Origin of the sequence: Neolewinella agarilytica, from assembly GCF_900110645.1 — a bacterium.
Taxonomy (GTDB): domain Bacteria; phylum Bacteroidota; class Bacteroidia; order Chitinophagales; family Saprospiraceae; genus Neolewinella; species Neolewinella agarilytica.
Genome location: NZ_FOFB01000022.1, coordinates 1 through 57,671 on the forward strand (window position 1 = coordinate 1; position 57,671 = coordinate 57,671).

40 protein-coding genes are annotated in these 57,671 nt (G+C 51.6%); 19 read left to right on the forward strand and 21 right to left on the reverse strand.

Features of this window, described 5'->3' with window-relative positions; all coding sequences use genetic code 11:
• Positions 1-575 precede the first annotated feature (575 nt).
• Positions 576-1,301, reverse strand: coding sequence for a membrane or secreted protein (locus BM123_RS17460; RefSeq protein WP_139211930.1), 726 nt, complete (start codon positions 1,299-1,301; stop codon positions 576-578).
• A 247-nt stretch (positions 1,302-1,548) separates the two neighbouring features.
• Between BM123_RS17460 and BM123_RS17465 the strand changes: the two genes are divergently transcribed.
• The 3 genes from BM123_RS17465 to BM123_RS17475 all read left to right on the forward strand — a co-directional run bounded on the left by BM123_RS17465 (position 1,549) and on the right by BM123_RS17475 (position 5,639).
• Positions 1,549-1,935, forward strand: coding sequence for an NUDIX hydrolase (locus BM123_RS17465; protein WP_090171086.1), 387 nt, complete (start codon positions 1,549-1,551; stop codon positions 1,933-1,935).
• A gap of 120 nt (positions 1,936-2,055) precedes the next feature.
• Complete coding sequence (purL, locus tag BM123_RS17470) at positions 2,056-4,296, forward strand: phosphoribosylformylglycinamidine synthase subunit PurL (protein ID WP_090171087.1); 2,241 nt, start codon at positions 2,056-2,058, stop codon at positions 4,294-4,296.
• Between the two features lie 236 nt (positions 4,297-4,532).
• Entirely contained in the window at positions 4,533-5,639 is a 1,107-nt protein-coding gene (locus tag BM123_RS17475; protein WP_090171089.1) for a TlpA family protein disulfide reductase, read from the forward strand.
• Positions 5,640-5,984: 345 nt separating this feature from the next.
• Here the strand turns inward: BM123_RS17475 and BM123_RS17480 are convergent, their stop codons facing one another.
• The gene (locus BM123_RS17480; RefSeq protein WP_175489444.1) at positions 5,985-7,340 is read right to left on the reverse strand and encodes a zinc-dependent metalloprotease; all 1,356 of its coding nucleotides are present in this window, start codon (positions 7,338-7,340) and stop codon (positions 5,985-5,987) included.
• A gap of 319 nt (positions 7,341-7,659) precedes the next feature.
• On the opposite strand from BM123_RS17480, the gene mdh reads away from it, so the two are divergent.
• Positions 7,660-8,592, forward strand: a complete 933-nt coding sequence (gene mdh / locus BM123_RS17485; RefSeq protein ID WP_090171093.1) for a malate dehydrogenase — start codon at positions 7,660-7,662, stop codon at positions 8,590-8,592.
• Between the two features lie 83 nt (positions 8,593-8,675).
• Here the strand turns inward: mdh and BM123_RS17490 are convergent, their stop codons facing one another.
• The gene (locus tag BM123_RS17490) at positions 8,676-9,332 is read right to left on the reverse strand and encodes a phosphoribosylanthranilate isomerase (RefSeq protein WP_090171095.1); all 657 of its coding nucleotides are present in this window, start codon (positions 9,330-9,332) and stop codon (positions 8,676-8,678) included.
• 89 nt (positions 9,333-9,421) lie between these two features.
• Between BM123_RS17490 and dapB the strand changes: the two genes are divergently transcribed.
• The 7 genes from dapB (at position 9,422) to BM123_RS17530 (ending at position 16,595) form a co-directional block, all read left to right on the forward strand.
• Entirely contained in the window at positions 9,422-10,186 is a 765-nt protein-coding gene (gene dapB / locus BM123_RS17495) for a 4-hydroxy-tetrahydrodipicolinate reductase (protein ID WP_090171098.1), read from the forward strand.
• A gap of 108 nt (positions 10,187-10,294) precedes the next feature.
• Positions 10,295-11,182, forward strand: a complete 888-nt coding sequence (locus BM123_RS24040; RefSeq protein ID WP_139211931.1) for a hypothetical protein — start codon at positions 10,295-10,297, stop codon at positions 11,180-11,182.
• A 216-nt stretch (positions 11,183-11,398) separates the two neighbouring features.
• Positions 11,399-12,481 (forward strand): alanine dehydrogenase, encoded by a 1,083-nt coding sequence (gene ald, locus BM123_RS17510; RefSeq protein ID WP_090171106.1) that lies wholly within the window; start codon positions 11,399-11,401, stop codon positions 12,479-12,481.
• Positions 12,482-12,563: 82 nt separating this feature from the next.
• A complete protein-coding gene (locus BM123_RS17515) occupies positions 12,564-13,145 on the forward strand; it encodes a DUF6940 family protein (RefSeq protein WP_090171110.1) in 582 nt (193 codons plus the stop codon).
• Between the two features lie 157 nt (positions 13,146-13,302).
• Positions 13,303-15,279, forward strand: a complete 1,977-nt coding sequence (locus tag BM123_RS17520) for a right-handed parallel beta-helix repeat-containing protein (protein ID WP_090171113.1) — start codon at positions 13,303-13,305, stop codon at positions 15,277-15,279.
• Between the two features lie 104 nt (positions 15,280-15,383).
• A complete protein-coding gene (locus tag BM123_RS17525; protein ID WP_090171115.1) occupies positions 15,384-15,986 on the forward strand; it encodes a hypothetical protein in 603 nt (200 codons plus the stop codon).
• A 42-nt stretch (positions 15,987-16,028) separates the two neighbouring features.
• Positions 16,029-16,595, forward strand: a complete 567-nt coding sequence (locus tag BM123_RS17530; protein WP_090171118.1) for a hypothetical protein — start codon at positions 16,029-16,031, stop codon at positions 16,593-16,595.
• Positions 16,596-16,737: 142 nt separating this feature from the next.
• Here the strand turns inward: BM123_RS17530 and BM123_RS17535 are convergent, their stop codons facing one another.
• From BM123_RS17535 to lon, 6 genes are all read right to left on the reverse strand, one after another.
• Positions 16,738-19,080, reverse strand: coding sequence for an Ig-like domain-containing protein (locus BM123_RS17535; protein ID WP_090171120.1), 2,343 nt, complete (start codon positions 19,078-19,080; stop codon positions 16,738-16,740).
• A 178-nt stretch (positions 19,081-19,258) separates the two neighbouring features.
• Positions 19,259-20,728: a DUF1501 domain-containing protein gene (locus BM123_RS17540; protein ID WP_090171123.1), complete on the reverse strand. Its 1,470-nt coding sequence runs from the start codon at positions 20,726-20,728 to the stop codon at positions 19,259-19,261.
• A gap of 71 nt (positions 20,729-20,799) precedes the next feature.
• Positions 20,800-23,949 (reverse strand): DUF1553 domain-containing protein, encoded by a 3,150-nt coding sequence (locus BM123_RS17545; RefSeq protein WP_217642183.1) that lies wholly within the window; start codon positions 23,947-23,949, stop codon positions 20,800-20,802.
• A 208-nt stretch (positions 23,950-24,157) separates the two neighbouring features.
• A complete protein-coding gene (gene ppk1, locus BM123_RS17550) occupies positions 24,158-26,257 on the reverse strand; it encodes a polyphosphate kinase 1 (protein WP_090171129.1) in 2,100 nt (699 codons plus the stop codon).
• Between the two features lie 181 nt (positions 26,258-26,438).
• A complete protein-coding gene (locus BM123_RS17555) occupies positions 26,439-27,347 on the reverse strand; it encodes a DUF72 domain-containing protein (RefSeq protein ID WP_090171132.1) in 909 nt (302 codons plus the stop codon).
• Between the two features lie 418 nt (positions 27,348-27,765).
• A complete protein-coding gene (gene lon / locus BM123_RS17560) occupies positions 27,766-30,174 on the reverse strand; it encodes an endopeptidase La (protein WP_217642184.1) in 2,409 nt (802 codons plus the stop codon).
• A 223-nt stretch (positions 30,175-30,397) separates the two neighbouring features.
• Here lon and BM123_RS17565 point away from each other — a divergent pair, with 223 nt between their 5' ends.
• Positions 30,398-37,354, forward strand: a complete 6,957-nt coding sequence (locus BM123_RS17565; protein ID WP_090171134.1) for a gliding motility-associated C-terminal domain-containing protein — start codon at positions 30,398-30,400, stop codon at positions 37,352-37,354.
• A 677-nt stretch (positions 37,355-38,031) separates the two neighbouring features.
• Here the strand turns inward: BM123_RS17565 and BM123_RS17570 are convergent.
• Together BM123_RS17570 and BM123_RS17575 are read right to left on the reverse strand one after the other, a co-directional pair.
• Complete coding sequence (locus BM123_RS17570; protein WP_090171137.1) at positions 38,032-38,799, reverse strand: hypothetical protein; 768 nt, start codon at positions 38,797-38,799, stop codon at positions 38,032-38,034.
• 42 nt (positions 38,800-38,841) lie between these two features.
• Positions 38,842-39,705: a universal stress protein gene (locus BM123_RS17575; RefSeq protein ID WP_139211932.1), complete on the reverse strand. Its 864-nt coding sequence runs from the start codon at positions 39,703-39,705 to the stop codon at positions 38,842-38,844.
• Between the two features lie 371 nt (positions 39,706-40,076).
• On the opposite strand from BM123_RS17575, the gene BM123_RS17580 reads away from it, so the two are divergent.
• From BM123_RS17580 to BM123_RS17590, 3 genes are all read left to right on the forward strand, one after another.
• The gene (locus BM123_RS17580) at positions 40,077-40,988 is read left to right on the forward strand and encodes a universal stress protein (RefSeq protein WP_090171142.1); all 912 of its coding nucleotides are present in this window, start codon (positions 40,077-40,079) and stop codon (positions 40,986-40,988) included.
• Between the two features lie 3 nt (positions 40,989-40,991).
• Positions 40,992-41,315, forward strand: a complete 324-nt coding sequence (locus tag BM123_RS17585; protein WP_090171145.1) for a cupin domain-containing protein — start codon at positions 40,992-40,994, stop codon at positions 41,313-41,315.
• 74 nt (positions 41,316-41,389) lie between these two features.
• The gene (locus BM123_RS17590) at positions 41,390-42,238 is read left to right on the forward strand and encodes a universal stress protein (protein WP_090171148.1); all 849 of its coding nucleotides are present in this window, start codon (positions 41,390-41,392) and stop codon (positions 42,236-42,238) included.
• Here BM123_RS17590 and BM123_RS17595 read toward each other — a convergent pair.
• From BM123_RS17595 to BM123_RS17605, 3 genes are read right to left on the reverse strand one after another with little or no spacing between them, the layout of a single operon-like run.
• Positions 42,204-43,130 carry a mechanosensitive ion channel family protein gene (locus BM123_RS17595; protein WP_090171151.1) on the reverse strand — a complete coding sequence of 309 codons (927 nt, stop codon included), beginning with the start codon at positions 43,128-43,130 and terminating at the stop codon, positions 42,204-42,206. The two genes, BM123_RS17590 and BM123_RS17595, sit on opposite strands and share 35 nt — an antisense overlap.
• A gap of 24 nt (positions 43,131-43,154) precedes the next feature.
• Positions 43,155-43,931, reverse strand: a complete 777-nt coding sequence (locus BM123_RS17600; protein WP_090171154.1) for a universal stress protein — start codon at positions 43,929-43,931, stop codon at positions 43,155-43,157.
• Between the two features lie 15 nt (positions 43,932-43,946).
• On the reverse strand, positions 43,947-44,945 hold the full coding sequence (locus tag BM123_RS17605; protein WP_090171157.1) for a universal stress protein: 999 nt from the start codon (positions 44,943-44,945) through the stop codon (positions 43,947-43,949).
• 76 nt (positions 44,946-45,021) lie between these two features.
• Here BM123_RS17605 and BM123_RS17610 point away from each other — a divergent pair, with 76 nt between their 5' ends.
• Positions 45,022-45,912: a universal stress protein gene (locus BM123_RS17610; RefSeq protein WP_090171160.1), complete on the forward strand. Its 891-nt coding sequence runs from the start codon at positions 45,022-45,024 to the stop codon at positions 45,910-45,912.
• A 198-nt stretch (positions 45,913-46,110) separates the two neighbouring features.
• Positions 46,111-48,465, forward strand: coding sequence for a phosphoketolase family protein (locus tag BM123_RS17615; RefSeq protein ID WP_090171324.1), 2,355 nt, complete (start codon positions 46,111-46,113; stop codon positions 48,463-48,465).
• A 60-nt stretch (positions 48,466-48,525) separates the two neighbouring features.
• Here BM123_RS17615 and BM123_RS17620 read toward each other — a convergent pair whose 3' ends face one another.
• The 4 genes from BM123_RS17620 to BM123_RS17635 form a co-directional block, all read right to left on the reverse strand.
• On the reverse strand, positions 48,526-49,203 hold the full coding sequence (locus BM123_RS17620) for an ABC transporter ATP-binding protein (RefSeq protein WP_090171163.1): 678 nt from the start codon (positions 49,201-49,203) through the stop codon (positions 48,526-48,528).
• Between the two features lies 1 nt (position 49,204).
• The gene (locus BM123_RS17625; protein ID WP_090171166.1) at positions 49,205-50,464 is read right to left on the reverse strand and encodes an ABC transporter permease; all 1,260 of its coding nucleotides are present in this window, start codon (positions 50,462-50,464) and stop codon (positions 49,205-49,207) included.
• Position 50,465: 1 nt separating this feature from the next.
• The gene (locus BM123_RS17630; RefSeq protein WP_090171168.1) at positions 50,466-51,545 is read right to left on the reverse strand and encodes an efflux RND transporter periplasmic adaptor subunit; all 1,080 of its coding nucleotides are present in this window, start codon (positions 51,543-51,545) and stop codon (positions 50,466-50,468) included.
• Positions 51,546-51,699: 154 nt separating this feature from the next.
• Entirely contained in the window at positions 51,700-52,209 is a 510-nt protein-coding gene (locus BM123_RS17635) for an RNA polymerase sigma factor (protein WP_090171170.1), read from the reverse strand.
• Between the two features lie 223 nt (positions 52,210-52,432).
• Between BM123_RS17635 and BM123_RS17640 the strand changes: the two genes are divergently transcribed.
• Positions 52,433-52,876: an OsmC family protein gene (locus BM123_RS17640; RefSeq protein WP_090171173.1), complete on the forward strand. Its 444-nt coding sequence runs from the start codon at positions 52,433-52,435 to the stop codon at positions 52,874-52,876.
• Between the two features lie 45 nt (positions 52,877-52,921).
• Here BM123_RS17640 and BM123_RS17645 read toward each other — a convergent pair whose 3' ends face one another.
• The 3 genes from BM123_RS17645 to BM123_RS17655 are packed head-to-tail and all read right to left on the reverse strand — an operon-like array spanning position 52,922 to position 55,250.
• A complete protein-coding gene (locus BM123_RS17645; protein WP_090171176.1) occupies positions 52,922-53,458 on the reverse strand; it encodes a hypothetical protein in 537 nt (178 codons plus the stop codon).
• A 25-nt stretch (positions 53,459-53,483) separates the two neighbouring features.
• A complete protein-coding gene (locus tag BM123_RS17650) occupies positions 53,484-54,350 on the reverse strand; it encodes a universal stress protein (protein ID WP_090171179.1) in 867 nt (288 codons plus the stop codon).
• Positions 54,351-54,386: 36 nt separating this feature from the next.
• Positions 54,387-55,250 carry a universal stress protein gene (locus BM123_RS17655; protein WP_090171182.1) on the reverse strand — a complete coding sequence of 288 codons (864 nt, stop codon included), beginning with the start codon at positions 55,248-55,250 and terminating at the stop codon, positions 54,387-54,389.
• Between the two features lie 150 nt (positions 55,251-55,400).
• Between BM123_RS17655 and BM123_RS17660 the strand changes: the two genes are divergently transcribed.
• On the forward strand, positions 55,401-57,602 hold the full coding sequence (locus BM123_RS17660) for a heavy metal translocating P-type ATPase (protein WP_090171185.1): 2,202 nt from the start codon (positions 55,401-55,403) through the stop codon (positions 57,600-57,602).
• Positions 57,603-57,671 lie beyond the last annotated feature (69 nt).

The following is a 57,671-nucleotide window of genomic DNA, read 5'->3' on the forward strand; positions in this document are numbered from 1 at the left end:
AAGAAGTCACTACCAGAAGGAGTAAGTTACGGTATTTGGGACGTAGCTTTTCGTCCTCACTGTAACCTGAAACAAAGATATGAGTAGCAAAACCCCTGGCCTGTATCACTGGCTTATCGGTAGAACGAAACAAAAGAGCCTACGAAAGGGCCAACTCGCAGCACAACCTGTTTTTCAGGCAAAGCTGTGGGGCTAGCGATCTCTTGTGGGAACAGCTTGGGTTGGGTGTATGCTCAAACAGCCCTTCCGCTTAACGGCCCTTTTGCTCCGTTCTACCGGCCAGTGATAAGGGCCGTCCACTGAAAGGCAATGGGCTTTGGGTTTCATTCAAGGCTACTTTCATGCGAAGAAAATACATAGTTTTGAATGTTAGGAGCCCAAATCTTGTGGGCATTGCACCATTTTTAGCTTCTGGCAGTGCGTTAAAAATGAGCGCGTTGTCGACAGTTTGCCCCTGCTTCCCATTTCCCGATTAGACACCGGTTCAGCCAAAGAATTTTGCTTCTTTTCTTCTGAAAAGAAGGAGCTAGGGCTATGCAAGAATCTGGGATAAGGCTATTCAATCCCTACGGGGTCTACTTCCGCAACGACCAAACCTCATGCACCGGATCTCCCTTACTGCTGAGTCCTTTGTGAATCCAGTCTTTGCTGAAGAGCTTAAAGTCAAAGCTTAGCTGCTTGCCCACCCGATTGATATCCCGGCTGAAGAATTCGATCTTTTCGATGTACAGGCCGGCTTCATTGGTGGTGTAGCTTCCGCCACCGGTAGCGATGAATTTTTTCTTGGCGGTATCGAAGGCAATCCACTGAAAGCGGGAGCCGGAGAGAATTTTCATGGTTTTGCGGGGGCCGTTGATGCGGGAGGAAAGGTCCTGCATTTTGCCGTCCCGCTTACGGCCGGTGATTTGCCAGGCACCGGCGAGGGCACCGCCGGTGTTATCGTCTACCCGGGTCCAGAATTTGTCGTTGTTGAAGATGAGCATGCTCCCGGTGACTTTATAGGGCATGGTGTTAACGCCTCCTACTTTAGTGGAATCCGAGGAATCATATTCATACGTTATGCTGAAGTTGTCCCAGTCCGCCCGCCAGCTTCCGCCCAGAGTGGCGATGAATTCGCCACTTTCGGGGTGATAGGCCACCATGCTCATATAGCCTTCCGCAATGGTCATGCTCAGCCGGGAGGTGCGTCCCTGTCCGTCGATGAAAGTAGATTCCCAGGCACCAAGCAGCTCCTTAGCGGAGGATTGTGCCTGTACACTAAGACCAATGGAGAGGAAGAGTAGAAGAAAAAGGTTGCGCATAGAACGGTAGGGTTGAATTGGCTGAAAACTGTTGGCTGAGTGTTTTTGGAAAGCGAAAAAATCAGCTTCTGCAAAGATACCAACTGCTACAGAACGTAAAATCATTGCTTTTATTAAGCCTCCATTGCACCTGCGTGCATCGCCCTCACTATATTTGTGTGGTGAACGATTCTTCTGAAGTGACGTTACACCACCATGGGACAGATCATTTCGGTGAAGGGAGTTGTCCTGAAAAAGAAATTACCCTATGGGTTTACGTAAGAAAGCCAACCTCATTATTTATCGGTTTCGGGAACGGGGTCTTGAAGTATTTATGCTCAAGCAATCCAACGAATGGGGCTTACCCGGCGGGGATGTAAACCCTGACTGTGATAACGAACTCATTGAACTCGAACCCAGTAAGGACAAGGAAGAAGCCTTCGCCATCGAAGGCGACTGGCACGAGATTCCTTCTTTAAAGCAAATGCTTTTTGAGGAATCCAGCGAATTGGCCGAGCGATTCAAGGACATAGAGAAAGGAAGCTTTATGACCATTAAGGAGGCCCTTAAGAGTCACCTTAGCCCCGGTCAGGTGGAGTTCCTCAGAGAACTGAGAGACGTGATTACGGATCGTAACTCCGTTCGGGACATTTAGCGCTACTTTACCGCTGTTTTTATTGGTCAGTTTCTTCTTTCGAAGAAAACACTTGTGTGATACTATCACTCTATCACACTCGCATACTATCTTTGCCGCTTACCCAAAATTCCCTCCATCATGGCGGCAGCCAATGACGTAAAAGTCGACGTAGAAGTAGCAAAAAATCTCGGTTTAACCGCTGATGAATTTGATAAGATCATTGAAATCATGGGCCGGACGCCTAACTTCAATGAACTCAGCATATTCTCGGTCATGTGGTCTGAGCACTGTTCCTACAAAAACTCCATTATGTGGCTCAAAACCCTTCCCCGGGATGGTGAGCGACTGCTCGTGGAAGCGGGAGAGGAAAATGCTGGTCTGGTAGACATTGGCGGTGGATTAGCCTGTGCTTTCAAAATTGAGAGCCACAACCACCCCTCGGCCATTGAGCCCTACCAGGGAGCTGCTACGGGGGTAGGTGGTATTCACCGCGACATTTTCACCATGGGCGCCCGCCCCATCGCTTCGCTGAACAGCCTCCGCTTCGGGGATCCTGAATTGCCCCACACCAAGCATTTGGTCGCTGGCGTCGTGAAGGGAATCGGTGATTACGGCAACTGTTTCGGTGTACCCGTTGTGGGCGGGGAAGTATACTTTCACCCAAGCTATAACCAGAATATTCTGGTGAATGCAATGTCAGTCGGCGTTGTAAAGCACGGCGAAACGGTTAGTGCTGCTGCTGACGGACCGGGCAACCCGGTCTTCATCGTCGGCTCTGCAACGGGCAAAGACGGTATTCACGGAGCAACTTTTGCTTCCGCTGACCTCACAGAAGATAGTGCGGACGATCTGCCCGCCGTTCAGGTAGGCGACCCTTTTCAGGAAAAACTGTTGCTGGAAGCCAGCCTCGAAGTCATCCAGACGGGGGCCGTAGTCGGTATGCAGGATATGGGCGCAGCGGGTATCACCTGTTCTACATCGGAAATGTCCGCTAAGTCCGGTACAGGTATGCGGATCGACCTGGACAAAGTTCCTACACGGCAGGCCGATATGAAGCCCTGGGAAATTCTGCTGAGCGAAAGCCAGGAGCGGATGTTGATCGTCTGTAAGAAAGGAATGGAAAAAGAGCTCCTGGCCGTATTTGATAAGTGGGACCTGGAGTGTGAAGAAATTGGCGAAGTAACCGATACGGGCCGGCTACACTTTTACGCTGGCGGCGAGCTAGTGGCAGATGTTCCTTCGGAGCCACTCGTCCTTGGTGGCGGGGCTCCCGTCTATGAGCGGGAAACAGCACGACCTAAGTACTTTGATGAAATCGAAGCCTTCTCCATGGACGCAGTTCCCGTTCCGGAGAATATGCAGGAGGCGGCCAGAAAGACTTTCCTTTCTCCCAGCCTGGTTTCCAAGCAATGGGTAACGGATCAATATGACGGTACGGTACGGACGAACAGCATGTCCACAAACAAGCCGTCTGATGCCGCACTCGTTCGGGTGAAGGGGACGGACAAAGCGCTGGCCGTAACGACGGACTGTAACTCCGCCTACGTCTACGCTGACCCCTATAAAGGAGCCATGATTGCTGTGGCTGAAGCTGCCCGAAACATTGTTTGCTCCGGCGGAGAGCCCGTAGCGATCACGAACTGTCTCAATTTCGGCAACCCCTACAACCCGGAAGCTTTTTACCAGTTCGTCAATGCGATCAAAGGAATGGGAGAAGCCTGCCGCGCTTTTGGTACGCCGGTTACCGGAGGTAACGTTAGCTTCTATAACCAATCACAGTATGAAGGTGGCCGCATTGAGCCGGTTTATCCAACGCCTACGATTGGGATGTTGGGCGTAGTGGAAAACCTGAAACGGACCATGACGCTTGATTTCAAGGATCAGGGAGACGTCATCTACCTCATTGGAGACAGCCATGATGACATTGCCTCCAGTGAATACCTGCGCAGAGTACATGGTATTGAGAAAAGCCCGGTTCCTCATTTTGAGTTAGAGGAAGAGCAAGAGCTGCAGAAGGCAATTGCCGGCCTTATTCAGGGTAAGATGATAAAGTCTGCCCACGATGTTTCTGACGGTGGCCTTTTCCAGAGCCTTGTGGAGTCCGCGATTGAAGGTGGGCATGGCTTCCGTATCGATACGGACCCCGCTTTCCGTAAGGATGCCTTCCTTTTCGGCGAAAGCCAGAGCAGGGTAGTGGTAACGGCGGATGAGTCAGAATCAGCACGGCTGGAAGACTACCTGCGTGATCAGGGAGTCGGGGTGCATGTTCTGGGCCGGGTAACCGGTATTGACCTGATCGTTGATGACGAAAACTGGGGTGACCTTTCCGAGTGGATGGTAATGCACGAGTTAACGCTCGGAGCTATTCTGGAAGCTTAGTTGAAGAGGGCTCTGAAGTAGAAGATTTACCAATATCGGCCAGGTATGGCGCGACTACTTCGACAGGTTTAGCGCGGACGCAGGTGCAGTGAAAGTTGTAAAGCAAATGTTAACGGCTGTAATCAGCTGCTTTTCTAAAAACTACACTTGTCGTTTACGGACAAAACGCCCTATCTTCGCATTGTAAAACAACAATTCAGGCCTGACAAGCCTTCCCCAAAGGAAATCTTGATTCCATGAAGACAATTAATTATATCTGCGGATTCTTATTCGCATTTGCCTTACTCTCTTGTAATGCGGAACCGGAAGGAACGCTCATCCGTGGTGAAGTTCCCGATGCAGCCAACCTGAAGGTGTACCTGGATAAAGTATCCATTAACGGTGCTAACGAAGTACTGGCTAATGGCCCGATTGATGAGGGCGGTAGCTTTGCTCTTGGTTTCGTTGAGGGGCTGGATGCTGGTGTTTATCAACTTCGCATCGGTGCTCAAAAAGCGCTGCTTTCTCTGGAGGAAGGAGATGGAGTTGTTGACCTGAACGGTACGCTTACCAGCTTTGCTGATTACAGCTTTGACATTTCAGGCTCGGCTTCTTCTGAGGAAATGGTGGCTACCATGAAGCAACTTCGTGCGGGCGGCATCAAAATTGAAGACCTGCAGAAGATTGTTGAAGACACCAAAAACCCGCGTACGGCCGCTTTCATTGCCTTTAACTCATTGTCTCGTGCAGGTGCACAAGGTATTCCGGTTCATAAGGCCGCGCTGGCTCGTTTGGACAATACCGACCCCATGAAAGCTACCTATGCCAGCTTCGTGAATGGCCTGGAGCAGCAACTGGCTATGCAGAAGAGCCAGGAGTTAATTCAGGTAGGTCAACCTGCGCCGGACATCTCAATGCCGAGCCCCGATGGCACGGTTTACTCGCTCTCTGATCTTAGGGGGAAAGTCGTCCTGTTGGACTTTTGGGCCAGCTGGTGTGGTCCTTGCCGTCGGGAGAACCCTAACGTCGTTAAGGTGTACAACAAGTATAAAGACGACGGATTCACGATCTACAGCGTTAGCCTTGATGGACTGGACCCACGCCGGACCAACGGTATGTCTCCGGAAGACATCGCACAAGCCAATATCGGTCAGAAGAAACGCTGGACAGACGCCATCGCTAAAGACAACCTCCAGTGGCCCTACCACGTAAGCGAACTGACTAAGTGGAATTCTACTGCCGGGCAGATGTACGGTGTTCGGGGAATTCCAAAAACCTTCCTTATTGATCGCGAAGGAAAGATTGCTGCCGTCGGCTTGCGCGGGGCAGCTTCTATTGAACGGGCCCTGAAAACCGTAATTTGATCTGAATCACGTGTTTCGTCTTATCAAATAGTCAGACATAAAGTAAGCAAGCTGGCCGGTGGGAAGTATCCCGCCGGCCAGTTTGCTTTTGTACTGGGGCACTACTTGTCTCCGGAAAGTTAATTGCAATAAGCTTCCATTTAGTGTAGTTTGGGCAGCCTTTTCTGTGTTTTCTCCCCCCCCCCCATTTTTTGGGCCGGCACAAAAAAAAACGATCAGCGGACAGCATCCAGAACCGTTTTGTCTGAATGCTGTCCGCTGATCGTTAAAATTTTTATTCTTTACCAGAATACATGTTCATCTCATCCAAAAATCAGGGATGAGTCATGTCACCAGTAAACAGCATCAGGGGCGTACAAGCACCCGACGCGTTACCAGCTTTTCATTGAGCCGTATGCGCAGGAAGTAAATCCCTGCAGGGAGGCCGGCAGTGGGGATGCGCTCGGAGAACCCGCTCGCCGTGACGTTCAGTTTTTCACGGGCCAGTAGTGTTCTGCCGGTAGCATCAATGAGTTCGTAGTTAAGGTCACCGCCCTGTCCAAGATCCCGGCCGTCAATACGCAATTCGCTTCCACCACCAACGGGGTTAGGCGCTACCGTGATGGCGGCATTGAGTGCTGCATCGATGGTCGCAACGGGGAATTCTCCGTTGCGGAAACGCCAGACTTCTCCGAATTCACTGTCTACCAGAAAGCGGTTGACCGGACGGACACGCCAGTAGTAACGGGATTCTGCGGCAAGCCCTTCATCAATAATGGCAAAAGTGTCAGCAACCATCAGGCTGATGCTTACCGAGCCATTGAAGTTGCTGCTACGATTTAGCTGCACGACGTAGAAATCCGCATTAGGAACGCTGTTCCAGGTTAACTGGACGAAGTCCGAGTTCGGCAGCGTAGCATTGTCTTCAGGAAGTTCCAGCTGAAGGTCGTCCACATTTGCAGCGACGGCACCAGCACCGGCTCCGTCGGCCAGGCCAATACGTCCTTCCAGATTAGTCATCATAGCTGCTTTTTGCTCCTCAGAGAAGCTGTTTACACAGCGATCATTGGCATAAGACATAATATTGGAGGCAGGTACTGCGAAGCGAGTACTGTCGGGATCGGTAAGACTGTCCTGGTAAAAGCCCTGGTTGGTACACTGCCAGCGCTCCATCAGGTAGTCCGGAGGAGTGTCACAAAAGCCATCGGCGGCCTCTGCGCAATTGGAGCTATCTGCTTTTTCTACCGGGACGTTTCGTCCGTTGTAGAAATTAAATTCCTGAGCACGCTCGGTAAGTTCAATGTTGTCAATCAGTTCTACAGCTTCCCATCCATAAAAAGTGTGGGGCAAGCTAAAGTAGTGGCCTACTTCATGGCTCCAGGTGCGGTCTCCGGTACCCAGACAGTTTTTCCCAAGGGCAATAGCATCTCCGGAAGGGGAGTAGTAGCCACAAGCGCCTGCCGGGTTTTCCACTACGTAGGTGTTGAACTTATTGCGCACATTGTAACGACCCATCATCTGACGCCCCTGAGTGAATGTATGGTCATTGTAGGTAGAGTTGTTGATGTATTCTATATCTCCATCAATGTAGAATTGGATGTTCATTTCTCTGAAGTCGTCATTCAGCAGCAACATTGAGGTTAGAAAGGTAGTAGGGTTGACGTATCCGCTGCCATCACTGTCACCGACAAATTTTACACTCATGGGGACGTACTGGGTCATGGCTGACTTGGGTACGGGAGGGATTTCACCAGCTTGGTACCGGATGAGCCACTCCGATTTCTCCTGCGTTAGACAATAACGATCGCCAGAAAAATTTTGTGCGGAAAGAGGTAACATAACCGTTAGAAGAAGTAGTGTTACTAATGCAAAACGAAATGATTTCATGTATATCAAGCTTTATTCCTGCCAAAAGTAGTTAATGATGTCGGATGCTAGCGTCTTGTTGCCGGCATTTTGTCTAGTCCGACCAATTTTATCTACTTTCGTGCCACCTTATGACAAAATACCGCCTCCCGGCGGGCAAAAAGTAAGTTTATCCATGAGTAAAGTAACCGTTGTAGGCGCTGGAAACGTAGGCGCTACCGTCGCTAACGTACTAGCACACAAAGACCTCGTCCGTGAAGTAGTCATCCTTGACATTAAAGGCGATTTCGCAAAGGGCAAAGCCCTCGATAGCTACCAGCAGGCCAGCGTTGATCATTTTAGCACCCGCCTGACGGGTACCGATGATTACGCAGACACTGCAAACAGTGACATCGTAGTTATCACTGCCGGCATTCCCCGTAAGCCAGGTATGAGCCGTGATGACCTGATCAGCACCAATGCCAAGATTGTGACTATGGTCACCCGTTCCATTATGGAACACAGCAAGAACCCCATTATCATCGTTGTGTCGAACCCTCTCGACGTGATGACCTACGCTGCTTACAAAGCTTCCGGCCTTCCTAAGAATCGGGTTTTCGGTATGGCTGGTATTCTGGATACCGCGCGTTACCGTGCATTCCTGAGTATGGCACTGGACGTTTCCGGTAAGGACATTCAGGCAATGCTGTTGGGAGGACATGGTGACACGATGGTGCCACTTCCCCGTTACACCACTGTTTCTGGCATTCCCGTTACCGAACTTATCGGTAAGGAAGAACTGGACGCAATCGTTGAACGGACCAAGAAGGGCGGCGGCGAACTCGTTAAGCTTATGGGCACTTCCGCCTGGTACGCACCTGGTGCTGCTGCAGCGCAGATGGTTGCTTCAATCCTCCGCGATGAGAAGCGTATTTTCCCTTGTTGTTCTTTGCTTGAAGGTGAGTACGGGCAGGACGGTATCTTCCTTGGTGTACCCGTTAAATTAGGTTCAGAGGGAATCGTTGAACTGCTGGAACTTAAGCTCAACGAAGAAGAAATGGCCGGAATGAATGCTTCCGCTGATGCCGTTCGTGGCGTCCTGGAAGTATATAAAGGGATGAACGTCTAAACAGACCTTCCCCGCTATAGAACTTATGAAAAGCCTCACCGTTTTGGTGGGGCTTTTCTGTTGCTGCGTAGCAAGTATTGAGCCTAAGCCTTCAGGTCCTCCAGAAAATGGCTGAGCTTATCCACTTCCTTGATTCCCGGTTCCGATTCAAATTTACTGTTCAGGTCTACCCCCGCTAATTGAGGATGATCCAATAGTTGGATTCGCCTGCCGTCATGGGGGGTAATGCCTCCGCTGAGAAGAAAGGGAGTATTGCCCTTGTATTCGCTAAGCTTGTCCCAGTCCCACTTCAGGCCCGTACCTCCGTGATCTTTTTGTCCTCCGGTGTCAAAAACAAAGAGTTCACAGCTGTCCGCATATTCGTCGGTGACGGAAAAGTCAAAGTCAGGGGTAATGGAGAAAGCTTTACAGATGATGGCTTTACGGAGCGTGCTGACGGACCACAGGAGTTTGAGCTCCCGGCAGTAACCGGCACTTTCATTTCCGTGCAACTGTACATAATCCAGGTGGTAGTCGTGAACGGTGTTGAGGATGATGTCCAGCCCTGAATTAACAAAAACGCCAACCCGTTTGGTATTGGCAAAGAGCGGATCATTGTCTGCCATCCATTTGGCAAAAGCGGGCTGGCCGGCATAACGGCTGGAACCTTCAAAGAAGATGAAACCAGCGTAGTCAATCCCTACATTCAGGACTTTAATGATGTTTTCCGGTTGGCGGAGGCCGCAGACTTTCGTTTTCATACTTTTAGCTTGGGACGGGGATATAAGTTTAAGACACAAAGCATGGCGCTAAGTTTAATCCTGTTGGCAAAGGGCTTATCTTCGCGGTCATGAAGATAGCACTCCTGGGGTACGGAAAAATGGGGCAATTCATCGAAGGGCTGGCCATTGCGGCTGGCGATGAAATCGTTCTTAAAGTGGACGAACACAATCGGAATAGTATAAGGGCTGAGGACTTATCATCTGCAGAGGTGGCCATTGAGTTCAGTCGACCTGAAAGTGCGGTGGCTAACATCGAATTAGCGCTGGAAGCCGGTGTTCCCATAGTAGTAGGGACGACGGGTTGGCTAAACGAGTTGCAGTCGGTCAGTAAAAAAGTGACGGCGGCTGGCGGCGCCTTGTTTTGGGCCTCTAACTTCAGCGTTGGGGTAAATGTGTTTTTTGCGGCGGCGCAGCGCGCCGCTGAGCTGCTGGATCACTACGGTGGTTACACCGCTGGCATCGAAGAAATTCATCACACGCAGAAACTTGATGCGCCCAGTGGCACGGCCATTACGCTGGCGGAGAAGGTGGCCGATGGCCTCAGCGGCAGCTATGACTCCTGGAAGCTGGCATCCGTAAACGCTGCTGTTCCGCAAACCCACATTGCACCTGCGTCCGCGCCCAAAGAAGGTCATGAACCGGTGCCTATTGCGTCCCGCCGTGAAGAAGGCGTGCCCGGCACACATATCCTTCACCTGGATTCCGAGGTAGATTCTATCGTTCTGCAGCACACCGCCCACTCCCGGGCGGGCTTCGCCACGGGGGCTCTCACGGCTGCCCGCTGGCTGGTGGGGAAGCAAGGCGTTTTCACCATGGAAGACCTGTTGAAATAGCCTGCGCGGCAGGAAAAAACGACAGAAGTAGGCAGCCCGTTTTCGCTTTCCACTAATCTGACCATTTCACGCTCTATATTTGCCCATAGATCCAACACTCTACCCACTATGCGTAACCTTATCTGCCTGTTTTGCTTTCTGCTGTACGGCGCTACCCTCAGCGCTCAACTGCCCAACACTCAGGTTTTCGTTTTTGATATGGCTCAAAGGGATACGACCATCACCTTTAGCAATCCTAAATACCTCACGGCTTTTAATCAGAGAGGCTACAACAACCAGCCATACTGGCAAGACCGTAACGTGCTGCTGATGTCCGTGCAGCTACCCGAAATGGAACAACCCGATGTGTTCAGCTTCAACCTGAACACAATGACGAGGACCCGGATGCTTCGCACCCGTTCCGGAGAGTACAGCCCGAAGTCAATGGGCGACGGCCGTAAATTCTCCGCTATCCGCCAGGAGTACATCGGACAGGATACGGTTCTCCGTCTCTGGGAATTCCCGACTAACCTGAGTGATAATGGCCGGCCGGTTTTCAAATACATCAATGGAATTGGTTACTACGAGTGGCTCAATAGTGTACAGGTTGCGATGTTCCTGGTCGGCAATCCGAGCACCCTTGCTATGGCTTCGGCGGATTCTGACCGCCCGCGAACGCTCGCCAATAATGTGGGGCGCTGCTTCAAGCGCCTGCCAAGCGGCAACCTGGCCTATGTCTCTAAAGAAACACCCAGCTGGACGATCGTTGAGCAAAATCTCTACCGCCTGACGGACGCACCCCGGGAGGTAACGACCTGTATTCAGGGCTCAGAGGATTTCGCCGTATTACCCGACGGTAGCTACCTGATGGGAGGCGGAAGCAAAATCTATCGCTATGACCCCATCCGTGCTCCCCGCTGGAAGGAGGTAGTAGATCTGCGCTTTTACGGTATTCGTAACATCAGCCGAATCGAATCTAACGGATTCGGTAAGCTGGCGATTGTTGCGGGGCAGTAGGCAGGTTGCAGGGTGTAAGTTGCAGGTTGCAAGGTGCAGGGTGTAAGTTGCAGGTTGCAGGTTGCAGGTTGCAGGTTGCAAGGTGCAGGTTGCAAGGTGCAGAGGAGGGAATTGATAAAACCTCCGTTGCCAGCGATCAATAAATTATTATCCATCCCGGCCTAACCAGCCGGGGAATTCCCCCATAGTCTTATAACCAAATAAAAGACCAAAGACATGATTATCGGATGTCCGAAAGAAATTAAAAACAACGAAAACAGGGTTGCGCTTACGCCAGGAGGCGCGATGGCACTGATCAAGCGCGGGCACACGGTGTACGTGCAGAGCTCTGCCGGAAAAGGGAGTGGTTACAGTGACGAAGAATACGAAGCTGCTGGTGCCAATATTCTGCCAACCATTGAAGACGTTTACGCGATCGCGGAAACGATCGTGAAGGTGAAAGAACCGATTGAAAAAGAGTATTCATTGGTTCGGGACGGTCAGTTCCTATTCACCTATTTCCACTTCGCCAGCTCTCGCCCCCTAACGGAGGCGATGCTTAAGAGCAATTCTATTTGCCTGGCTTACGAGACGGTCGAGGACCGCAACGGTAAGCTTCCGTTGCTCGTACCTATGAGCGAGGTGGCTGGCCGAATGTCCATTCAAAATGGCGCTAAGTTTTTGGAAAAGCCCAGCGGAGGCCTGGGGATTCTGCTTGGTGGTGTGCCCGGTGTTAAGCCGGCAAAGGTGCTCATCCTTGGTGGCGGAGTGGTTGGTATTCAGGCGGCTAAAATGGCGGCAGGCCTCGGGGCTAATGTTATCCTGATGGATATCAACCTGGACCGGCTGCGGGAGCTGGAGAACGTTCTGCCGGCTAACGTCACTACGGTTTACAGCTCGGAGTACAATATTCGTAAGGAGCTTTCTACGGTTGACCTGATCATTGGCGCGGTACTCATCCCCGGAGCTAAGGCCCCCAGCCTCATCACCCGGGATATGCTCTCGGAAATGCGCGATGGTGCGGTCATCGTTGATGTAGCCGTTGATCAGGGAGGGTGCATTGAAACCTGTAAGCCGACAACGCACGAAGATCCAACTTTCGTGGTCGATGGAATCGTTCATTACTGCGTAGCGAATATGCCCGGCGCCGTACCTTATACCAGTACAATTGCACTCACGAATGCGACGCTGCCTTACCTCATGCGGATTGCTGACCACGGTTGGGAGAAGGCCTGTGCCGATGATCCCGGACTGGCTAAAGGCCTCAACGTGGTGAAAGGCGAAATCGTGTATGGGCCCGTGGCAGAGGCGTTTGCTTAAGGGAGTTTGTAGTCAGGCAGTCAAATAGTCAGGCAGTCAAAGGGCTAGCTAAGCTGATTGAGACTATATAAAAAACGATAAGGTGACTTTCACGGCAAAGTTAGAGGCGGGAGACAATGGCTTTCAGCTTTATGCTTTGCTGTGCGATGGCCTTGTAATGACCTGGCGTGAGGTTTTGACGCTTTGGCAAAACGACCCTGAATTCGGACGCTTTTACCTTCGGTTGTTGGCGGATGTTCCCTTTGAAGCATACTTCTGGGAGCATCCGCCATTCACGTTGGGGGAGCTGGATAAAGGCTATGAAGTTAGCTTTTACGATAGTCGGGTATTGGCGGGTAAGCGGGCGGATTCCAGGCGCTTTGCTTCGTTCTTCGAGCCGGATTTGCCGGTGGTAAGCTTCCTTAACCTTGGTGGGGATGCCCGGCTGATAGTGCCTTGCCCGCAGGCACCGGAGGATGCTTTTACGCATCTGGCCCGCTTCGTGCATACGGCGCCGGAGGGGCAGGGATTGGCTTTGTTGCAACTGCTGGGGAAGACCCTGTTGGCGGAAGCCAGCGATGAAAAAATATACCTCAGCACCTCTGGCCTGGGGGTGTACTGGTTGCACATCCGCCTGGACGAGCGACCGAAATATTATCAAAGCCGGCGGTATCGGGAAATGTAGTAGGGCAACGGTGGCCTTCGGCACATTAAGGCGCGGCCGCAGGTGCAAGGGAAGTTGGAGAAGCAGAGTATTGCTCTGATACTTCCATTGCTCATCAGTACCTGCTCTGCACCAGCGGTAGCGCCCCGGTTATCATTATTGAAGAACACAACTTACTATGCGATATCTCCTTCCACTTTTACTGCTTTGCACCAGCAGTCTTTTTGCACAAACCAATTACTACGTTTCTACGTCGGGGGACAATGCAAATGACGGCTTAACAATTGCCGGCGCCTGGGAAACCCTCCAGTACGCCATGAACAATGCTCCGGCTAATTCTATTGTCAACATCCTGGCCGGCACCTACAATGAAAAGGTGGAGGTCAATGTCTCCGGTACACCTGGAGGGCAAATCGTTTTTCAAAACTTTCAGACGGATGCGGTGATCATCAGTGGAAGCGGGCTCGGTGGCAATGATGCCATCATCGGTATATTTGACCAGAGCTACATCACCATTAAAGGCTTGCAAGTAGCCAACAACGAACAACTGGACGCTCAGGGAATCATCGTTGAGGGCGACTGTAAAGGCGTGGAACTTCGGGAAAACGAAGTCTACAACATCAATTTCTCCACCAACCCTTCTGATGTGGCTACGGAGACGAGAAACAGCCAGCCGATCATCGTCTACGGCAGCAATGCCAGTGCTCCGGTTACTGGCTTGATCATTGATGGGAACATTGTCCGGGACAGCCGCACCGGTTACAGCGAAGGCCTGGCCGTTAATGGTAATGTTGATGGTTTCGAAGTTACTAATAACGAGGTGTACAACGTCTCGAACATCGGCATTGACATCATCGGGCACGAAGGAACCGCCGCAGCCAACGATCAGGCCCGTAACGGCTTAATCGCTGACAATCTGGTTTATAACTGTAAGTCGCCTTACGCCACGGCGGCCGGTATCTACGTTGATGGCGGTATGGACCTGATCATTGAGCGTAACGTTGTTCATGATGGGCAATGGGGCATAGAAATCGGCTGCGAAAACCTGGGTAAAACCACGAGTGGAGTGATCGTGCGCAACAACTTTATTTATAATAATGACGATGCAGGACTGGTGATGGGCGGCTATAACTTTCCGTCGGAAAGTGGAAAAGTAACCGACTCCGAAATGCTGAATAACAGCCTTTATCACAACGATCAACTGGCGGGTGGAATTGGCGAAGTGACCGGAGAAATTGCCGTTACCTACGTGGAAAACTGCAGGATTTCAAACAACATTGTCCACGCTAATCCGCCCACAGGACTGTTGCTGTACGTCGATCCCGTTAACTCCATCGGCCTCAGTCTTGACTACAACCTGTACTATTCTGATGCCCTGGCAGAGTTCGAATATGAGGGAGCTTTTTATGCTGATTTCACTGCCTACAAAGCTGCAGGCGTGCAGGATGCAGCAAGCGCCTTTGCTGACCCCAAAATGATGCTTCCGGCTACGGGGGATTTGCACCTTACGGCGGATAGCCCCGCACGGGACGCGGGAGATCCCGCTACGGCCTCAGCCGGCCCAACCGATATTGACGGAGAGGCGCGGGTGGACAATGGATCAATTGATATTGGAGCAGACGAATTTGTTGCGACACTGCCCGTTGTCTATCAGGATCCATTCAGGGCCAGGTTGGTTGAAGACGTTGTGTTGTTGAGCTGGCGTACGAGCGCCGAAACGGGCGCAAGCCGTTACACAATTGAAAAGTCGGTTGATGCCATTAATTGGGAGAACATCGCACAGCAGGTAGCCGCAAACGCCGGCGAACGCTACGAAGTGATTGATGCTAAGATTACCGGTACGGAATTGTTCTACCGCCTCCGCCAGGAAGACCTGGATGGTAGTTTCAGCTATTCTGACGTAGTGATGGTTCGTTTACCCGAAGGTGGCGTGACTACGTCCATCTTTCCCAATCCTGCAAAGGATTGGATATTTGTTCGCAGTCTGCGGCAGTTGACAGAGATGCGTTTGTATGGCCCTGACGGGCAGTTGGTACGGTCGGCTCAACAAGCCGCCCGAGGGAAGCTGTTTTGCGGAGATCTGCCAGCGGGCAGTTATCGCCTGGAGTTGAGTTCCCGCTTCGGGCAAACAACTCATTTAGTTGTCATTCAATAGACTTGTTGCGGGGTCGCTTTTCGGGCGAGTGAAGGGTAATCTAGTAAGCAGTCTAATAGCATCGGGCATTTGCCGGAGTAGCCCGTCGGTGTATCTTCGCGCCCATGCTATTACGTTATCTGGTACTTTTTGGTGGCATTGTCATGATGATCACTGGTTGCAACAGCCTGATTAGTCAGCAATTCGGAACGCATCAGTTGCGTACGGTGGCTATAGAGGACGCCGTAGACAAGGGCTTAGGCGATGCTGATTTCGTGGAACTCAACGGAGCTGTGATCGGTGAAGCCTTCATCGTCGGGCCGGCTCTGCGGTCAACGGACGAAGACTACGTGTTGCGGCCAATTCTTAGCCCGAAGCAGGCTGCGGCCTGGTCCGCAGGAGAAAAGGTTTCCGTAAAACTGATTGGCTGGACGGAGACAACGGACCCCGCCTGCGTGCAGGCTCCGGGGTGTTTACCCCCGACCGGTACTCCCATCCGTGGCCTGTTAAGCGAACCCACCTGGCGGAAAAATCCGGTAGAAGATTGGCCCGGTCAACGGGTGGAGCTCAGCCCCGATCCATTATACATTCAACTCAACGAAAAGCCGATGGCCTGGTACTGGAACCTGGCTTTATTATTGGGCGGTCTCCTGTTGGCTATCGTCCCGGAATCTTTCCGGCATCGCCGGAAAATTGCGGCACTGGATAAGCCGGCAAGCAACGCCTGAGGCTTTTTTTTCGTTGTTACACAAATAGTATCCCCCTCCCGAATGAAACAGTTTTTTTTCCTACTTACCATAGTACTTTTTATTACCTCCTGCGGCGGCGATGACGACGGCGATCTGGGGCGCATCACCTTCATCGGTCGTGACGCTGGCTGGGTAATTGCTTCCATTAACAGTGACCTGGGCGAAAAGTCTTCCGCTGCCGTTGCCGCTACTTCCGATGAAGATATCGCCATGACCGGTCAGACCCGGGCGGAGGTAGAACAGCAATTCATAGACCTGACCCTTGCCGAAACCAGCGTTGATAATTGTGACAGAGATGATGTTCTTTTCTTCCTGGACAACGGGCAAATGCGCATTATTCAGGGCGCTGAGGTCTGTCCGGAGGCTGGAGATCCTACCGTATTGATGGGCTTCAATGATAACTTTTACTCCTCTGATCTGGGCGCTACCATGTTGGTCATCCGCAGTGATGATGGTGTGGAACTGGAAACCTACACCGTCGAAGAGCTCAACGCCAGCACCTTCAGCTTGCGTACCACGCGTACGTTCAGCAACCTGCTGGTGGGCAGCTTTACCTACGAGGTGTCCTACACATTGCGGGCTAACTAGTCAGTTCAGTCTGGTAATTCCGGAAACAGATGGTTGACCTGGCACGCTAGCCAACAGGAAATAAAAACAGCAGGCACTATCCGATTTGTGGATAGTGCCTGCTGAAAAGGTCTAGGGGTAAGAATGGGCGTCTAAGCTCAGATTACCGTTTGATTACTTCAATGAGCACCCGCCGGTTTCCATTGCTCACTTCAAGGGTGTAAGCACCTGCGGGGAGCGCCTTGATGGATAAGTCATGGACTCTGGCGTTAACGGGCCAGGCTTCTTCCCGTAATTGCTGACCGCTCACGTTGAATACCCGAACGGCTCCCTTCGGGAGGCTTTCTCCTAATTCAATACGTAATTGGTCAGTTGTCGGATTCGGGAAGGCCTTTACGTTTTCAATACCGAAGTTGTTTACGCTATTGACGATGGCGTTGCCCACCAGCACAAAGCTTACCTCCGTCATCGTTTCCGCGTTGAGGGAAACGTTGAGGTCGAGTGTATCCGTGTAGGCTCCTTCCGTAGTCGGCCGGAAAGTAAGGTTAATCGTATCGGTCCCTCCGGCGGCAATCCGTGTATCTGATAAATCATCGGCCGTAAACTCCATCCCCGCTCTCAGAGAAGGGGAATACATCAGCGGTCCTGCTCCGCTGTTGGTTAAAACGACGGGAATCGTAGAATCGGTCCGGCTGGGAACTTCGCCGAAGTTAATCTCATCCAGGGCCATGATGGTCGCATCGTTTACGGTTACATCAAGTACTCCACTGGAGGCAATACCAATGCCTTTGAGATAAATGGTAACTTCTTCGGGGCCATTTCGCCCAAAAACGAAAATCTCTAAGCTGTCCACAAAAGTTCCAGCGGCCAGGGGGAGGAACCCGATCTGAACGTTAGCCGTAGTCCCGGAGCCGATACTGTCCAAATCACTGATGGGTAAGACGGCAAAGGGATCGTTGATCTCGTTGATATTTTCGATGCTGGCGCTGGTAGGCCCGGTACCCGTACTTACAATGTCGAAGGTCCTGGTAATCAGGTCAACTCCAAGATTATGACTCCCCATATTGATGGTGTCACCGTTGTTAATGCGTCCCTGACCTTCCACGGCCAGCTCGTATTCAGCAAACTCTGCTGTCAGTACCCAAAGCTCTTTGCCGGCGGAGTCGTCCGCTTCGAAAAACAAGTTTGTGCCAATCAGGGTGGTTTCGTCAATTCCACCGTCTTCGGAGCCGGGGCCGATATCGGTAATACGCTGTGGGCCATCTTCATTAATCAGGGATAACTTGTACAGTTCCTCACCGTTTTCTGGCGTATTCCCCGTGAAATAGAGCGTGGACCCGGTAAATGCAACGTCGTCTGGTTCCGTGGGAATAACGGTGCCTTCGTCGCCGTACAAGCCAATCATTGACTCGATCTCGATTTCGTCATCTTCTATGGTTAGGAAGAATATTTGCTCCGCGTCTTCGTCTTCTGCGATGAACAGAAGAATATCATTATCGCCAGGACCATCCAAAATTTGAAAGTCAGTAGGGCTGCTGCCAGCTGCTCCTTCGTTTATTTCCAGCATGATGGTGCCTTCAGCGGTTCCATCGGAGACGTACAATTCTCTGCCGTTTGCAACGGATTCACCCGTGAAGAAAAGCCTGTTGCCGAAGGAAATCATGAAGCCAGGGTCTCCGTTAGCCGGGCCGGGTAGCAGATCCGTAATCCGTTCTACGAATAAGCCGTCAGAGCGGTATAGCTCCCGCCCAAACTCATCTGTGCCAGCTCTGAAGTAAAGTCCGCCGTCGTGGACCGTAAACTGATTGGGGCCAGAATCTCCGCTTCCCATATTAATATCGGCAATCCGGAAAGTGCCACTGTCAAATCCGTCACTGGACCAAAGTTCCTGACCACTGGTGCCGTCATCTCCGCTGAAGAAGATATTACCGTCGAAGAAAGTGTTGAACATAGGGTTTCCCGCTCCTCCGCCGGGGTTGATGTCAATAACCAACGCGGCCGTGTCTCCGCTCATATCCAGGCGATGAAGCTCAGCATTAAGATTTTCATCGGTGGCGGTGAAGTATAGCTCATTGTTCAGGAGGATGAAGCCGGAGGGGTCAGAACCATCGGAGCCGGGGTAGATGTCATCCACCAATACCGTTCCTTCAGCAGTGCCATCGGTAGAGAAAAGCTCCTCTCCCGAAGCAGCATTTTGGGCGTTGAAATATACCTTTCCGTTGAAGAAGATGAAGTTGTCGGGATTAGCATTTCCGGCGGATACGGAAGGGTCATCGTTGATGTCTTTAATCAGTCGCGTTCCTTCAGGGGTTCCATCAGAAAGGTAGAGTTCCGTCCCGGTGTCAGCGGCCCTGGCCCGGAAGAGCAGGTTGCCCTGAAAGTTGAAAAACCGGGTAGGGGAGGCATCCGCCGGACCCGCATTAATGTCGGTTAGCCGGGTGGCCTCCTGGGCGGAGATGAGACTGCAGAAAAGCAGGCTCATGCAAAGAGTAAAAATAATTCGCATAGACAATCGAGTTTCTGGTTGAGCAAGATAGCATTTGTCCGAAAGCGTGATATTGCAAGGCAATACCTTCTGCCGTTGGTCGAGCACAGGGTGATCGGAACATCAGAAAGCGCAAACGTTCTCAAAGTAAAAAGTATACAATTCTATTAACGGCTAAGGTACCGTTTTGTGATGAGGGCTAACTCAGAAGCCCCTTCACGACCTTGCCGTGTACGTCCGTCAAGCGGAATCTTCTTCCCTGATGCTTAAAGGTCAGGGCCTCATGGTCAATCCCGAGTTGATGCAGGACGGTTGCCTGGAAGTCGTGCACGTGGACCGGATTTTCAACGATGTTGTAGCTAAAGTCATCCGTTTTTCCATAAACCAGGCCAGGCTTCATGCCGGCCCCGGCCATCCACATGCTGAAGGCTCGGGGATGATGATCACGGCCATAATTGTTGATGGTGAGTTTACCCTGGCTGTAGGCCGTACGGCCAAATTCGCCGCCCCAGATGACGAGCGTATCTTCGAGAAGACCACGTTGTTTCAGGTCCTTGATGAGGGCGGCGCTGGCCTGGTCCGTGTCCCGGGCCTGATTGGTAACTACGCGCGGGCAGTTGCCGTGGGCATCCCAACCCCGGTGATAGAGCTGGATAAAGCGGACGTCTTTTTCGGCAAGCCGCCGGGCCAGTAAGCAATTGGCGGCATAAGTGCCGGGGGTCCGGCTTTCGGGACCGTAAAGATCATAGATGTAGTCAGGCTCTTTTTCCTCCATCAGGTCGGGGACACTGGCTTGCATCCGGAAGGCCATTTCGTATTGGGCAATTCGGGCGTCTATCTCGGGATCCTGGCTTTCGGCGCGCTGTAACTCCTGCAATTCGCGGAGTCGGTCAAGTTGGTTGCGGCGGGCAGCGGTGGTAATGCCGGATGGATTGTTGAGATAGAGAACCGGGTCCTGGCCAGCCCGGAACTGAACACCCTGGTGCTGGCTGGGCAGAAAGGCAGAGCCCCAGGAACGAGGGTAGAGCGGCTGGGCGCCGCCGTTGCTTCCCCGGCTGAGTAAGACGACGAAGGAGGGGAAGTTTTCGTTCAAAGAACCGAGTCCGTAGCTGGCCCAGGCACCCATGCTGGGCCGGCCGGGGAATTGGCTTCCGGTTTGGAAAAACATCACGGCGGGGTCGTGGTTGATGGCCTCGGTGTACATGCTTTGCACCCAGCAAATGTCATCCGCTACTTCGGCCAGGTGGGGCAGGCGGTCGCTGAGCCATTTACCGGATTGCCCGTACTGCTTGAAGTTGAAAGTGGAGCCCGCCAGTGGCAGGGAGCCCTGGCCCGAAGTCATGCCCGTCAGGCGCTGGCCCTTACGTACGCTGGCGGGAAGCTCCTGGCCGTGCATTTTCCGCAGGAGCGGTTTGTAATCAAAGAGGTCCTGTTGACTCGGAGCACCAGACTGGAAAAGATAAATGACCCGTTTGGCTCGGGGCACCAGGCCCTTACCCATCGCTCTTTCAACGGCACTTTGCACCTGCGTTTGCGGCACATTATTTGCTCCTAAAGGGTTAACAAGGGACGCAAGACTAATTGCCCCAAGCCCCATTCCAAACTTAGTCAGGAAGTCCCGGCGGGAATGTATTTTTTCGTAGTCATTACAGTTGTGTGGGTGCTGCATGATGGAAGGAATTAGCGTTTTTGGGCGAGGGGCCGCAGGTGCAGGGGGATAGGTTAAAAGAGCAGGGAGACTTAGCGCTTAACGTAAGCCTCGTCAAAACTGAATAAAACATTGCCGACGCTGGTCAGCGCCGCTGTTTTAGGGGAGAAAAGGTCTTCGGGAATGGGATAGTTCCCAACGGTGAGTAAGGAGTCTACCAGATCTGGTGCGCTGGTAAATCTCCGGAATTCATCTTCATACAGCGCCTGAATTACCGACAATTCCTCCGGCCTGGCCCTTCGGCCACTCACCAGGCGGAAGGCTTGCGCCAGTTGCTCTTCCTCCTCGCTGACCTCCTGCTGCACTCTTTGGGCAAGAACCCTTGCTGCTTCCACGAATTGCGGATCGTTTAACAAATTCAGGGCCTGCAGAGGAGTATTCGTTTTGGAGCGTTTGACGAGGCAAACATCCCGCCCCGTCGCATCAAAGTTGGTCATGAAGGGTGGTGGAGCCGTCCTTTTGATAAAGGTATACAGGCTTCTTCGGTATTGCCCCTCACCCGTATCCGGTACGTAGTGCAACAGTTTGGCCGAGAAACTATTGGCCTGTATCCAAAGCCCCTTCGGTTGGTAGGGGCGTACACTCGGTCCACCCACCCTGGGCACCATAAGTCCGGAAGCCGCCAGTGCATTGTCTCTGATCATCTCCGCGGGCATCCGGGAAGTCGGACCACTGGCCAGCAGCCGGTTGTCAGGATCTTTTTCGCGGACCTCCGGTAATACGCTGCTGTTTCGTCGGTAGGCTTCGGTCAGTACGAGGTCTCGCAAAAGACTCCGAACATTCCATCCGCCATCCCTGAAGGAAGCCGCCAGGTAATCCAGTAGTTCGGGGTGAGACGGCAGGGCTCCCTGGCTGCCAAAATCGTGGGGTGTGTCAACCAGCCCCTGTCCGAATACCAGTTGCCAGTACCGGTTAACGGCTACCCGGGCCGTGAGGGGGTGCTCGGGCAGAAACATCCAGTTAGCTAAGCCTAAGCGGTTTTTGGGGAAGCCTTCCGGAAACGGAAGCACGCTATTTGGCGTCGATGGCAATACTCGTTGTCGTGGTGCATCGTAAGCACCCCGATCTAAAACGTAGGTAGCCCGGGGGCGTTCCATTTCCAGGCTGGTCATCATTCGCCCTAAAGTATCGGTGATGGCAATCTGACGACTTTTAAGCGCTCTTTGCTCGCTTAACAACTGCTGATGATCGGGCGAGCGCTGTAATAAATGTTCTTTCGCTACTGCCCGGTCAGGGGAGTAGGCAGGGTCTTTAATCCTGGCTACTTCCAAAGGCGTCAGGGCCCGGTTGAAAATTTGCACGTCATCCATTCGTCCGAGGAAAATCCCGTTTTCTCCCGTGAATTCCCGGTACGCCTGCCCGAGGCGAAGCTTACGTGCTTTGATTTTTCTCCAGGCGGCATGGTTGAAGGGGTAACTCTGCCCCCTTAGCTTATCGAGCACGGTGTGCTGTGCGGGCTGTTGTCCGTCGATGTATAACTTCACCCCATCGGCAGTCCCACTGCCATCGTAACTGAAAGCGAGGTGATACCAACGATTGATCTCGAGGCTGTCCGTTGTCCGGGTGTGCAGGGCATCATCCGGAAGTACTTTGATCATCCGGAAGTTTAGTCGGTTACTTTCATCAAGGTAAAAGTCCATACCCTGCCATCCTTCATTTTTTGCTCCTGCAGTCCCCAGGATGGTTTGCGTCAGGCTGGAATCTCGTTTAGACGTGTTTACCCACAGACTAATGGAAATTGGCTCGGCGGTGCGGGTTACACCTAGGCCTTCATCGAAGTAGAGATCATCATAGGGATGATCAAACTCGGCGACCTTGCCTCTCTGAGTATCCTGGACTAACTGCCATTCTTTAGTCGCCCAGCTGATGCCGTCGATGTGTTGTCCGCCCTTGATTTCTTTAGCGTTTTCCAGCGGAAGGTGAATGTCGGGCCTTGGTGGCTTTACCGATTCTTTGTCCAGAAAAGCCTTCAGGTCTTCTTCACTTACGGCCAGCTTCCTGCGCGCTTCCTGTAGCTTATCCAGTTTTCGGTCGTACTCCGCCAGCAGTGGGGCCGTGGTACTGTCCGTGAGCAGGAGGTAAGGGCCATAGTTGCCGTCATCCCCGATCATGCCGAGCTCATGAAAGTTGTTGAAGAAAGCCGAGAAGCCATAGTACTCCGCCTGGCTCAAGGGGTCGAACTTATGATCGTGGCAGCGGCTGCAATCCATCGTTAGCCCCAGTAAGCCCGTGGCAACGGTGTTTACCCGGTCAAAAACATAGGTGAGCCTCATTTCCTCACCGATCACCCCGCCTTCTGCCGTCATCGGGTGCATCCGATTAAAGGCGGAGGCCACTTTCTGGTCTTGCCCGGATTCCGGCAGTAAGTCTCCCGCTATCTGCTCTTTTACGAATTGATCGAAGGGCATATTCTGCCGGAAGGCTTTGATGACCCAGTCCCGGTAGGGCCAGGATAAACGCCAGCCATCAGCGTGCATGCCGTGACTGTCAGCATAGCGCGCCAGGTCCAGCCACTCCATAGTCAGGCGTTCGGCATGAGCGTCCGTTTGTAGTAGTTTATCTACCGTAGTGAGGTAGCTCTCATCGGAAGGGTCCGCCAACCAGGCGTCCATTTCTTCCGGGCTGGGGGGGAGCCCCGTCAGATCAAGGTATAGCCGCCGGAGTAAACGCTCACTATCGGCGGGGGCGTTAGCACTTAGCCCTTCCAGTTTCAGACGGGTATTCAGGAAGTGATCGATTTCGTTGCGGGCGGTATATCCCTCCGGGTTAGTCGGTACTTCCGGCTCGTTAACGGGCAGGAAGGCCCAGTGTTCTTTCCATTCAGCCCCCTGTTCTACCCACCTGGCGATCAGGGCAACTTCTTTGGGGCTGACGGTCATTTTACTTTCCGGCGGTGGCATTACCTGCTCCGGATCATCACTGATCATTCGGGCCAGCACTTTGCTTCTGTTGGGGTGTTTAGCCACCAGGGCATATCCGTCACCCGAAGCAAGAGCGGCAAAAGCTCCTTCCTCCGTGTCTAACCGAAGTTCAGCCTTACGGGCTTCTTCATCGGGGCCATGGCAGCTCCAGCAACGGTCGCTCAATATGGGGCGAATGTGCTGATTGAAATCTACCCGAAGGGGGAGATGGTCCATCTCTGCTAAAACAACTTCGGGCAGGTCTGCTCCGCAGTTAGACATAAAGCAACAAAAACAAAAGAAAGAAAGAGTGTAAAACGGGCGCATGATCATTGAAGACTTAGCGACTAATATACTCTTTTTAGGTGAGCTATGCCCTGGGAGACAAGGGACCAGTGACAGACATAACCATATGTTTTATCATAATACGGAAACAGGCCTTTGCTCATCAGAGAGTGCCTTTTGAGACTCGTGAATTATAATGGTTTCATCATTTTTTTTCTGCCTCCTCCGCCTCTTTTTCTGCCTGTTCCAGCTCATACTGCACCAGCTCCCGCTTGATGGTATGATAGGTTTCCTCCTGACTCCGGCGGCTGATGTTACTGCCACCTCTGAAGTAAGCATTGGTTTGCTGGTCGCTCAGCAGGCGAGCCTTCGTATTGTCATTGAGCTGAATGTCGAGGAAGTTGAGAACCTTGGCTTTCAGGTCCGGAGAGTAGATGGGGAAAGTTGTTTCAATACGGTGACTCAGGTTACGCGTCATAAAATCTGCGGAACTAAAATAGATGAGGTCTTCCCCACGGTGGTGAAAGTGGAAGACCCGCGCATGTTCCAGGTAGCGGTCTACGATACTGATGCCATGAATGTTTTCGCTGACGCCTTTATACCCCGGAATCAGGCAGCAGATGCCCCGAATGATGAGGTTGATCTTAACCCCGGCCTGACTGGCTTTGAACAACAAATCGATCATGGACTCGTCCTGCAGGCTGTTCATCTTTAGCGTCATGGCAGCCGGACGGCCAGCTTTGGCTTCCCGGGTTTCATATTTGATCAGGTCCTCCAGGCCACGACGAAGATTGAATTGACCTACCATCAGGTGTTCAAAGGGTTCTTCCGGCTCCTGCACACTTTCCAGGAAGCTGAAAACGCGGGAAACCTCATTCGTTAAGCGTTCGTCAGCCGTAAAGAGCCCAAAATCACTATAGATCTTGGCGGTGTCTTCGTGGAAGTTACCGGTAGAGAGGTAATTGTAAATGCGCTCTTCCCCATCTTCTACGCGGCGGACGAGCGCTAGTTTGGAGTGCACTTTAACTCCCGGAAAACTGTAGTTTACCTGTACGCCAGCCTGCTCAAGCCGCTCTCCCCAGTTGAGGTTGGCCTCCTCATCGAAGCGGGCTTTAACTTCAATGAAGGCATTGACCTGTTTGCCTGCTTTCACCGCCGCCATCAGCGCTTTCATGATTCGGGAGCGTTTGGCCACCCGATATTGTACAATCTTAATGTGGGTGACGTGAGGGTCTTTAGCCGCTTCTTCAAAGAAGCGTACGACCGACTCGTAATCCTGATAGGGAAAGTGCAGCAAATGGTCTTCCTCCCGGATCGCAGCCCAGAAATCATCCGCCGCCTCCAGCTGGGGGTAGGGGAGCGGCTCCTGAACGGGGTTCAGCAACTTGGTCATCCCGAAAGTCGGGAATTTGAAGAAGTCGAAGTTATTGTGGTACCGCCCTTCGGCGAGGATGTCGAAACGGTCTAATTCAAAACTCTCTTCGAGATATTGTTTCAGTTCATCCGTCATCGTTCGGTCGTAGACGAATCTGCTGGCGGGGCCTACGTGCCGGCGCTTAAGACTGTTTTTGATTTTCGTCAGCAGGTCTCCGCTAAATTCATCGTCAATGTAGAGCTCGGCATCGCGCGTAAGCTTAATGCTGTACGTATCCTCAATATCGTAACCGGGGAACATCCAAGAAACGGAGTGTCGTACAATGTCATCGAGCATGATCAGGTTGTACGTTCCATCAAGGGAGGGTAGCTCAATAAAACGGGGAAGGTGATCGCTGGGGATCTTGACGATGGCGTAATAGGTCTTCTTGTTTGCTTTACCCTTCATCTGGATGGCCAGATATAACTGAGCGTTATTGAGGAAAGGGCGTACCATGTCTTTTACCAGTAACACGGGCTGCACGTAGGGAAGCATATTCTCTTTGAAATAGCTTTCTACGTATTCGCGCTCAATTTCATTCAGGTCAAGACGTCGCTTGAGGAAAATGCCGTGACGGGCCAACTCCGGGATGATTTTCTTTTCGAAAATCCGACCAAATTCTTCTTGCTGCCGGTTCACGATTCGCTGAATGGTACGAACAGTTTGCTTGGGGCTGATGTCCAGTTCTTTCTTCGTCTTTTTACCTACCCGCAGCAGATTTCGGTGGTTAGCCATCCGGACGCGGAAGAACTCATCGAGGTTCGAACTGTAAATGGCGAGGAACTTGATCCGCTCAAAAAGCGGGAGCGTTTCATCTTTTGCTTCCTGCAAAACCCGATGGTTGAAGGAGAGCCAGCTGATGTCGCGGAGAATGGTTGGCTTGTCGTTCATGGAACCCTTGATTTGCAGCTTTGGGAGTGAAGGCTGCAAGGTAGGGAAAAATGGATGTTTTATATGGGGAGGTTTTCTGGGCGCGGACGCAGGTGCAGTGTTTATCTGTAGCGCCGGCTTCAGCCGGCGCCGTGCAGACTTCAGCCGGCACTACAACTTCCCTTGCACCTGCGGCTGCGCCCTAAAACAAACTCATCTGCTCCGGCCCCGCCCACTCACTGGGGCCCCGCACGGTAGCAAAATTCATAGCGCTCAAATGCTGACTAAACCAGGCCGATGCATCCGGGGACAATATATTATCCGGTTGATGCGGGAAAAAGTATGTCTCCGGCAGGTTCCATTCCTTGAGCTTGTCGGCCCATTCCTTCATCCGGCTATAGTCGGTGGGAATCAGCCCGTTGCCCACAAAACGGATCATCGTCCTCGGGGCCGTTATGTAGTTGTGCAGCACGTCTCGTCTGCCGGCTACATCGGTGATGACGGCAGCGATCTGCCGGCTCGCCAGGGCATCCATCAGGGCCTCAGTGGCGAAAGGATCAGCGAACCAGCTTTCATGTCTGACCTCAACGGCCAGAGGTAAGAGCCGGGGCCAGCGGTCCAGAAAAGACTCTAACTGCCTGAGCCGGTCCGCACCAAAATAAGGAGGCAGCTGCACAAAGGCGCAGCCCATTTTTTCCTTTAGCCCATCCAGACTACCCACAAACTGCTGTAGCTCTCCGCCGTTCATCCCGAAATCGTTCCGGTGGCTGATCGACTGCGGCACCTTCGGGCAGAACCGAAAATCGGCCGGCACGGTCTCGTACCACCGGCGTATGGTCTCCGCATCCGGTATCCGATAATGCGTGGTGTTCAGCTCAATGGTGTTGAACTGCTCACCATAGTGTTTGAGGTAGTCAGCGGTCTTGGTTTTGTCCGGATACCATTTGCCCACCCATTTTTTCATGCTCCAGCCCGTAGCACCGATGAAAATGTTTGGCCGCTCCCCATCGGCCCCCAGTTCGTACCGGTCCAGTCGGGAGCGGTTGGCCAGCGGGTCCAAAGGAAGTTCAAAGTGAATGGAGGATAAATCGGATGCTTTACCAAATTTCATGTGCAGTAGCCATACTTATTCCGCAGGCCAAACAGCCTGACGATCAGTATAACTGCCCGACGAAGCAGTAGTTTAAAATGTAGGTAGGTAGATCCCAATAACCTGACAAAATCAGGCTTTGAATGGGTTCCGGTCATGTTGTCCGAAAAACCTCTCTTTCATAAAGTTAGAGAGTAACGCGATGATGCAAAGATAGAACGCAATCCCGTTTTTCAGTGGTTATTTGTCACTAATTTGCTACCGTTCCGTAAACGGGACAGGGGTGGATTTTGGCTATACCATCAGTGGTTCGAGCAGTGTTTTGATTACGGTACTCATCGATTGCAGCGCTAAAGCATGCCCTGGCGCTACAATTGATGAGTATTATTGAACTAAATTCTTACTGACTTTGAATAGAATAAGGTAGAATATTTTAGTCTTACCCCGGAATCCGCCCCGGCAAAGCCACCTCCAGCACATCCTCAAAGTAGGTGGCGAAGTTCGCGTTAAGGCCTTCCTTGATGTAATCATCCAATTCTTCCCAGTCCCGCTTGTTCTCGGCGGGGAAGATGAGGTTCGTGATGCCCACGCGGCGGGCGCCAATGGTTTTCTCCTTAACGCCGCCGATGGGGAGTACCCGGCCGGTAAGCGTCAACTCTCCGGTCATGGCCAGATCGTCAATCGGGGGCTGGCCAGTGGCCAGGGTGTACAGCGCCAGTGCCATCGTGATACCCGCACTCGGGCCGTCTTTCGGCGTTGCGCCTGCGGGGACGTGCAGGTGAACCTGGTGTTTATCAAAAAAGTCGAGCCCTTCTTTACTCAGGAGAGATTTTACGTAGCTAAGGGCAATCTGAGCGGACTCTTTCATCACGTCTCCCAACTGACCGGTCAGGCGGAAGCCCGGGCTACTGGCCGGAATTCCTCTGGCCTCAATGTAGAGCGTAGCGCCGCCCATACTCGTGTAGGCCAGCCCCAGCACGACACCGGGCATGGCTTTTTCGTAGAGCTTTTCGTTGTTGAAGCGGGGCTTACCGAGCATCTCACTCACCAGGTCTTTGGTGACCACAAAATTCACCTCATCGCTTTCCGCCTGCCGGAGCACCAGCTTACGAATGATCTTGCGGAGCTGTTTCTCCAGATTCCGAACCCCGGCTTCGCGGGCGTAGCGGTCGGCTAAAAAATCCAGTGCTTCTGCTTCGAAGGTTACTTCGTCTTCTGCGAAGCCATGCTCCTTCAGCTGTTTAGGCACGAGATAGCGTTTGGCGATTTCTACCTTCTCCTCCAGCACATAGCCACTCAGGCGGATGACCTCCATACGGTCCAGCAACGGCCCGGGGATGGTATCCAACTGGTTGGCGGTGCAGACGAAGAGTACGTTGGACAGGTCAAAGGGAACGTCCAGGTAGTGATCTACAAAAGTCTCGTTCTGTTCGGGGTCGAGGACTTCGAGCAAAGCACTGGCCGGGTCGCCCTGGGCGCCCTGACTGATCTTGTCAATCTCGTCGAGCATAATCACGGGGTTACTCGTCTTGGCCCGCTGGACGGCCTGGATCAACTTCCCCGGCATAGCGCCGATGTAAGTCCGCCGGTGGCCTTTGATTTCGGCTTCGTCCCGCATCCCACCGACGCTAAAGCGGTAAAACTCCCGCCCCAGGGCTTTGGCAATGCTTTGCCCGATGGATGTTTTGCCTACGCCCGGAGGGCCAACCATGCAAATGATGGAGCCCGCCACGGAACTGCGCTTCAGGATGGTGGCCAGGAATTCAAGGATGTTATCTTTCACGTCCTTCAGGCCGTAGTGTTCGGCGTCGAGAATTTCTCTGGCTTCTTTGATGTCATTTGCATCTGGGGTGAAGATGCCCCAGGGCAAGTCGGCGAAAGTCTCCAGATAGTTGCGGGTAACGTTGAACTCCGGCGACTGGGTGTTGAGCGTTTTTAACTTGCTGATCTCCCGGTCAAAAGTTTCCCGGGCTACTTCAGGGACCGTTTTCCCTTCGAGTTGCTGGATGATTCGTTCCGTGATGGATTCCCCGTCCTCTTTTTCTTCCCCCAGTTCCTGCCGGATAGCCTTGAGTTGTTCGCGCAGGAAGTACTCTTTCTGCTGCTTGTCAACGCCGTCTTCGATTTGCTTATTTATCCGGGATTGAATCTTGGCTACCGCTAACTCGTCTTTAATGATGGCCAGCAGCTGCTTGGCCCGGTCACCTACGTCCCAGGTCTCCATCATTTCCTGTAGCTTCTCCTTCTCGGAACTGACGAGGTTGGAAATCACGTCAAGCGTTTGCCCTGGCTGGTCGTAGTTCAACTGGTTCACTACCATATTCACCTGCTCCTGAAACATGGGGTTGAGCGCCACGAGATTCTTGATCTCATTACTAATGGCCAGCATATAAGCTTTCAACTCCTGATCGGGCTTCGTTTCCGGCTGAATGTCATAACTGACCCGCCAGCGGAGGTTAGGCTCCGTTTGCACTACCCGTTCCCGCCGAAAGCGCCGAATCCCCCGTCCGATGACCTGCACCATTCCGGGGCTCATTTCCAGCACTTTGATGATTTGGAAGACCGTTCCGACCTCGTGAAAGTCACTTTCCCGGTAATCTTCTTCGTTTTCTTCATTAATCATCACGATGCCGACAAATCCGTCATGATGCTCAACGGCCGCCTTTAAAGAAACCAATAACTCGACTCCGTTGAAGGCCATCGGGAGCGCCATGCCGGGGAAAACGGGCCGCTGCGTTGCGGGCAAAATGGTGAGTAACTGCGGTAAATTGGGGTCAATAAGCTGCATTTCGTTGCCGAAAAGCATTTCAGTTTCCTTTTCTAGTTCCGGGTCAAATTCTTCGGGCATGATTCTTCTGATCTTTGAAGCGTAAACGTGGCAACATTTAATGAAATAAACGGAACGGGATGTCGTTTGCCTTTCGACGGCCATCCGTGCAAGAATACGGCTTTGGGCGGCATTTTGTTTACCAAGATCAAGCTAATGGATTGTCCTTTACCTTATCTTTGGCCTTGCTTTCAAATAATCCCGAATTCTGTTCCGTTTTCATCCCATTATAAGAATCTGCCTTTTGGCGTCGCTTCTGGCTGCCTCTAACTTTCTGTTAGGGCAACGCTGTGGTTATACCGATACGATTGCTATAGACGCGATTGGAGAAACGGACATCACCATTTCTATTGAGAATTACCTTAATAACGACCTGTCGGATCCGGACCAGGGGCTCTGCGGTATCAGCCTGTATTTTCAGCACTCCTACGTCTACGATCTGTCGGTATCGGTGACCAGCCCGGCCGGGCAGACCGTTGAGTTCATCGGCCCCGTCAATGCCCAGACCCGTCCGCCCACCAACCTGGCCCGATGGTTTATTGACTTCCTGGCCTGTGACAGTACCGCTGCGCCAGACGCAGGCGCTACGGGGCAATGGAACAATAACTCCGGTTTTAACTGGCCGGCCTTCGGCCTCTTTCAGGGTGACTACTTTCCCGCCATGGGCTGCTTCTCGGATCTGAACACCGGACCGGTGAACGGAGACTGGACCATTACCTTTAACAACAGCAGAACCGGACAGCAGGGCAGGGCGACTTACCTGCTGCTTACCTTCTGTGACGATGCCAATTCCGAAGGCCCCTGTTGCTTCGCCAACGCCGGAGAACTGGAAACGGAGCCACTGATCGAAACCTGTGAATTTCCGGACGATCTTCCGCTGAGTTTTCCACCCCGCTACCGTCAGCCCCGGCCAGACGCTGATTTGTACGGATACACCTACCTCATTGCCCGCAACGATTCGGTGCTCTTTACCCAGGATGATATTAACCTGGCGGGCTTCCCGGCAGCGGAATACGAAATTTGTGGCCTGAGTTACCGCGAAGGGGAGCTTCCCTTACTTCCGCTGGACGGAAGCTTTGAATTTGATCAGTTGCGGCAGGATTTTGCCGACGTTCAGCCGACGCTTTGTGCTGATCTGACACCAGTGTGTCAGCTCGTCAGGCTGTTGCCGCCGCCGGATACCACCTTTATGGACCGCATCGTCTGTACGGGAGGTTCCGTTACCGTCGGAACGGAAGTTTATAACACAACGGGGGTATTCCCGAATACGTTGGTTGATCAGTTTGGCTGTGACAGTGTTGTCGTGCTGGACCTTCAGGTTGTACAGGTCCTTCGCGAAACCGTGGATACGACCATTTGTGCAGAAGGCTTTTTCTCCGTTGGACAGAATGATTACGTGCTGCCGGGTAATTATGTAGATACTATTCCTTCCGTGCTGGGCTGTGATAGTATCGTTACGCTGAACCTTGATGTAGCGGATCCCATCCGTTTTGATACCACACTGTCCATCTGTGCCGGAGACACTTTCTTTGTGGGAGAGGAACCATTTTTTGAGTCCATCATCGATAGCCGCCGGATTCAGGCTGTCAATGGCTGTGATTCCTTTGTCCAGTTCAATTTGCGGGTGCTGTCTCCCGAGATCGGTTTTTCTTTCCAACAGGATAGTATTACCTGTCGTACACCCGTGGCAGAATCGCGAATATTCGGTGCGAACGTGGCATTTACGCAATCCCTGGGTTGGTTTGATGCAGTGGGGAACCGGCTCTCTTCGTCTTTCGTTTTAGAGGCGGACACTGCGGGGACTTACTTTTTCGAACTAGTGGTAGGATCAAGAGGGACTTTCTGTACGGTGGAGGATTCGATAACAGTGACCGATTATCGTTTTGACATTACGGCTGATCTGGCGCCAACGCAGGTGCAGTGTACGGGAACCGAAGAGCAGTGTGCGATCATCAATTGCCGAAACCCCGTGGTGGGTATTTTGGCGACGCCCAGCCCTGCCGGCCCTGCTTACCGATATCAATGGGCCGCCCCGCCGGGCGGCAACATCACCAGTGCCGATAACGTAGCGGAGATCACCGTCGATGCGCCCGGCCGCTACGACCTGATGATCACGGACCCCGTTACGGGCTGTCGCTTTGACACCTTCTTTGTCATCGGAATCGATACATTGCAACCCTCGCTGGCGTTTTTTGGTCATGAGATTCTGAATTGTGAAACAGCAGAGATCAACCTGATAGCGGATACTTTTCAGTTGAGAAACGATGAGTTGGAATATGTCTGGACGGGCGACTGCCTGCCCGCAGCCGTTGCCGGCCCTTCCTTACGGATAGATTGCCCCGGAATGGTCACCCTTACGGTGACCAACCAAACCAACGGTTGCTCCCGTGATACCAGTTTCCTGATCGAGGAAGACCTTGCTCCCGTCAACTTTTCCCTTGCACCTGCGGCCGCGCCCATCAACTGCTTCACCCCAACCCAAACACTGGATGGATCGGGCAGCTCCTCGGCCAATGGCCTTTTGTATGCCTGGACCCTGAATGGCGGGGCGGACACCATCGGCCGTGACCCGACCCTGCTCATCGATGTACCGGGGGATTATCGGCTCTTTGTTGTGGACCAACGCTCCCGCTGTTTTGCCGAAGGGCAAGTAACTGTGCCCGGAGATACGTTGCGGCCCAACGCATTAAGCGGCCCTCAGGCACTAACCCTTAATTGCTTCCTGCCGGACACCATTCTCGGAGACGCAGCGCTGCCGAACCGCCCAACGGTAGAATATGCCTGGGTTGAATTATCGAATCCGCTGGATACGATAGGCCTAACCGCAATCCTTCCGGTGAGCCCTCCCGGCGGAGTTTTTCGCCTTACGGCCTACGACCCTCTCAACGGCTGCCGAACGGCAGATTCTACGCTGGTGAGAACTGATTTTGCCACGCCCTTTCTCCGAATAGCAGAGCCTCTGGATTTTGATTGTTTTACCGATTCGATAGTGTTGGATGCGACCCAGACCAACCTGTCTTACCCGAATACGCAAAGCTGGTCAGGGCCTTGCGTGCCAACGCAAACGGATACGAACCGACTGGCAGTTTACTGCCCGGGGACGTATTTCTACACCGTCACCAATCTGGAAAGTGGTTGCTCTGAAACGGATTCGGTAAGGGTTAATCTGGCCGCTAACGGAGTCGTTGCCATCCTTCCCGATACGGCCTTTCTGGACTGTGACACGGGAGAAACCCGCCTGGACCGAAGACTGGGGACCGATGCCCCCGTGGTCCGGTGGTTCCGGGATGGTACGCCGGTAAATCTGGTGGGCCAGCAGCCACGGGTAACGGTTCCGGGAGTCTACACGCTGGTGCTTGGTAACTTTAATGAGAGCTGTCTGGACACGGCCCGGACGGTCGTGACCGCTAATTGCCCGGTACTCTCCATAATTGTTCCGCCCGACAGTATTACCTGCGTTCGCAGTTTCGTTGAACTGGACGCCACGAATTCATTTCCCATTTCCGGAGCCGGCCAATCGACCGAATGGTTGATCCCTGCGGGAGCAGTAGCCATCGTGGGCCTGAATCCACGCACGTTACGGGTGTTCACTCCCGGGCGGTTTGGCTTCGTCATTCGAAACCTCGTGGATGGTTCTGTCGATACTTCTTACGTAGATGTAGTTCGCAATCAGATCGATCCCATTGCTGACGCTGGTCCGCGTGACACCATTAACTGTTACCAACCCGAAGTGGAATTAGATGCAGGCAACAGTCAGCAGGGGCCTTTACTGGATTATTTGTGGACCAACACCAGCGGTGATACCATCGGGACCACCCAGCAAGTGAATGTCTCGACGGCTGGTCCCTATCTGCTAACCGTTACCCAGCGGGAAACCGGCTGTGATGCCGTTGATAACGTTTTAATTCGCCGCGATACGAATGTACCGGGCCTCACCTTTTCGGCAGCGCAAATTCCGTGTGATACCGTTGATTTTGCCATGTCCGTTTTACCGGATGAAAGTGGTGAATATACTTACGTCTGGAGTGGGCCGGCGGTCCTGGCGCAATCCAGCCAGGATACGGTCAGAATAGCGGACGTAGGTGTTTATGTAGTAACGGTAACTGACCTGAGTAATGGCTGTCCTGCGATTGATTCCGTGGAGGCCACCCGGCTTCCCTGTCCGCCCTTCCCCTTTTTGGCAGACACCAGCCTGACCTGTAAATCTGATACGCTTCGTATCGCGCCCACTTTTCGCGATCCATGTGAGGGCTGTACCTACCGTTGGCTTCGCAACGGTTCACCAATGCCCGGCCAGCAGGACAGTATTCTTCCCGTTATCCGGGAAGGGGTTTATGCCGTTATTGCCACCAATGTATTCGGTTTAACGGATACGGCTTTTGCTTCCATTACGGACGCCAGAATTTTGCCGGAGAGCAATGCCGGCCCGGATCGAACGCTTACTTGCGATGTTACCTCCATTGTTTTGGGAAATAATGAAGAGGAGCCCGATTTCCCTTATTCCTATCAATGGTTAACGTCCGACGGTACTCCCATTCCCGGTGCTACCAACGATAGCTTGTCAGTAAGCATGGGAGGCGAGTATCAGCTGTTAACGACTAATCTTTTCAGTGAATGTATTGCTTTGGATACTGTGTTGGTGGGCTATGATACCATACCACCGGTAGCAAATGCCGGTACCGGACGATTGCTGGATTGTAATAACAAGCGCAGAACGCTGGATGGAATCAGGTCCAGCCTTGGTAACAGATTCGCGTATTCCTGGTCTGGCGGCGGGTCAGAACTTTGTCTGGAGGGCAGCACTACGCTTAACCCGATTGTTCGCTGTGGCGGCACTTACACCATTACGGTTAGAGATACGCTGAACGGATGTACGGCCAGCGCGACCACTTTCGTGGAGGTGGATGATGAATTGCCCAACCTGATTCCCTTAGCAGACACTACGTTGAACTGTAATAGTGACAGCGTTCTGTTGGTCGGTCGGGATATTTCTTCGCCTAATCTCCTTTATGGTTGGGAAGAAATCCGTTCAAACGGCAATCTTCCGGTAGCGGAGAGCTCGCCGGGTATAATAAGGGTAGGCACTGAGGGTAATTTCAGATTCTCAGCTACGAATACTATCTCCGGCTGTGATAATTCATTCGATGTAGCGGTTAGTGCTGACCTGATCCGTCCCATCGTAAATGCCGGCCTCTCGGATACTTTCTTCTGTGCCCTGGACTCTCTCCCGGTGATAGGAACGGCCTCCACGGCTTCGGGGCGGCCATTGCTGTATAGCTGGAATTCAGGGACGGGCTTTTTTGTTAGCGAATCAGACTCCCTTCGGGCACACATTTTCCAGCCCGATACTTATTACCTGACGGCTACGGACGTAGCTAACAGCTGTAGTACCACAGATAGCGTATTCATTTTCCGGGATACAGAAGCTCCCGTAGCTTTTGCCGGAATGGACACAACACTGACCTGTGACCGGAATAGCCTCACCCTGAATGGTGGTGGAACTACGCTTAGCGGACAAGCTGATTTTTTCTGGACAACCAGGGACGGAAACATCCTTACGGGAAGTCAAACGCTGACACCATTGATTGATCAGGAAGGGCGATACCAAATCAACATAACGGATCCGGTTAATGATTGCTCTGGTGCAGATATCGTTCGGGTCAGCCTGGACACTTTACGACCTGCTGCAGCGGTAAATCTCCCCGCAGGAAATTTGATTAACTGTTTCCGCCCGCAGGTAGAAATTCAGGGACTGCGTCCAATAACTTTTTCCGGAGGGGTGGATTATTCCTGGCTGGCGCCTGACCAAACGGTCAGCAGTGAGAGAACCATTATAGCTGCCGATTCCGGTGCCTACCGACTCATCGTTACCGGTCAAAGAAATGCATGTGCTGATACCACCAGCGTGTCGATATCAGCTGACTTTGCGGCACCGATTTCGACGGTGGCTACTCCTTTGCCGATTACCTGTATTCGGGATAGTGTCCGCTTGACTCCCACGACTCTGGAGCAGGGCGTTCGCTACCGTTGGCTTACCGCTGATGGGGACGGTCTAGTGGTTAGTGACGAACTGACAGTAGGAGCTACCGGATTATATCTTCTGGAGAGCCTGGACCAGCGTAATGGTTGCAGAGATACTGTGAGCACTTTCGTTTCGGAGGACCAGACACCTCCGGTAGTTATGCTGGCTGATCCGCTGGCGTTGAATTGCTCCCGCGAATTTGCCACTATTGACGGAACGGGGAGCAGCCGGGGGCCGGACTTCGTCCGCCAGTGGGACAGCCCCGGGAATACAGCGGTGGCCACGGCGGATCTTTATCAGGTAAGAGGCTCGGTTCCGGGCTTCTATTCGCTCACAGTTTCTAACCGGGTTAATGGTTGCAGCACCGTTGATAGTGTAGAACTGTTGCGGAGCGCACTTGCCGTAGATGATCTGGCCCTGGAGGTGATTCAGCCCACCTGCCTGGATGACCCCAACGGAGATATATTGATTATGGGCGTAAGTGGAGGCACTCCTCCTTTCCGCTACCGACTGGATGATGGCCTGTTGACGGACCGACTAGTATACGAGGGGCTTCCCGTTGGCCGCTATGAGGTGGAAGTGGTAGGAGCTGACGGTTGTTCGGTCTCGCAAATGATCGACATCAATCCGGGGCCGGAGGTAATGGTGGATCTGCGCGAAGACACTGTGATTCGGCTGGGGGATAGTCTGCCGCTGAATTTCACTACCAACATCCTTAACTGGGATACCTTGATTTGGAGCAGTAGCGGTCCGTTGCCTTCAGTATCTTCAGACGGACCAATCACCGTCGCACCACAAGTTAGTCAGGGCTACCGGCTGGTAGTTGTTGGCGCGGATGGTTGCCTTGCAACGGACAATGTTATCATCGAAGTAGATGAGACCGTCAATGTCTACGTGCCAACGGCCTTCAGTCCGAATGGAGATGACAACAATGACAAGATTCGGCCCTTCTTCGGGCCGCAGGTAGAGCGTTTACTCTCCTTTCGGGTCTATGACCGATGGGGAGAGCAGGTCTATGATCTGGAAAGCGACCCCGAGCGCGGAGGAGATTTTTTCGGCTGGGATGGTAATCTGGACGGGAAACCGTTGAACCCGCAGGTCTTCATCTGGCAACTGGAAATAGAACTGGTGGACGGAACGGTGCTGCAGGAGTTTGGAGACTTTGTATTGCTGCGGTGATTCCTGGGCCCGGCCCATGCTGCCTCCGGCAGCTAGCGGTGGCGAGTTCCCTCCGGGATGGAGTTGATTGAGGTATGCGGGCTTTTGGAGGCCGCTGCGCTACGGATATTTCACGCAGAAGGACGCGGAAGGAGGGGAGGACGCAGAGGGTAGTGTCGCTGCGCGACGGGTTTTGTGGTCCGGTCCATGCTGCCTCCGGCAGCTAGCGATGGCGAGTTCCCTCCGGGAAGGAGTTGACTGAGGTGTGCGGGCTTCTGGAGGCCGCTGCGCTACGAGGTATTTCACGCAGAAGGACGCGGAAGGAGGGGAGGACGCAGAGGGTTAGTGTCGCTGCGCGACGAGGTTTTGTGGCCCGGTCCATGCTGCCTCCGGCAGCGAGCGGTGGCGAGTTCTCTCCGGGAAGGAGTTGACTGAGGTATGCGGGCTTTGGCTTGTACTGTTTTTTATAGATGATTTTGTCAGGTGAAATTGATTCCGACAGCAACAACTGTAGTTTTTTGCCTTCTTCCCGACTATGGGTTTTAGCTCCAGAGATTTCTATTAAGAGTAAGCACCTTTGACATAGCTCCCTTTAACTTCCTTTGCACCTGCGTCCTCGACTACATTTGAGTATTGCGAAGCACCCCATCAAATAAAGCTCGTCATCGTCTGTCAGGTTGAACAAAGCCTGACTGCGCTCATAATGGACTAAGGCTGGCAGCCGTAAGTTCAACGGGGTAATCCGTCACTACGGCCAGGTAATCGAAGAAAAGGTCATCGATCATTCGACTGGGCTCAGCGGCCAGGGTATGATCTGCCTGTTCGAGGATGAGGCCAAACTGACGGAGGCTACCCGTCATCGCAACCGCAGCTTCTTCGGCGTCAATGGCATTACGGCCATAGCCGGGAAAAAGAGTGTCAGAAAAGCGGGGGCGGGCGGCAACGTATTCGGTCCAGCTTTTAGCCGCTAACTCATAGCGTTCTTCATACTCATTCCAGTCCAGCAGGCACATCATCGGGTCGTTGCTGGCGGCCACCACATCCTGCCATTGGTAGTAAAAATCGTACAGGCGGTCAGCAGGATGGTTTATGCCCATTTGGGGGCGAAGCGTCCTTAGTTCATTCTGCATCAGACTAACGGCCATCATGGCCCGCTTCGGCTGGTTATGCCTGACGGCGTTTTTCAGGTTGACCATCCATAGATTTATCCGTCCTGCAGACTGCCGTACAGCGGGACTCATCCTCAGTTGTCTGTACTGCTGACTCATGAGTTGCCAGTCCTTCTGGGTGGCATCATTGAAGGCTGCTATCTGCGGTTCATCTTCCCGTTCCAGCGCAATCCAGGTCAGCATCAGATCCCGTTCGAGGTTTTCCATTTCGACGATCTGGTCTTCGGAGCAGTTGGTCATCAAAGCAGGAAGCAGCAGTAATAAGAACAGGCTGGTAATGGAATGAGAATACGACATGGCGCTTGGTTTTATTGGAGGACAGAGGTTCCTGAGAATTGGTTAGTATTCACTAATCGGGATTACCAGTAGTGGCGTGACGGCAAATCGCATTACGTGCTTGATGTCAGAATCCAGGAATAGTCGTTTCCACAGACTACGCTTCCGGTGACCGAGGACCAGCAGATCGATATTTTCTTCTTCTGCATAATCCAGCAATCTGAAAGCAGTGGTGCCCGGGTTTAAGAGGTCTAACTCAACGGGGTAGCCAGGGAAGTCGGTGTTCAGCACTTCCTCCATCAGGTCGATTTCCTTGCGTGTTTCTCCTTTTTCACTGGAATCACGGACGTGAACCAGACGCATAGAGGGCGCGAGTGGAATACGGAGGAAATCAAATCCTTTGCTGGTTTCCCGCAAACCCTTCACGACATCAAAGGCAATTGATGCCCGTTCCATTTTAGGGTTTTTGTAGTCTTCAGGAACCAACAGTACGGGGCAGGCGGACTGCTCGGCTACCGTGCGGGCTACACTGCCGAAGAAGGGCGTGACGGTACTCACCGCACCTGTGCCTACTCCTCCCATGACGATCAGGCAAGTAGCCTCCTCCTGACTGGCTTTAATCAGGACGTCAGTTGGGGAGCCGACGGTTTCAAGGCTACTGATGGTAACTTCCGTTTCAGGGCCTTCCGCTGCAACCGCTGCTTTGGCGGGCACGGAAAAACGAATGAACTGATCGATGCTGCGCTGAGCAGCCTGCCGTGCTTCTATTCCTCCCTTTTTTACGCGGGAGTCTTCTACGTGGCCGTAGCCGTCATGAACATGGATGACTTCCAGATCACATCCAATGGCTTCCGCCAGGAAGTGAGCGTAGCGCAGGGCAGCACTGGCTGCGGAGGAAAAGTCGGTGGGGACAATTATCTTTTGCATAATGAATTTCTTTGAACCAAAGATCGAGCCTGTCCGGTCCGGGATCAATGATAAAAGTCACTGACTTCAATGATTTGTATTGAGGTGGTGAAATTCAACGGGAGAATGTCATAGTTGCTGATTCTACATTATATAGTATGTGTGCCCAAGAGCCCTTTAGTACTTTCAGGCGCAGACGCAGGTGCAAGGGAAAGACCTTTAATGAGCAAGGGGGAAGACCCGTAATTGCTTTCTGGTCCAATTCCCTGCACCTGCGTCAGCGCCCCTTTACCCAAACAGGCGGACTGACGAAAATCACCTCCTGCTATGATGAAAAGCAGTAAAGTATGATGAGTGGTCACTGACCTTAGCAGGAACAAAAATATAATACCATGCCTGCCATCAAATCCATCCTTGTACCTATTGATTTTTCAACCGTGGCAGCTAATGCCTTTAATTATGCTCTCCATCTGGCAGACAGGTATCCCGCACGGATTGATTTACTATACGTTATGCCTACGGCTCTTTCTTCCCCGGGGATGGATAGAATCCTGGCAGCTCGTGCAGGAGAGCTTAAAAAGGAGGCAATAGAAAAAATGGTCTCCTTCCGCAGTAAGGGAATAGATAACGCGATGAATACGCTTACGGGCATACCCGAAGTATGCGTATTTATTGAAGCCGGTGATCTTGGGCCGATCGTTAAAAAAAGGATTAAAGCCGGGAAGACGGACCTGATAATTATGGGCACCACTGGTCGGGAAAAGCCCTTGTCCGGTTTGATCGGCACGAATACCACTCATCTTATTGATGAGACCAAAGTTCCTGTCCTGATCATCCCTAATGAAGCACGCACCCGCAAACCGGGGCGGCTCTGTTATGCTACTGATCTCAAACACCTCGATCCTTTCCGGGTTACGGAATTGTTCGATTTCTTCGGTCCTTTTGCACCCAATGTAGATTTTGTGCATGTCTCTTCCGTCAGCCATGAAAAAACGGAATTCGACCTGGACCTTTTGCGCAAAGTGCTTGATCAACCCGATATTCATGAGCGCCTGAACTTTACCCAGATTTCGGGGAAGAACAAGGTGGACGAGTTGCTTCGTTACGCAAAAAAATCTGCTGCGGACATCATAGTAATGAACCGGCCCCGCCGAGGCTGGCTGGAGCGTCTCTGGAAGCGTAGCCACACGCAGGAGGCAATAGTGAAGACAGAGTTGCCCTTACTGATTTTTCAGGCAGATGAAACTGCCGGCACCTCTGGCATCCTCCGCTCAGAGGAAGAATCCTTAACGCTAAAATCTTAAGTAATGAACGATCGACCTACCGATAAAGCTTCCACTATTGAAAGTGTACTACAAAAACTAAAAACAAGTGTTGGCCCGGTGACTGAGATGTTACACAATAACGACAGCTTTAAAGTGATCCTGTTGGGCCTTAACGTCGATGTCCTGCTACCGGATCACCACACTAAGTTGCCCACTAAACTGACCGTATTAAAAGGCAGTGTGGTGTACCGGGATATCAATGGGAACGTACCTCTTTTTCAATATGATGAACTGGAGATTCCAATCAACGAAATTCACTCCGTCCAGGCAATTCGACCAAGCCTCTGCCTGCTGACCATTGGGTAGCCTGCCTGGATCGAACGCCAGGCCCTTCCGGCCTGGATACTCACTATCGGTTTTCTTGTACGAAAAGAAAAAACATGAAAAGCATAAAACACATTCTGGTTCCCGTAGACTTCGGCGAAGTATCCGCCAATGCCTACGAATATGCCTTGCAACTGGCAGGCGAGTTATCCGCTTCCGTACATCTTCTGCATTGTCTGCCGGCGGCGCCGGTAATTCCGGGGAACGGACATGTCGTGTTAGACACAGTGCCTCAGCTTCATCAGCGGGCAAAGGAACAGATTGCCGATTTTGCGGTAGCTGGTAAGGCTAATGCGCGCTGGCAGGTAAGCCAGATGCCGGAGGTGACTACCTCCATCAGCGCATTCGGGCTGAAGGAGGGTATAACGCAGTACGTTATGGACCACGAAGTTGGCCTTATCGTTATGGGCACCCACGGCGTGCAGGATGCCTGGGACAGGTTCTTCGGCACCAACGCTACTTTTCTGGTGGGCAAAGTAAAACCGCCTATCCTTGTCTTGCCACTCAACGCCAGGTACCAGGCCTTAAAGACGATTTGCTTTGCTACCGGGCTTCGCGAGAGTGACCTGGTCGGGGCGGGCAGCCTGAGAAAAGCGCTGTCCGTTTTTGATCCTCAAATTAACTACCTGCACGTTCACCTTCCCGATGATCCGCAAACTTCGGATGGCCTTGATCTCTTCCGTCGTGCCTTTGAGCAACCACGGGATGGTGTGGAGGCAACGTTCATCACAACCTTTAATGAGGATGTTACCGACGGTATTTTTAATTATCTCAATAAGCATCCGCACGACCTGCTCGTGATGATTAAGCTTGAGCGAGGCTGGTGGGATCGAATGTTCGCACACAGCGACACCCGGGAGTCCGCAGGTGTTACGAATCTTCCACTGTTGATCCTTGGGCAGTAAGGTTTAGGTCAGGAATCTTAATGATTTCAATGGTAGCGGAGGCGAGAGTAACTTTGTTGTCGGTGGCCAGAATGGCCTTTCCAATGCGTTCGTTCAGTAGGTTCTTGGTTGACCGTCTCTGCCGGTAATCCACGATGTACCGAACGTTGAATTGCATCCAGTTGTCAGTCATCGTAATGGCCAGCGTCGGTTCGACTTTGGCGTCTTCGATGTAATATTTACTCACTACCTTTTTCCAGTTCAGCCGGGACTGGGTAAGATATTCGGACAAGATTTCAGCGGTAGTTGATATCACAATTGATTTCGCCAGATCGAGGTCTGAACCATAACGGATCGGGAAGTTGATCTCATCCCACACGAAGGGGAAATCCTGTGAATAGTTGTAGATAGGCCCTTTAAAAACGAAAGCATTACTCAGCTTTACAATCCTGCCGCTATAGTTGTCGCTCGATACCCATTCGCCGATTTCCATCATGGTAGTATAAATGCTGTCTATATCAATTACATCCCCTTTGATGCCATTGATCTCAATTCGGTCTCCTGGTTGATAAACCTTAACGATGAAAATGTAAAAAGAGCCTGCAATGCTAAGAATCAATTCCTGAAGGGTGATGGTTATACCAGCCGTTAATAAGCCGATGGCCAGCGTGAAATCTTTGACGGAGCCCGTAAAGTAGGATACGGTTAGAATGATAATAAGTACGTACCCAACGATCTCAATGGCCTTCTGAGATTTGTATCTGACGGATGTATCCGGTAATTTTCGTTTTAGGAGTTTCCTGAGGAAGGATATGGTTAGTATAATCAATATCAGCCAGGTCACATATTTAAGCGCACTAACCAGGGTTGGATTTAGAACCATCCATTCTTTGACGCTTTCCAGAAATTGCATACGGTTTGTTTAAGGGAGGGTATTCTAAAAACTATCCTGCAGCACAAGCACCGGAACACTGGACGCCCAGGTAACCCTGCGTGCTACGGAATCTGAGGTTGGAGAGCCCAACCAATGACCATCCCGGTGGGTAACGACGAGAATGTCCGCATCAATCAGCTCCGTAAACTCTACAACGGCATTACCGATGGGCTGTTGGTTGTCGACCTGATAGTAAAAGCGATGCTTGATGCCCTCCAGCAGCCGGCCGTATTCCCGGTCCGGTGTCGATCGGTCCGTTGCCTGGAGGTAATGGAACAACAACAAATCAGTGCGGTCTGCCCTGAGCAGCTCGAGCATTGGGGTAAGCTGCCGGATGTGCCTGGGGCAGATTTTATCAGTCGCCAACAGAAAGCGGCGGGGATATTTTACGGGAGCCAGGTCTGGAACCGCCAGAATGGGAATCCGGGTGTCTTCCATAAGCGAGGTAGTGCTACTGCCCCAGGGGTTTTCTGGCAGGAAATTCTCGCCCTGGCAGCCCATGACGACTAGGTCGCAATCGCCATCGTCGATGACGCGCTTCAGGGTTTCAATGACCGGCCCTTCATAGATGTAGGCAGCGGTCTTTATACCACGGGATCCGCTGCTGTCAGCCAGTTCCGTGAGGCGTTTTTTGGCTTCGTCGGCCTCCGTAGTTCCAGCTGGCGGTACGATGTGTACTAAGCTGATACTGGCCTTCATTTGCAGTGCAATTTCCTCGGCGTACGCCAGGGCACGGTCCGCTGATTTGCTGAAGTCGATGCCCACTAAGAGATGTTTCATGCTTAGATATTTTGTTTAGTAGATGTTCTTAGCGATCGCTTTACCGATGTTGGAGGAACGGTCTTCGTCCACCGTGAAGGGGATTACCATCATGGGGACCTTGACGGACTGAATAATTGGCTTCAGGTTGTTTTTGTCGAAGAGCCGGCGCCAGAACCCCTGATGTTTACCGCCAAGAACAAGCAAATCTATTTGCTTGTCGGCGACGTATTGAGACAGCTGCTTAGCAACGTTGCCCGCCGGAAGCAAGTCAGACCTGTAAGTGTAGGAGGGAAGGCCTTTGCCCCACGTAAGGTCATTGAAGTCGTCTTCGTTTTCGAGTTCGGCCCGCCAGTCTGTTTTGCTGACGTGGACGTACCGAACCTCAGGCTTAAGCGTCTGGATGATCGTCCGGGCAAATTGCCCGATCCGGATGATTTCGTCCGCATCGTCAAAGGCGATGGCTAATTTTTCCACGGTAACCGAGCCGTAATCTTTAGGGATCAGAATAACGGGGCAATTACCACGTAATGCTACGGGGGTAGCTACACTTCCGTAAAGCCCCGGAGGGTGAATGCCTGCTCCGGCACCAACTCCTCCCATCACGATGAGGGCTGTGTCAGCCTCTTTACTAATGGATAAAATCTCGTTCGCCGCCATACCGGAGTGTACGGAATAACTCACCTTTGGAACAAAGGCAGTACGCCCACGATTGGTCAGAAATACAGGATCAACGTTTTCGTGGGTAAATCTGGCAAGTTGATCCACCAGCTTTTCTTCATCCCGTTTTTGTTCAGGCGTGGTAAGGCTGTGGGAGCCGCTTAAGATGAGGTCAGCGATGTGGACGATGGATAAGTTGTAATTCAGCAACTGGGCCAGGTGAGTACCAAACCTTGTGGCTTCGGCAGCAGTCTCTGAAAAGTCAACGGGGATAACTACGTTTTTCATCAGGAATGGATTTATGCGGTGAAAAACCTTCACCGCCTCTTCCCAAAGATCAAGGCGGTGAACTTCCGGAGCTATGATTTTAATCACCGGAATCTATGATTCAGATCAGGGGATGCAACTCTTCCTTCCCCCAATTTTGACTTATCACCAATAATAATTTGTCATGCATCCTATCCGCTCCATTCTTGTTCCCGTTGACTTTTCCAAAGTATCCGCCAATGCGTTTCGGTACGCCCTTCGCCTGGCCGATCAACTGGATGCCAGCATCGACCTTCTGTACGTCTTGCCGGACACAGACGGGAGCCTGATGTCCATCAGTCTTAATGATCAGTATGTAGGCCTTGGCAAAGAGAAACTGGCTGATTTCTTCACTAAAGGAATGACGGCCGTTTCAAGCCATTTAGAGCACGTTCCTGCCGTTCGCCTATTCGTTGAAAACGGAAGTCTTCGGGCAACCATTCTTCGACATCTCGAAGCGGAGCAGAATAATTTGATCCTGATGGGCACGCAAGGAGAAGACAACGAAGAAGCGGATAATATTTTTGGCTCCAACACTTCGAATTTGGTCGGTAGGGCCACTTGTCCCGTGTTGGTTATTCCGAAGAGCTTCGATTTTCGGCCGCTGCATTCGATCTGTTACGCGACGGACCTCACGCACATTGATGCTTTCCACGCGGGTCATGTGCTTAAAGCACTGCGGGTGTTTAAGCCCCGACTGGATTTTGTCCACGTTAAGACGGGAAAAGGGCAAAAGACCAACTTTGATATGGACCTTCTGCGGGAAGTATTCCACCGGCCCGGTACGGGCGTTGATACCCGTTTCCATGTACTGGAAGATGATGATGTAGCGGAAGAAATTCTTGACTACGCCGAAGACATCTCTGCTGATCTGGTCGTGATGCACCGGCCGCGCCGGGGCTGGCTGAGCCGGCTGTTTAGCAAGAGCAACACTCGTGAAGCTGTTCTGGAAACGACGCTGCCACTGCTTATTCTTCCCCAGGAAGAATCGGATGAGCGGAAAAATGAAGTGTCTTTTATCAGTGAGAAGGTTTAGGCAATTGCCGGGCCCTTGGCACTCCCATTTCGCAGCTGGTACTTCCCGGAAGAAGCCAGTCATGTAAACAGTTTTTTGGCGCGACCGCAGGTGCAAAAAAAAGAGGTTGAAGAGCAGTGGTTTAAAACAGTCATTGCTCCTTCGGCCTTTTTTTGCACCTGCGTCCGCGCCCGGAAACGCATCAGAATCCACCAGTCTATGTCTTTGACTCAAGAACACCTCGCCAAAATTGATGCCTATTGGCGTGCGGCAAATTACCTCTCCGTAGGGCAGATGTACCTGCGGGACAACCCACTGCTCCGCCGCCCATTAGAACGCAAGGATTTAAAACAGGTATTGCTTGGACATTGGGGGACGGCCCCCGGTCAAAATTTCATCTACGTCCACCTCAACGAGATAATAAAGCGCCATCAACTGGAGATGATTTATCTCTCCGGACCTGGTCACGCGGGGCAGGCAATGATTAGCTGCGCTTACCTGGAGGGAACTTATTCGGAAGTCTATCCGGACTGCTCGCAGGACGAAGCCGGCTTAAAGCGGCTTTGTTCCCAATTCTCTTTCCCGGGCGGAGTTTCCAGCCACGTATCTCCGGAGTGTCCGGGTTCAATACATGAGGGCGGTGAGTTGGGCTATTCTCTCAGCCATGCTTTTGGTGCAGCTTTCGATAATCCTCAACTGATCGTTGCCTGTGTCATCGGTGACGGGGAGGCCGAAACGGGGCCTCTGGCGACATCCTGGCACGGGAATAAATTTCTCAATCCCCGGACTGATGGCGTCGTTCTGCCTATCCTTCACCTCAATGGTTACAAGATTGCCAATCCAACGCTGCTCGCCCGCATAAAAAAGGACGAGCTGAAAAAATTGCTGGAAGGCTACGGTTGGAAGCCCTACTTCGTCGAAGGACATGAGCCGGAAGCCATGCACCGGGAAATGGCAGAAACGATGGAGGAAATTGCTTTGGAAATAAAGGCCATTAAGGAACGGGCTCTTCGCCAGGAGCAACCCGAGCGTCCTTGCTGGCCCATGATCGTTCTGCGGTCACCCAAAGGATGGACGGGGCCCGAAACGGTGGATGGACTTCCTCTTGAAGGAACCTTCCGGGCTCACCAGGTCCCCATCAAAGTTGACAAGGGTAATGAGGATGTTGCTTTACGGCAGTTGGAAACCTGGATGAAGAGCTACCGCCCCGAAGAGTTATTTGACGAACAAGGAGTCTTGCTGCCTGAAGTAGCGGCTCTGGCTCCCGGTGGTAACTTTCGCATGTCAGCCAGCCCCCACGCTAACGGCGGGCTGCTCCTGCGGGAACTGGTGGTGCCGGATTTCCGGAAGTACGGTATTGAAGTCCCCGCCCCAGGTACGGTCCGTGCTGCGGATACCGAGGTACTCGGTGACTTTTTGCGGGACATTATCACCCTTAATCAGGCGGCCAGAAATTTCCGCATCTTCGGCCCTGATGAAACCCTGTCGAATCGTCTTCGCTCTGTTTTCGAAGTTACTAACCGGCAGTGGATGCTGCCGACGGAGGAAAACGATGAGTTCCTGAACAGTGAGGGCAGGGTAGTGGAGATGCTGAGCGAGCATATGTGTCAGGGGTGGCTGGAGGGGTACCTGCTCACGGGCAGGCACGGATTGTTTAACAGCTATGAGGCCTTCATTCACGTGGTCGACTCTATGTTTAACCAACACGCTAAATGGCTTAAGATCACGGCGGAATTGCCTTGGCGCAAGCCAATTGCATCCCTCAATTACCTTCTGGTATCTCACGTCTGGCAGCAGGCGCATAATGGATTCACTCACCAGGATCCTGGCTTCATTGACCATGTGGTCAATAAAAAAGCCTCCGTTGTGCGGGTGTACCTCCCACCTGATGCTAACTGTCTTTTATCCGTCTGGGACCACTGCCAGCGAAGTAAGAATTACGTCAATGTAGTGGTAGCCAGTAAGTACCAGGCTCTTCAATGGCTTCCAATGGAAGCCGCCGCAGAGCATTGCGCACGCGGTATCGGGATATGGCAATGGGCCAGTTGCCCGATGGAGTGCGAGCCGGATGTTGTTATGGCTTGTTGCGGTGACGCGCCAACGCTGGAAACGCTGGCGGCCGTTTCAATTTTGCGTCATTGGTTGCCGGAGCTTAACATTCGGGTTGTAAATGTGGTGGACCTGATGAAATTACAATCTGCTTCCACTCATCTTCACGGACTGCCCGATGCCGCTTTTGATGCACTTTTCACGGTAGATAAACCCATCATATTCGCTTTTCATGGTTACCCCTGGCTGATCCATAGACTTCTGTATCGGCGGGCTAATCATCATAACCTGCACGTGCACGGATATCAGGAGGAGGGTACCATCACGACTTACTTTGATATGAAGGTGCTCAATGAACTGGACCGTTTTCACTTAGTACTGGCCGTGCTTAAGCGCTTACCACAGTTGGGAGAAAAGGGCAAGGTCTTGGCCCAGGCAATGAGAGATAAGTTAGAAAAACACCATCGGTACATCAGAGAACGTGGAGTGGATATGCCGGAAATTTTAGAGTGGACCTGGGATTAGTCAAGGGAGGTTAAGGTCGGTAATCATTAGATAGCTGTTGACTCCGGCACGTCAAACAAATTATACTATTCGTCCATCTTCCATCGTGATAATCCGATCAGTCCGATCCGCAAAATCCTGATCGTGGGTAACGATTAGCAGAGTAAGTCCCCGTGAAGTAGCCAAGTCCCGAAAAACGGACAGGACGTTCTCTGCATTTTTACTATCCAGGTTACCGGTTGGCTCATCTCCCATTATTATGCTGGGAGAATTGATCAAAGCACGGGCGATGGCAACCCGCTGCTTTTCACCACCGGAAATTCGGGAGGCGCGTTTTTCGGCCAGTTTTTTTATGTCGAGTAACTCCAATAATTCCATGGCGTCTTGCCGAATCTCCTCCTGGTTTTTTTTTCCCAGTTTTCGGGCAGGCAGGCTGATATTATCGAGTACCGAAAATTCATCCAGTAGATAGTGGAATTGAAAAACAAAGCCGATGTGTTCGTTACGAATGGCGGAGAGCTCCGCTGCGGGTAGACGACTGACCAACCGGTCATTTATAAACAGATTGCCAGTATAGTCTGTGTCCATCGTGGATAGAATATACAGGAGAGTGGATTTTCCGCTACCAGACTTACCCATGACGGATACGAACTCACCACGTTTGACGTCGAATGTGATGTCTTTCAGGACGTGGTAATCGGTCGGTTCATGGAAATGCTTATCAATGCCAGCGGCGCGAATGACTGATTGCTTGTCCATATTATTGTCCTCTGAGTACGTCTACGGGGTCCATTTTCATCGCTTTATTGGCTGGTAAGTAACCCGCGAAAAAGGAGGCGACGACTGCGAAGATGAATCCAATAATGAAATAAAGTGGTTCGAAATTGACGGGGTAGGTGGTGATGGAGGGGAGAGCGGATATTTCAAAGGGTGTATTATCGATGAACACTGAAAGTCCCCACCCGAGGAATAGCCCGGATATTCCACCGAAAACGCCAATAGTCATGGCCTGGATCATAAAGATGGTTTTTACCTCTTTACCGGAAAAACCTGTTGCTTTGAGAATGGCGATATCGTTCATTTTTTCCCTGATGAACATATTGAGAATATTGTAAATACCGAACCCTGCCACTAACAATAGCGTAATGGCTACCACGTAAGTAATAAGATTACGGATACTGGTGCCCGTGTCAAAATCTGCATTGGCTGTTCCAATATCAGTGGCCTTGATGTTGTAGAGCTTTGAAAATTGCTGCGCCAGTGGTAAAGCGTTTTCGAGATCGAACAACTTTACGTTAATCGAAGTGATGAAACTACTGCTCTCTCCCAGTAACCGACGGGCTGTTCCGATATTTACATAACTCTGGGTATCATCTATTTCCGAAAGGCCGCTTAAGTACAGCCCCACTACCTTGAGGGAAATACGGTTGCCGGTAGGGCTGACCAGCTGTACTCTGTCTCCAATTCCTGCGCTTAGTTTTTTGGCGACACCGTTACCGAGGATAATTGCGTTGGCATCCCGTTCCAGGGCGTCAGTATTTCCTTCTATGACGTATTTTTCAAGCGGAAACAGGCGAACCTCCTCTGCTACGTCAATGCCGGATACTACTCCGGTCAGATCAACCGCCCCGGCATTATAAAATACCTGAGAGACTACCTGTGGGCTTACACCTCGTACTTCAGGATAATCCCGAATGCTCCGAATAATAGAAGACGCTGCGGCAATCCGGTTTTGCTGCTGTTTGGGTTTTACAGAACTAACCACGAGTAGGTCGTCTTCGTATGTTTTACTTAGGTTGAGGGGTTGCAGAGGGGAAGGAGCAATTTCTTTATACAACCGGATATGAGGCGTCCGATCCATCGTTAACCCGTCGAGGAGTTGATTCAGGCCGGTCATGAAAGTACTCATGGTAATAAACATCCCTACACCGAAGGTAACTCCCAGAGCTGCGATAACAGATTGCTTTAACCGACTGAATATATGCTTGCCCGCGATGTAAAACAATAGCTTTAAATCCATTTTATTCTGGTTGGTAAACAATGGTGTTGGAGTCGATACCACTGATTATTTCGGTGTAGCGCAGGTCAGAAATACCGGTAACTACCTGGCGCTCTCCGTCTTCGGTGAGGACCTGGTTGTCCGGCCCGATTAATTCAGTAGGGAGAGTCATTGTGTTTTCCCGGCGTGAGATAACGATGTTGGCTTCTCCGCTTAACCCGTCATAGAGTCGTTCGGGAGCCTGAGTGAAAACGGCTTCAACAGTGAATGCCTGGGTCAGGCTGTTTTTATGAGGGAGGATCCGGCTTATTTTTGCTTCATAGGATTGATTGCGGTAAGCATCGAGCCTTACCAACACCGTTTGCCCGAGCTCTATCCGGGAAATGTCTACCTCATCAATCAGGAGTTCAAGAATAAAATGGCTGCTGCTGCCAATTCGGGCTACCGGCGTTTGAGTAGTAACGGATTCTCCGGTTTTCTTCTCAATTTGGTAAATAGTTCCGCTCATTTTCGCCCGGATAGTATGTTCGTCGTAATACTGCCCACTTATCTCAAGAGAAGTGCCGGCGAGGGCCAGCTGATCGGCTAACTGCTGACGGGTTCGCTCGTAAGTTTTTTGCAATTCATTGATGTAATGGCGCGAAGTGTTGAATTTTAGCTCCATCGTTTCGAAAGCCTGTCGGGAGCCAATATTCTGCTTCCAGAGCCGTGCCTGTCTGGCATAGTTGACAGAGTCGTTCAGGAGGCTCATTTTTGCGGAGTTTATCCGCTCGTCCATTTCTTTAAGAACCGCAACTTCACCCTGGTAATTCTCCAGCGCCTGAACGTAGTTCTGCCGGGCTTTTTTCTTTTCCAGTTTCGCGCGCTGATCACTGATGCGAAAGAGTTCGTCTCCTTCTTTCACTTCGGCGCCCTCCTTCATCATACTTTGATCAATGATGCCGTTCACGGGGGAGAAGACGGTGTAGGCTTCTTTAGGAACTACAAGAACGGTACCGTAAACCGCTTCGGTGATGGTCGTCCGGCCGGGCTGGATGCCAGTAGTTTCCTCACTGCAGCCAGCAAGGAGAAAAAGTAGTAGTACTAAATGTGCGATTCTCATTTTTTTGAATTTTCCCCCTGCAGTTTTTAGCCTGTTCCCGAAGTCGGGTGTAGATTGCCTTCCTGATTATACCTATGCATTTGTATCTCGGTCAAACCCCGGCTGGACGCCAACTCCATCTGCCGGCGTCCGAACTCGATGCCGCAGAAATAGCTCAGGCTCTAAGCCCACGCCCGTTCAGCTTCTTTTTCAGAATGGACCTGGCTTTAAACAAGCGACTCTTTACGGTGCCTAATGGCACCTGAGACCGCTGAGCAATTTCCTCGTAAGTCAAACCCTGAAAGTGCATCAGAAATACCTCCCGGTAAATACATGGTAATTGTTCAATCAGCATGGTTACCTCCTCGGCCTCGAGCAAATCTGTCCCCTTATTAGTAACCGTAAGGTCGGAGGAAAAGCCAGTTGGCAGGCCGTACTGAGCCAGAATCTCTCTACGCCGTTTTGTTCTTCGGTAGTCCGAGATAAAAACGTTACGAATGATTCGTTTTACCCAGGCCGAAAAATCGGTTCCGTATTGAAAGCTGTTGCGGTTTTTGAATATTTGGTAGTTAACCTCCTGCAATAAGTCCCGAGCCCGGTCTCCGTCACGAGTTAGACTCAGGGCGAGCGTTTTGAACTCCGGGAGGTGGGTTTGATTCAGCGAATTGATTTGTTCGATAGTCATTACCTGCTGGTGGATTGGTTTACAATTAAAAAGGACTTGCCGTAATAGTAGGGGTTCCGAAAGGGGAGGGGCTTATCTGAGCCTGGTGGAAAAAAGCACGAAATAAGTCTACGTAATACATGCATGCCCGCTTCTGGGAGCCTAACAAAGTTGCCGTTGGTGGGGGATTAACCTACTGATTCAATTCACTGACCTGAATGATTCTAATCATTTTACTTTTCTCATGATTGTTGCAGCTTGTGATTCTAATCAAGATAATCTCAGCTATATGCAATATCACTCATCCGCAAAGATCAATTCAGAGCGAGAAGCTGCTTTTTCCATCAGAAGTCATGGGGTGCCGTTTGGAGTCTTGAAAGAACAGCAGGACCTGCCGAATCCCGCTGAACTTCTCTTAGGGGCTTTTGCTGCCTGCTGTTTGAAAAATGTCCAGCGATTCTCAGAGATACTAGGTTTTAGCTATGACAACGCCAGTATCGAAGTGACGGGTGAGCGCCAGGAAAAGCCTACTAAGATTGCCGCTATCAGATATACTATCCAAATTGATGGTGTGGTGGGTAAGCTGAACGCGGAATTATTGCACAAAAACCTTCGCAAATTCGGGACGATCTATAATACCCTCAAAGAAACTTGCGATGTTTCCGGAGAGCTGCTAATTTTTCCTTAGTCAAGGTTTGTGCCGACTAATCAATATCAGCCTTTGTCCATTCCATTATTCTTCAAGAGTAATGGTATTGGACACAAGGCCCAGCGCAAGTCTTGCCCAGCTAACTGCCGTGTTAATCTCCCATTCGAGGTCGGCCGTATCTGAGGCTGAACTGATTCCATCTACTTCTTCATCCAGAAGCATTTCTCCGCTTCCTGAAGTGCTTATCACAAACAGGGGAACGTCTTCCGGCAAGGACTCTTTGAAGTCATTGACCATTCCCGGCGGTCGCCAAAATTCCCAGGTATGCATCAGGATGCAAGCGTCAATTTTTCTTTCTGTCTGGTACGCTACGGCTGCTGTGATATCAATCACTTTGATGTATACCGCGCGCTCAGTAAAGGCAGTAATAATTCCTGCCGTCAGACTGTCTTTATGAGTACTCTGTTGCGTTACGATTAATAAGTGTTTGGGAGCTGAAGGACTGTTCACTTCAAATGAAGTAGCTACGGCCATAGAATAGGTACCCAGATACCAGACAAAGAAAGACGTGAATAGTAGCAGCAGGGCGAGGCCAACTTTCGTGCTTTTTCGGAATTTCATCGTATTTGCATTTTAGGGTGTTCCACTAATTCTGGTCAGTTACGGGGACGATAAGCAGAGGAACCTCTGAATGACGTAGAAGAGGCTTCACATGATTTTTCAAAAACAGGTCTTCCCAAAGACTATGTTTTCTATGGTTGAGAACCAGTAAGCCGATTTTTTCGTCCCGTGCATAATTAAGCAAGCTATGTGCAACGGGGCCTGGTGGTAAGCTGTCATAGCTAAATGTGTTGCTAGGGAAGCCGGGTTCCAATGCGAGGGACAAAAAGTACTCTTCATTTTCTCTTTCGAAGGACTGGGTGTTTTGGGAAACATGTACAAATCTCACCTCCGGCCGTAAAGCTTTGATGATGCGACGTGTGGTGAGACTGGTTTTTTTGATGTCTTCTGCATCTCCAAAAGCTATCGCGACCCGGTTAACAGAAGGCGAACTGTAGCCGGGAGGTAACAGGATGACGGGACATCCACCACGTAAACCTATTTCGCGGGCTACCCCACCAAAAAGCCAGGGTGGGTTATCACTTTTGCCAGCTCCCATGCCGCCCATTACTACTAATTCAGTTTCTACCCGTTCGCTTAATCTTCGTATCATTTTGGGAGGAGAGCCCTCAAACACCTCCGTTAGAATGGTGGGCAAGGTCTCCAGATTTCCCTGGAAAGTGGCCAGAACGGGTAAGGCGTGAGCTTGGGTGAAATCATTTAATTTTTCAGTCAGCCTTTCTTTTTCTGCTAATAGCGCACCCGTGGAAACTACCTGCGCAAAACTAAAATTGGCATCAAACACATGAACGGCCTTAAGGTCAAGGTCCATTATCTTGGCCAGATAAGTTCCGAAGCTCAGGGCCGCTGCGGATGTGTTGGAAAAGTCTACCGGGACAAGTATGTTTTTCATGCTTTCATTAATTATTTATAAGCCAGGAAATTGGTCCTATTTACTCAGGGGTGCCACCAGTATCGGAATAGCGCAAGTACCTATGATGTCGGGTATTTCGGATTTGACCAGCAGGTTCATGATTAAACTCATTGGCCGGCGACCCAGAATCAACATATCTATGTCTTCTTCCAGCGCATAATCAATCAGCACGTTGGTTACGTCTCCTTTGGGGAGTAGATCAAAGTCCACATCATAGTCAGGAAAGTCATTTTTGAGTACTTCGCGAAGCAAATCAAGTTCAATTAATTCCTCCCTTGCGTCATCTTGATAAAGGACGTGAGTAAAGCGCATTTTCGGTGAAAGCGCTTTACGAAGGAAAGCGGTTTTATCACTTAGCTCTTTAAGAGTCTCTACGATGTCAAAAGCGATGGCTGCCCGTTCTATCTTCGGTACACCAGTATTTTGCGGAATTAGCAGTACGGGGCATTCTGCCTGCATTGCCACTCCTTTGGCTACACTGCCAAAGACGGGCGTCGCCTGATTGGGAATGCCGGAACCAACCCCTCCCATAACAATCATCGCGGTATCCTCCTTTTTACTGATTATTACGAGCTGGCTGATTGCTTTTCCGACAACTTCTCTGCATTTTATGAAAGGCAAGGTGTCGTCATTGAGATGGGTGCCGGTAAAGGTCATTTTGTCTGCGTGAAGGTTGACGAACTTCTCCAGTCTTTCTCTTACCCGCGACCGGACTCTTGCGCTTCCTTTCATGAATACCGTAGCATCCTCTCCGTCATACCCATCGTGCACATGAACGGCCTCCAGGTCATAACCGGTAGTGTCTGCCAGGTAGCAGCCAAACTTCAGGGCATCTGCTGAAGTGCTGGAAAAATCAATCGGCACAATTATTTTAAACATTGTATTTATGTTTTGTTGCTCTCAAAGTTCAGCGGGGGAGCAGTGGTTTGTAGTGATTGATATCACTGGCAGTGCTGATCTTTATTGCTCACCAAAACGGGTTCTCCTGCTAACTTTATAGAAGTTAAAAGAGAGATTATCTGAGCCGTTATGACTAAGCTACAACTTGACGTAAAGCAGATTCGAACCCCAAGGGAGGCACGAAGAATCGAAAGAAATTTTCGGGGGAAATCCGGAATCATCGCTGCTAATGCTGCTTCGCCCGGTCATTTGCAACTCGAATGGGATGAGGAACAAACGACCAAAGCTGCTGTCCTGAAGCAAGTCCGGGAATCTGGCCTTGAGATTGAGCGCAGTGAAACAGAGAATAAAGAAACCGACGATCATCACTCCGAAGAGGAGCACATACCTCCGCGTTTCCGGTTTTTTGGTGACAATACTGAGCTCTATTTTGCCATCACAAGTGGTGTTTTTTGGCTTTCAGGTCTGGCTTTTGGATTCTTTCCGGCTTTTTCTCCGAACCTGCCGATGATATTATTCATCATCGGCTCTTTCTTTGGCGGGTTCTTCACGTTCATTACTGCGGGCCAGGATATTTTACAGGGTAGATTCGAGATCGATTTTCTGATGCTATTTGCTGCCATCGGTGCGGGGGCATTGGGGAAGTGGGGTGAGGGGGCGCTTCTACTGTTTTTGTTTAGCCTGGGCCATGCCCTGGAGCATTATGCCATGAAACGAGCCAGAAAGTCCATCGCGGCCTTATCCGAGTTAACGCCCTCTTTAGCCTTACTGAGAAAGGGAGGAGAAATAGTAGAAGTTCCGATTGAGGAGCTGTCGGTAGGGGATGTCATTGTGGTTAGGCCAAACTCAAAAATTGCTGCTGATGGGGTAGTCGCTAAGGGCATTTCCTCCGTTAATCAGGCCCCCATTACGGGGGAAAGCGTAGCGGTGGATAAACGGGCTCATGAAAAGTGGCAGGAGCAGAAAAATGTTGTTAAGCTGCCAGCGGAGCACCGGGTATTTGCGGGAACTATAAATGGCAGTGGGGTATTGGAGATAAAGGTGCTTAAAGTCGCTCAAGACAGTACTTTAGCAAGGCTGATCACCCTGGTGAAAGAAGCCGAAACCCAAAAGTCTCCCACGCAGCACCTGGCGGATAAGTTCGAGAAGTACTACGTTCCGGTCGTGCTCATTGTCGTTCTGCTTTTACTGGGCGCCTTTTTGGTGGTCGAAGAGACTTTCCGGGAGAGCTTTTACCGGGCCATGTCCGTATTGATCGCTGCCTCCCCCTGCGCACTGGCCATTTCCACGCCAAGTGCCGTGTTAGCCGGTATTGCCCGGGCGGCCCGGCAGGGTGTACTCATTAAGGGAGGTCGTCCGCTTGAAGACCTTGGCGGGCTACAGGCGATCGCTTTTGATAAAACGGGAACCCTGACGGAGGGGAAACCTGCCTTGACGAATGCAATACCTTACGGAGACATTTCCAAAGCACATTTACTTGAGGTAGCCATTGCGGTGGAAGGGCTGAGTGATCACCCACTGGCGGCTGCCATCGTGGCTGGCGGGCAAAAAGAGCTGGGTGGGATGGAGATCAGCCCGGCGGAAAACCTTGAAGCGCTGATCGCACGGGGCATCCGTGCCAGCTGGAAAGGTACTACCGTGCATATTGGTAATCGAAGACTGTTTGAAGAACTCACGGGAAAAGAAGTCCCCACAAGCATCGACGCTGACATGAGCCGCCTGGAGTCCGGCGGACATACTGCCATGATTATTCATCAGGACGGACAATACCTGGGCATCGTCTCCGTAATGGATGTTGCCCGACCGGAAGCTGTGGCTACCCTGGCAGCCTTGAAAAAAATGGGCATAAAGCGGATGGTAATGCTTACCGGTGATAACCAAAAAGTAGCGGATGCTATTGCCGGCAGTATTGGCATAACCGACCCTCTGGGGAGCTTGTTGCCAGAAGACAAGGTCGCCGCCATTGAGCGGCTCATTCAGGAGGAAGGAAATGTTGCTATGGTAGGGGATGGTGTAAACGACGCTCCCGCAATGGCCAAAAGTACCATCGGGATCGCAATGGGCGCTGCCGGGTCGGATGTAGCACTGGAAACCGCCGATATTGCTCTGATGGCGGATAAACTGGACAATCTCCCCTTTGCCATCGGGTTGAGTCGAAAGGCCAAACAGATCATCCGGCAGAACCTGATTATCAGCCTGGGTATGGTAGCCATCCTGGTACCACTAACGATAATGGGGACCCTAGCTATCGGTCCGGCCGTAGTGGGCCACGAAGGATCTACACTGGTGGTAGTGTTAAATGCACTGAGGCTGCTACGCTACGAACAGTAGATAAAGGAAATCGCTCGCGTAGAAAATACGGGGAGCGCGGGAGGAAACACTGCTCTTGCGGACCTTTGC

What these genes read in the sequence shown, in the direction of transcription:
- BM123_RS17545 (WP_217642183.1), bottom strand. Translation starts at nt 23,949, where the DNA reads ATGTCTAACTGCGGAGCAGACCTGCCCGAAGTTGTTTTAGCAGAGATG.
- lon (WP_217642184.1), bottom strand. Translation starts at nt 30,174, where the DNA reads ATGCCCGAAGAATTTGACCCGGAACTAGAAAAGGAAACTGAAATGCTT.
- BM123_RS17465 (WP_090171086.1), top strand. Translation starts at nt 1,549, where the DNA reads ATGGGTTTACGTAAGAAAGCCAACCTCATTATTTATCGGTTTCGGGAA.
- BM123_RS17620 (WP_090171163.1), bottom strand. Translation starts at nt 49,203, where the DNA reads ATGGACAAGCAATCAGTCATTCGCGCCGCTGGCATTGATAAGCATTTC.
- BM123_RS17540 (WP_090171123.1), bottom strand. Translation starts at nt 20,728, where the DNA reads ATGCAGCACCCACACAACTGTAATGACTACGAAAAAATACATTCCCGC.
- BM123_RS17595 (WP_090171151.1), bottom strand. Translation starts at nt 43,130, where the DNA reads ATGCAATTTCTGGAAAGCGTCAAAGAATGGATGGTTCTAAATCCAACC.
- BM123_RS17480 (WP_175489444.1), bottom strand. Translation starts at nt 7,340, where the DNA reads ATGACCCAGTACGTCCCCATGAGTGTAAAATTTGTCGGTGACAGTGAT.
- BM123_RS17630 (WP_090171168.1), bottom strand. Translation starts at nt 51,545, where the DNA reads ATGAGAATCGCACATTTAGTACTACTACTTTTTCTCCTTGCTGGCTGC.
- ppk1 (WP_090171129.1), bottom strand. Translation starts at nt 26,257, where the DNA reads ATGAACGACAAGCCAACCATTCTCCGCGACATCAGCTGGCTCTCCTTC.
- BM123_RS17640 (WP_090171173.1), top strand. Translation starts at nt 52,433, where the DNA reads ATGATTGTTGCAGCTTGTGATTCTAATCAAGATAATCTCAGCTATATG.
- BM123_RS17610 (WP_090171160.1), top strand. Translation starts at nt 45,022, where the DNA reads ATGCATCCTATCCGCTCCATTCTTGTTCCCGTTGACTTTTCCAAAGTA.
- BM123_RS17530 (WP_090171118.1), top strand. Translation starts at nt 16,029, where the DNA reads ATGAAACAGTTTTTTTTCCTACTTACCATAGTACTTTTTATTACCTCC.
- ald (WP_090171106.1), top strand. Translation starts at nt 11,399, where the DNA reads ATGATTATCGGATGTCCGAAAGAAATTAAAAACAACGAAAACAGGGTT.
- BM123_RS17490 (WP_090171095.1), bottom strand. Translation starts at nt 9,332, where the DNA reads ATGAAAACGAAAGTCTGCGGCCTCCGCCAACCGGAAAACATCATTAAA.
- BM123_RS17585 (WP_090171145.1), top strand. Translation starts at nt 40,992, where the DNA reads ATGAACGATCGACCTACCGATAAAGCTTCCACTATTGAAAGTGTACTA.
- purL (WP_090171087.1), top strand. Translation starts at nt 2,056, where the DNA reads ATGGCGGCAGCCAATGACGTAAAAGTCGACGTAGAAGTAGCAAAAAAT.
- BM123_RS17575 (WP_139211932.1), bottom strand. Translation starts at nt 39,705, where the DNA reads ATGCAAAAGATAATTGTCCCCACCGACTTTTCCTCCGCAGCCAGTGCT.
- BM123_RS17590 (WP_090171148.1), top strand. Translation starts at nt 41,390, where the DNA reads ATGAAAAGCATAAAACACATTCTGGTTCCCGTAGACTTCGGCGAAGTA.
- BM123_RS17645 (WP_090171176.1), bottom strand. Translation starts at nt 53,458, where the DNA reads ATGAAATTCCGAAAAAGCACGAAAGTTGGCCTCGCCCTGCTGCTACTA.
- BM123_RS17615 (WP_090171324.1), top strand. Translation starts at nt 46,111, where the DNA reads ATGTCTTTGACTCAAGAACACCTCGCCAAAATTGATGCCTATTGGCGT.
- BM123_RS17460 (WP_139211930.1), bottom strand. Translation starts at nt 1,301, where the DNA reads ATGCGCAACCTTTTTCTTCTACTCTTCCTCTCCATTGGTCTTAGTGTA.
- BM123_RS17520 (WP_090171113.1), top strand. Translation starts at nt 13,303, where the DNA reads ATGCGATATCTCCTTCCACTTTTACTGCTTTGCACCAGCAGTCTTTTT.
- BM123_RS17655 (WP_090171182.1), bottom strand. Translation starts at nt 55,250, where the DNA reads ATGTTTAAAATAATTGTGCCGATTGATTTTTCCAGCACTTCAGCAGAT.
- BM123_RS17570 (WP_090171137.1), bottom strand. Translation starts at nt 38,799, where the DNA reads ATGTCGTATTCTCATTCCATTACCAGCCTGTTCTTATTACTGCTGCTT.
- BM123_RS17535 (WP_090171120.1), bottom strand. Translation starts at nt 19,080, where the DNA reads ATGCGAATTATTTTTACTCTTTGCATGAGCCTGCTTTTCTGCAGTCTC.
- BM123_RS17600 (WP_090171154.1), bottom strand. Translation starts at nt 43,931, where the DNA reads ATGAAACATCTCTTAGTGGGCATCGACTTCAGCAAATCAGCGGACCGT.
- BM123_RS17625 (WP_090171166.1), bottom strand. Translation starts at nt 50,464, where the DNA reads ATGGATTTAAAGCTATTGTTTTACATCGCGGGCAAGCATATATTCAGT.
- BM123_RS17525 (WP_090171115.1), top strand. Translation starts at nt 15,384, where the DNA reads ATGCTATTACGTTATCTGGTACTTTTTGGTGGCATTGTCATGATGATC.
- BM123_RS17580 (WP_090171142.1), top strand. Translation starts at nt 40,077, where the DNA reads ATGCCTGCCATCAAATCCATCCTTGTACCTATTGATTTTTCAACCGTG.
- BM123_RS17650 (WP_090171179.1), bottom strand. Translation starts at nt 54,350, where the DNA reads ATGAAAAACATACTTGTCCCGGTAGACTTTTCCAACACATCCGCAGCG.
- BM123_RS24040 (WP_139211931.1), top strand. Translation starts at nt 10,295, where the DNA reads ATGCGTAACCTTATCTGCCTGTTTTGCTTTCTGCTGTACGGCGCTACC.
- BM123_RS17635 (WP_090171170.1), bottom strand. Translation starts at nt 52,209, where the DNA reads ATGACTATCGAACAAATCAATTCGCTGAATCAAACCCACCTCCCGGAG.
- BM123_RS17660 (WP_090171185.1), top strand. Translation starts at nt 55,401, where the DNA reads ATGACTAAGCTACAACTTGACGTAAAGCAGATTCGAACCCCAAGGGAG.
- BM123_RS17555 (WP_090171132.1), bottom strand. Translation starts at nt 27,347, where the DNA reads ATGAAATTTGGTAAAGCATCCGATTTATCCTCCATTCACTTTGAACTT.
- dapB (WP_090171098.1), top strand. Translation starts at nt 9,422, where the DNA reads ATGAAGATAGCACTCCTGGGGTACGGAAAAATGGGGCAATTCATCGAA.
- BM123_RS17475 (WP_090171089.1), top strand. Translation starts at nt 4,533, where the DNA reads ATGAAGACAATTAATTATATCTGCGGATTCTTATTCGCATTTGCCTTA.
- mdh (WP_090171093.1), top strand. Translation starts at nt 7,660, where the DNA reads ATGAGTAAAGTAACCGTTGTAGGCGCTGGAAACGTAGGCGCTACCGTC.